Source organism: Neorhizobium puerariae, assembly GCF_042429745.1.
GTDB lineage: Bacteria > Pseudomonadota > Alphaproteobacteria > Rhizobiales > Rhizobiaceae > Neorhizobium > Neorhizobium puerariae.
Map to the genome: position 1 here is coordinate 1 of NZ_JBHMAA010000010.1, position 54,848 is coordinate 54,848.

63 protein-coding genes and 1 pseudogene (1 of these 64 running past the window's edge) are annotated in these 54,848 nt (G+C 59.7%); 13 read left to right on the forward strand and 51 right to left on the reverse strand.

Annotated elements, in window-relative coordinates; all coding sequences use genetic code 11:
• Window positions 1–111: 111 nt before the first annotated feature.
• Both ACFFP0_RS08320 and ACFFP0_RS08325 read right to left on the reverse strand, forming a co-directional pair.
• Window positions 112–375 carry a hypothetical protein gene (locus ACFFP0_RS08320; RefSeq protein WP_377258890.1) on the reverse strand — a complete coding sequence of 88 codons (264 nt, stop codon included), beginning with the start codon at window positions 373–375 and terminating at the stop codon, window positions 112–114.
• A gap of 114 nt (window positions 376–489) precedes the next feature.
• Complete coding sequence (locus ACFFP0_RS08325) at window positions 490–948, reverse strand: hypothetical protein (RefSeq protein ID WP_377258893.1); 459 nt, start codon at window positions 946–948, stop codon at window positions 490–492.
• A gap of 537 nt (window positions 949–1,485) precedes the next feature.
• Here ACFFP0_RS08325 and ACFFP0_RS08330 point away from each other — a divergent pair.
• The 4 genes from ACFFP0_RS08330 (at window position 1,486) to ACFFP0_RS08345 (ending at window position 4,811) form a co-directional block, all read left to right on the forward strand.
• On the forward strand, window positions 1,486–1,875 hold the full coding sequence (locus ACFFP0_RS08330; protein WP_377258895.1) for a helix-turn-helix domain-containing protein: 390 nt from the start codon (window positions 1,486–1,488) through the stop codon (window positions 1,873–1,875).
• Window positions 1,876–1,946: 71 nt separating this feature from the next.
• Window positions 1,947–3,086, forward strand: coding sequence for an MFS transporter (locus ACFFP0_RS08335; RefSeq protein WP_377258898.1), 1,140 nt, complete (start codon window positions 1,947–1,949; stop codon window positions 3,084–3,086).
• A gap of 13 nt (window positions 3,087–3,099) precedes the next feature.
• A complete protein-coding gene (locus tag ACFFP0_RS08340) occupies window positions 3,100–3,789 on the forward strand; it encodes a hypothetical protein (RefSeq protein WP_377258901.1) in 690 nt (229 codons plus the stop codon).
• Between the two features lie 32 nt (window positions 3,790–3,821).
• Complete coding sequence (locus tag ACFFP0_RS08345; RefSeq protein WP_377258904.1) at window positions 3,822–4,811, forward strand: MBL fold metallo-hydrolase; 990 nt, start codon at window positions 3,822–3,824, stop codon at window positions 4,809–4,811.
• A 52-nt stretch (window positions 4,812–4,863) separates the two neighbouring features.
• Here ACFFP0_RS08345 and ACFFP0_RS08350 read toward each other — a convergent pair whose 3' ends face one another.
• Entirely contained in the window at window positions 4,864–5,724 is an 861-nt protein-coding gene (locus ACFFP0_RS08350) for a helix-turn-helix transcriptional regulator (protein WP_377258907.1), read from the reverse strand.
• Between the two features lie 83 nt (window positions 5,725–5,807).
• Between ACFFP0_RS08350 and ACFFP0_RS08355 the strand changes: the two genes are divergently transcribed.
• The 5 genes from ACFFP0_RS08355 to ACFFP0_RS08375 all read left to right on the forward strand — a co-directional run bounded on the left by ACFFP0_RS08355 (window position 5,808) and on the right by ACFFP0_RS08375 (window position 11,358).
• Window positions 5,808–6,698, forward strand: a complete 891-nt coding sequence (locus ACFFP0_RS08355) for an SDR family NAD(P)-dependent oxidoreductase (protein WP_377258911.1) — start codon at window positions 5,808–5,810, stop codon at window positions 6,696–6,698.
• A 14-nt stretch (window positions 6,699–6,712) separates the two neighbouring features.
• Window positions 6,713–7,693, forward strand: coding sequence for an SDR family NAD(P)-dependent oxidoreductase (locus ACFFP0_RS08360; RefSeq protein ID WP_377258914.1), 981 nt, complete (start codon window positions 6,713–6,715; stop codon window positions 7,691–7,693).
• A 97-nt stretch (window positions 7,694–7,790) separates the two neighbouring features.
• Entirely contained in the window at window positions 7,791–9,074 is a 1,284-nt protein-coding gene (locus tag ACFFP0_RS08365; RefSeq protein ID WP_377258917.1) for an NTP/NDP exchange transporter, read from the forward strand.
• A 73-nt stretch (window positions 9,075–9,147) separates the two neighbouring features.
• Window positions 9,148–10,326 carry an acetyl-CoA C-acetyltransferase gene (locus tag ACFFP0_RS08370; RefSeq protein WP_377258920.1) on the forward strand — a complete coding sequence of 393 codons (1,179 nt, stop codon included), beginning with the start codon at window positions 9,148–9,150 and terminating at the stop codon, window positions 10,324–10,326.
• A gap of 93 nt (window positions 10,327–10,419) precedes the next feature.
• Window positions 10,420–11,358 carry a LysR family transcriptional regulator gene (locus tag ACFFP0_RS08375; RefSeq protein ID WP_377258923.1) on the forward strand — a complete coding sequence of 313 codons (939 nt, stop codon included), beginning with the start codon at window positions 10,420–10,422 and terminating at the stop codon, window positions 11,356–11,358.
• Window positions 11,359–11,378: 20 nt separating this feature from the next.
• Here ACFFP0_RS08375 and ACFFP0_RS08380 read toward each other — a convergent pair whose 3' ends face one another.
• Window positions 11,379–11,483: a DUF2274 domain-containing protein gene (locus ACFFP0_RS08380; RefSeq protein ID WP_377258926.1), complete on the reverse strand. Its 105-nt coding sequence runs from the start codon at window positions 11,481–11,483 to the stop codon at window positions 11,379–11,381.
• Window positions 11,484–11,643: 160 nt separating this feature from the next.
• Between ACFFP0_RS08380 and ACFFP0_RS08385 the strand changes: the two genes are divergently transcribed.
• Window positions 11,644–12,417, forward strand: coding sequence for a class I SAM-dependent methyltransferase (locus ACFFP0_RS08385; RefSeq protein ID WP_377258929.1), 774 nt, complete (start codon window positions 11,644–11,646; stop codon window positions 12,415–12,417).
• A gap of 4 nt (window positions 12,418–12,421) precedes the next feature.
• Here the strand turns inward: ACFFP0_RS08385 and ACFFP0_RS08390 are convergent, their stop codons facing one another.
• From ACFFP0_RS08390 to ACFFP0_RS08580, 39 genes and pseudogenes are all read right to left on the reverse strand, one after another.
• Complete coding sequence (locus ACFFP0_RS08390; RefSeq protein WP_377258932.1) at window positions 12,422–12,709, reverse strand: DUF2274 domain-containing protein; 288 nt, start codon at window positions 12,707–12,709, stop codon at window positions 12,422–12,424.
• A 35-nt stretch (window positions 12,710–12,744) separates the two neighbouring features.
• Window positions 12,745–12,858, reverse strand: a pseudogene (locus tag ACFFP0_RS08395) (DUF2274 domain-containing protein); the annotation flags it as partial.
• Window positions 12,855–14,069 (reverse strand): TraB/TrbI/VirB10 family type IV secretion system protein, encoded by a 1,215-nt coding sequence (locus ACFFP0_RS08400; protein ID WP_377258935.1) that lies wholly within the window; start codon window positions 14,067–14,069, stop codon window positions 12,855–12,857. The pseudogene ACFFP0_RS08395 and the gene ACFFP0_RS08400, both read right to left, overlap by 4 nt.
• Complete coding sequence (gene trbG / locus ACFFP0_RS08405; RefSeq protein WP_377258938.1) at window positions 14,066–15,079, reverse strand: P-type conjugative transfer protein TrbG; 1,014 nt, start codon at window positions 15,077–15,079, stop codon at window positions 14,066–14,068. Before trbG ends, ACFFP0_RS08400 begins: the two co-directional genes overlap by 4 nt.
• A gap of 26 nt (window positions 15,080–15,105) precedes the next feature.
• Window positions 15,106–15,795: a conjugal transfer protein TrbF gene (gene trbF, locus ACFFP0_RS08410; protein WP_377259108.1), complete on the reverse strand. Its 690-nt coding sequence runs from the start codon at window positions 15,793–15,795 to the stop codon at window positions 15,106–15,108.
• Window positions 15,795–17,195: a P-type conjugative transfer protein TrbL gene (gene trbL / locus ACFFP0_RS08415; RefSeq protein WP_377258941.1), complete on the reverse strand. Its 1,401-nt coding sequence runs from the start codon at window positions 17,193–17,195 to the stop codon at window positions 15,795–15,797. Before trbL ends, trbF begins: the two co-directional genes overlap by 1 nt.
• The gene (trbK-alt, locus tag ACFFP0_RS08420) at window positions 17,192–17,494 is read right to left on the reverse strand and encodes a putative entry exclusion protein TrbK-alt (RefSeq protein WP_377258944.1); all 303 of its coding nucleotides are present in this window, start codon (window positions 17,492–17,494) and stop codon (window positions 17,192–17,194) included. The genes trbL and trbK-alt overlap by 4 nt, the downstream gene beginning before the upstream one ends.
• Window positions 17,495–17,507: 13 nt before the next feature.
• Entirely contained in the window at window positions 17,508–18,290 is a 783-nt protein-coding gene (trbJ, locus tag ACFFP0_RS08425) for a P-type conjugative transfer protein TrbJ (protein ID WP_377258947.1), read from the reverse strand.
• Window positions 18,287–20,791 carry a conjugal transfer protein TrbE gene (gene trbE, locus ACFFP0_RS08430; RefSeq protein ID WP_377258950.1) on the reverse strand — a complete coding sequence of 835 codons (2,505 nt, stop codon included), beginning with the start codon at window positions 20,789–20,791 and terminating at the stop codon, window positions 18,287–18,289. Before trbE ends, trbJ begins: the two co-directional genes overlap by 4 nt.
• 13 nt (window positions 20,792–20,804) lie before the next feature.
• Window positions 20,805–21,086, reverse strand: coding sequence for a VirB3 family type IV secretion system protein (locus ACFFP0_RS08435; protein ID WP_377258952.1), 282 nt, complete (start codon window positions 21,084–21,086; stop codon window positions 20,805–20,807).
• Entirely contained in the window at window positions 21,083–21,448 is a 366-nt protein-coding gene (locus ACFFP0_RS08440) for a TrbC/VirB2 family type IV secretion system protein (RefSeq protein WP_377258954.1), read from the reverse strand. The genes ACFFP0_RS08435 and ACFFP0_RS08440 overlap by 4 nt, the downstream gene beginning before the upstream one ends.
• A 2-nt stretch (window positions 21,449–21,450) precedes the next feature.
• Entirely contained in the window at window positions 21,451–22,401 is a 951-nt protein-coding gene (gene trbB, locus ACFFP0_RS08445) for a P-type conjugative transfer ATPase TrbB (RefSeq protein WP_377259111.1), read from the reverse strand.
• Between the two features lie 215 nt (window positions 22,402–22,616).
• Window positions 22,617–23,546 (reverse strand): hypothetical protein, encoded by a 930-nt coding sequence (locus ACFFP0_RS08450; RefSeq protein ID WP_377258956.1) that lies wholly within the window; start codon window positions 23,544–23,546, stop codon window positions 22,617–22,619.
• 86 nt (window positions 23,547–23,632) lie between these two features.
• On the reverse strand, window positions 23,633–24,277 hold the full coding sequence (locus ACFFP0_RS08455) for an invasion associated locus B family protein (protein WP_377258959.1): 645 nt from the start codon (window positions 24,275–24,277) through the stop codon (window positions 23,633–23,635).
• Window positions 24,234–24,626 (reverse strand): RrF2 family transcriptional regulator, encoded by a 393-nt coding sequence (locus tag ACFFP0_RS08460; RefSeq protein WP_377258962.1) that lies wholly within the window; start codon window positions 24,624–24,626, stop codon window positions 24,234–24,236. The genes ACFFP0_RS08455 and ACFFP0_RS08460 overlap by 44 nt, the downstream gene beginning before the upstream one ends.
• Window positions 24,617–25,096, reverse strand: a complete 480-nt coding sequence (locus ACFFP0_RS08465; RefSeq protein ID WP_377258965.1) for a YbaN family protein — start codon at window positions 25,094–25,096, stop codon at window positions 24,617–24,619. The genes ACFFP0_RS08460 and ACFFP0_RS08465 overlap by 10 nt, the downstream gene beginning before the upstream one ends.
• Window positions 25,089–25,736, reverse strand: coding sequence for a hypothetical protein (locus tag ACFFP0_RS08470; protein ID WP_377258968.1), 648 nt, complete (start codon window positions 25,734–25,736; stop codon window positions 25,089–25,091). Before ACFFP0_RS08470 ends, ACFFP0_RS08465 begins: the two co-directional genes overlap by 8 nt.
• Window positions 25,737–26,004: 268 nt before the next feature.
• Window positions 26,005–26,538 (reverse strand): invasion associated locus B family protein, encoded by a 534-nt coding sequence (locus ACFFP0_RS08475; RefSeq protein ID WP_377258971.1) that lies wholly within the window; start codon window positions 26,536–26,538, stop codon window positions 26,005–26,007.
• Window positions 26,539–26,683: 145 nt separating this feature from the next.
• On the reverse strand, window positions 26,684–27,295 hold the full coding sequence (locus ACFFP0_RS08480; protein WP_377258974.1) for a biliverdin-producing heme oxygenase: 612 nt from the start codon (window positions 27,293–27,295) through the stop codon (window positions 26,684–26,686).
• Between the two features lie 25 nt (window positions 27,296–27,320).
• Window positions 27,321–28,634: an HlyD family type I secretion periplasmic adaptor subunit gene (locus tag ACFFP0_RS08485; RefSeq protein WP_377258977.1), complete on the reverse strand. Its 1,314-nt coding sequence runs from the start codon at window positions 28,632–28,634 to the stop codon at window positions 27,321–27,323.
• Window positions 28,621–30,456, reverse strand: coding sequence for a type I secretion system permease/ATPase (locus tag ACFFP0_RS08490; RefSeq protein WP_377259114.1), 1,836 nt, complete (start codon window positions 30,454–30,456; stop codon window positions 28,621–28,623). The genes ACFFP0_RS08485 and ACFFP0_RS08490 overlap by 14 nt, the downstream gene beginning before the upstream one ends.
• A gap of 10 nt (window positions 30,457–30,466) precedes the next feature.
• Window positions 30,467–31,213: a M10 family metallopeptidase C-terminal domain-containing protein gene (locus ACFFP0_RS08495; RefSeq protein WP_377258980.1), complete on the reverse strand. Its 747-nt coding sequence runs from the start codon at window positions 31,211–31,213 to the stop codon at window positions 30,467–30,469.
• Between the two features lie 78 nt (window positions 31,214–31,291).
• The gene (locus ACFFP0_RS08500; RefSeq protein ID WP_377258983.1) at window positions 31,292–33,916 is read right to left on the reverse strand and encodes a TonB-dependent receptor; all 2,625 of its coding nucleotides are present in this window, start codon (window positions 33,914–33,916) and stop codon (window positions 31,292–31,294) included.
• Window positions 33,917–34,035: 119 nt separating this feature from the next.
• Window positions 34,036–35,019 (reverse strand): FecR family protein, encoded by a 984-nt coding sequence (locus tag ACFFP0_RS08505; protein ID WP_377258986.1) that lies wholly within the window; start codon window positions 35,017–35,019, stop codon window positions 34,036–34,038.
• Between the two features lie 119 nt (window positions 35,020–35,138).
• Window positions 35,139–35,648: an RNA polymerase sigma factor gene (locus ACFFP0_RS08510; RefSeq protein ID WP_377258989.1), complete on the reverse strand. Its 510-nt coding sequence runs from the start codon at window positions 35,646–35,648 to the stop codon at window positions 35,139–35,141.
• Window positions 35,649–35,917: 269 nt separating this feature from the next.
• A complete protein-coding gene (locus ACFFP0_RS08515; RefSeq protein ID WP_377258991.1) occupies window positions 35,918–36,343 on the reverse strand; it encodes a CopG family transcriptional regulator in 426 nt (141 codons plus the stop codon).
• Between the two features lie 6 nt (window positions 36,344–36,349).
• Window positions 36,350–38,356 carry a conjugal transfer protein TraG gene (locus tag ACFFP0_RS08520; RefSeq protein WP_377258994.1) on the reverse strand — a complete coding sequence of 669 codons (2,007 nt, stop codon included), beginning with the start codon at window positions 38,354–38,356 and terminating at the stop codon, window positions 36,350–36,352.
• Between the two features lie 119 nt (window positions 38,357–38,475).
• Complete coding sequence (locus ACFFP0_RS08525; protein WP_377258997.1) at window positions 38,476–38,775, reverse strand: type II toxin-antitoxin system RelE/ParE family toxin; 300 nt, start codon at window positions 38,773–38,775, stop codon at window positions 38,476–38,478.
• A gap of 1 nt (window position 38,776) precedes the next feature.
• Window positions 38,777–39,031, reverse strand: coding sequence for a type II toxin-antitoxin system ParD family antitoxin (locus ACFFP0_RS08530; protein WP_377259000.1), 255 nt, complete (start codon window positions 39,029–39,031; stop codon window positions 38,777–38,779).
• Window positions 39,032–39,109: 78 nt separating this feature from the next.
• Window positions 39,110–40,858: a relaxase/mobilization nuclease domain-containing protein gene (locus ACFFP0_RS08535; RefSeq protein WP_377259003.1), complete on the reverse strand. Its 1,749-nt coding sequence runs from the start codon at window positions 40,856–40,858 to the stop codon at window positions 39,110–39,112.
• A 209-nt stretch (window positions 40,859–41,067) separates the two neighbouring features.
• On the reverse strand, window positions 41,068–42,102 hold the full coding sequence (locus tag ACFFP0_RS08540) for a lytic transglycosylase domain-containing protein (RefSeq protein ID WP_377259006.1): 1,035 nt from the start codon (window positions 42,100–42,102) through the stop codon (window positions 41,068–41,070).
• A complete protein-coding gene (locus tag ACFFP0_RS08545) occupies window positions 42,054–42,380 on the reverse strand; it encodes a DUF736 domain-containing protein (RefSeq protein WP_377259009.1) in 327 nt (108 codons plus the stop codon). The genes ACFFP0_RS08540 and ACFFP0_RS08545 overlap by 49 nt, the downstream gene beginning before the upstream one ends.
• A 36-nt stretch (window positions 42,381–42,416) precedes the next feature.
• The gene (locus ACFFP0_RS08550) at window positions 42,417–42,989 is read right to left on the reverse strand and encodes a S26 family signal peptidase (protein WP_377259012.1); all 573 of its coding nucleotides are present in this window, start codon (window positions 42,987–42,989) and stop codon (window positions 42,417–42,419) included.
• On the reverse strand, window positions 42,986–43,483 hold the full coding sequence (locus ACFFP0_RS08555; protein WP_377259015.1) for a DUF2840 domain-containing protein: 498 nt from the start codon (window positions 43,481–43,483) through the stop codon (window positions 42,986–42,988). The genes ACFFP0_RS08550 and ACFFP0_RS08555 overlap by 4 nt, the downstream gene beginning before the upstream one ends.
• 318 nt (window positions 43,484–43,801) lie before the next feature.
• A complete protein-coding gene (locus ACFFP0_RS08560) occupies window positions 43,802–44,668 on the reverse strand; it encodes a replication initiator protein A (RefSeq protein ID WP_377259018.1) in 867 nt (288 codons plus the stop codon).
• A gap of 19 nt (window positions 44,669–44,687) precedes the next feature.
• Window positions 44,688–44,978 carry a helix-turn-helix transcriptional regulator gene (locus ACFFP0_RS08565; RefSeq protein ID WP_377259021.1) on the reverse strand — a complete coding sequence of 97 codons (291 nt, stop codon included), beginning with the start codon at window positions 44,976–44,978 and terminating at the stop codon, window positions 44,688–44,690.
• Window positions 44,979–45,112: 134 nt separating this feature from the next.
• Window positions 45,113–45,451 carry a DUF2285 domain-containing protein gene (locus tag ACFFP0_RS08570; protein WP_377259024.1) on the reverse strand — a complete coding sequence of 113 codons (339 nt, stop codon included), beginning with the start codon at window positions 45,449–45,451 and terminating at the stop codon, window positions 45,113–45,115.
• Window positions 45,452–45,545: 94 nt separating this feature from the next.
• A complete protein-coding gene (locus ACFFP0_RS08575) occupies window positions 45,546–45,884 on the reverse strand; it encodes a transcriptional regulator domain-containing protein (RefSeq protein ID WP_377259027.1) in 339 nt (112 codons plus the stop codon).
• A gap of 126 nt (window positions 45,885–46,010) precedes the next feature.
• Window positions 46,011–46,289 carry a DNA -binding domain-containing protein gene (locus ACFFP0_RS08580; RefSeq protein WP_269312982.1) on the reverse strand — a complete coding sequence of 93 codons (279 nt, stop codon included), beginning with the start codon at window positions 46,287–46,289 and terminating at the stop codon, window positions 46,011–46,013.
• Window positions 46,290–46,450: 161 nt separating this feature from the next.
• Here ACFFP0_RS08580 and ACFFP0_RS08585 point away from each other — a divergent pair, with 161 nt between their 5' ends.
• Window positions 46,451–46,654 (forward strand): helix-turn-helix domain-containing protein, encoded by a 204-nt coding sequence (locus tag ACFFP0_RS08585; RefSeq protein WP_377259030.1) that lies wholly within the window; start codon window positions 46,451–46,453, stop codon window positions 46,652–46,654.
• Between the two features lie 633 nt (window positions 46,655–47,287).
• On the opposite strand, the gene ACFFP0_RS08590 is transcribed toward ACFFP0_RS08585, so the two are convergent.
• The 4 genes from ACFFP0_RS08590 to ACFFP0_RS08605 form a co-directional block, all read right to left on the reverse strand.
• Window positions 47,288–48,130 (reverse strand): DUF932 domain-containing protein, encoded by an 843-nt coding sequence (locus ACFFP0_RS08590; protein WP_377259033.1) that lies wholly within the window; start codon window positions 48,128–48,130, stop codon window positions 47,288–47,290.
• A gap of 367 nt (window positions 48,131–48,497) precedes the next feature.
• The gene (locus ACFFP0_RS08595) at window positions 48,498–48,809 is read right to left on the reverse strand and encodes a DUF736 domain-containing protein (protein WP_220319068.1); all 312 of its coding nucleotides are present in this window, start codon (window positions 48,807–48,809) and stop codon (window positions 48,498–48,500) included.
• A gap of 1,114 nt (window positions 48,810–49,923) precedes the next feature.
• Entirely contained in the window at window positions 49,924–50,244 is a 321-nt protein-coding gene (locus ACFFP0_RS08600; RefSeq protein ID WP_377259036.1) for a hypothetical protein, read from the reverse strand.
• 112 nt (window positions 50,245–50,356) lie between these two features.
• Window positions 50,357–51,250 (reverse strand): LysR substrate-binding domain-containing protein, encoded by an 894-nt coding sequence (locus tag ACFFP0_RS08605; RefSeq protein WP_377259039.1) that lies wholly within the window; start codon window positions 51,248–51,250, stop codon window positions 50,357–50,359.
• A 176-nt stretch (window positions 51,251–51,426) separates the two neighbouring features.
• On the opposite strand from ACFFP0_RS08605, the gene ACFFP0_RS08610 reads away from it, so the two are divergent.
• Complete coding sequence (locus ACFFP0_RS08610; RefSeq protein WP_377259042.1) at window positions 51,427–51,900, forward strand: DMT family transporter; 474 nt, start codon at window positions 51,427–51,429, stop codon at window positions 51,898–51,900.
• Between the two features lie 3 nt (window positions 51,901–51,903).
• The gene (locus ACFFP0_RS08615; protein ID WP_377259045.1) at window positions 51,904–52,335 is read left to right on the forward strand and encodes a DMT family transporter; all 432 of its coding nucleotides are present in this window, start codon (window positions 51,904–51,906) and stop codon (window positions 52,333–52,335) included.
• A 77-nt stretch (window positions 52,336–52,412) separates the two neighbouring features.
• Here the strand turns inward: ACFFP0_RS08615 and ACFFP0_RS08620 are convergent, their stop codons facing one another.
• From ACFFP0_RS08620 to ACFFP0_RS08635, 4 genes are all read right to left on the reverse strand, one after another.
• Window positions 52,413–53,186 (reverse strand): carbon-nitrogen hydrolase family protein, encoded by a 774-nt coding sequence (locus ACFFP0_RS08620; RefSeq protein WP_377259048.1) that lies wholly within the window; start codon window positions 53,184–53,186, stop codon window positions 52,413–52,415.
• Window positions 53,187–53,254: 68 nt separating this feature from the next.
• Entirely contained in the window at window positions 53,255–53,641 is a 387-nt protein-coding gene (locus ACFFP0_RS08625) for a tautomerase family protein (RefSeq protein ID WP_377259051.1), read from the reverse strand.
• Between the two features lie 129 nt (window positions 53,642–53,770).
• Window positions 53,771–54,232 carry a hypothetical protein gene (locus ACFFP0_RS08630; protein WP_377259054.1) on the reverse strand — a complete coding sequence of 154 codons (462 nt, stop codon included), beginning with the start codon at window positions 54,230–54,232 and terminating at the stop codon, window positions 53,771–53,773.
• Between the two features lie 99 nt (window positions 54,233–54,331).
• On the reverse strand, window positions 54,332–54,848 hold the 3' end of the coding sequence (locus tag ACFFP0_RS08635; RefSeq protein WP_377259057.1) for a multidrug effflux MFS transporter. The gene runs 680 nt beyond the window's last position; the window shows 517 of its 1,197 coding nt (coding positions 681–1,197); the start codon falls outside the window, past its right edge — the gene reads right to left on this strand; the stop codon is at window positions 54,332–54,334.

The following is a 54,848-nucleotide window of genomic DNA, read 5'->3' on the forward strand; positions in this document are numbered from 1 at the left end:
GAAAAGCGTCGTTCCGGCCTTCTGCAGAAGGCCGGAACGACGCTCGAGACAAGCGAAACAGCAAATCAATGAAGGGGGTCAGTTCTTCGTTTCGCCTACGGGGTCAAATCTTCACTTCGCTTGACACTTGGTCGAGACCTTTCCACTCACGTCTAAATCCCCGTCGACGACCGTTACCCACGATGGCAGAGCGAGATCATCTTCAATCGTCAGGTTGCCGTGATGAATGCTGGCATCAACAGTTTCATCTTGCGGTCCGCCCGGAACCAACTGAAACCTCCCTAACGCTTCCGCTACGGTCTGATCAGGCAGGTCTTGCGCCTTTCGAGTTACAAACTTCTGCCATTCTGCGGACGTTACTTTTTCAAAACTCATAGGATCTCCCTTTCTGGGGCCGTTGACGGTAGAGGGCAAAATGACACGGGTGAAGTCCGGTCCCGGCGGATTGCGGTATAGAGGACACAATAGTTGTTGCCGATCCACCTCAGCTCAGGAGTCACCACCGGCTCGTCGGGCTTTCTCTCGATCAAGAAATTCAAGGTAAGCCTTTTGGTGACCCGCAAAGCCCTTTCTGCCATATATTTCCTCGATCCGAGAAAAGGCCTGGAACGCTCTGTCGATATCGCCAAGTTTGTACATCGCTTCGCCTTCTTGCATTAGAACTTGATGATCTTCACGATTTGGATCGTCGTACATGAGAGCCATTGTTTCGATCCATCGGAGGCAACTCTCCTTATCGCCAAGATCAGCGAAATCGATGACAAAACCGGATGAAAGGCTTTGAGGATAGTAGTCCCACTTCTCCTTGGGTTCAGGGATCAGCTCCCAAGCCTGAAGTGCTGTGCGAAGGGAAGCTTGCAAATCATCTGAAGAAAACTGCTGCCCCGATTGCTCCAGCAGCTTATCTATATGAACGCGGATATCCGTCGGTATGTCTGGCTTTCTCATCGCAACTCCAATGCTTTCGTTTCGAAAGTGCCAATGTAAACGCACCGTCAGATTCTCACCAACGGTAGCTTTTGGCGCGCTTGAACTATGGTCTGTTTGGCACCGCAATCCCCCGCAGGTCAGCCGTCCAGATGCCGGACCCAATAACGGTTTAACCGGGGCAACAGCCGGTGGCACTTACGGTGTAATTCCGACCTTTACCGGAACGGACCCCAGCTACAAGGTTGAAGTGGTTCCATGATCTTCCGCGAGAGGCGTTCGGTACACGGACGAGCCCGGCACATGGAACCGGACACGTCTGTCGCGGACAGCATAGCCGCCATCAGTCGAGATGGAGGCCCGATCGACCTCATGGCAGACGAGAAGAGTGTCATCCGTCAATGCATAGACATGGTTCGTTGTCGACGGCGAAGCGCCTGTTAAGGAACCGGAATCAGTTTGTAGAGGCCGAAACTCGAAAACAGCTTTTCCGGTTCTTGACTCCGCGCCCTTCGGGAAGCAATCTACACCCAACGTCAGGTTTAGTTAGGTGTTATTTTGTCCTCTCTCATGCAGATCGGTGAGCTTTCCGAGCGCGCCGGAGTCAGTCATCGCACGATCCACTATTACGAGCGTCTGGGGCTGGTGAAGCCGGCTGAGCGCGAGGGCGCCGGCTATCGCTACTATGACGACATCGCCGTCAAGCGTCTGGAGAAGATCGCAGCCCTCAAGCGCCTGGGTCTCAGCCTCGACGAGATTGCCGCCGTGATCGACCTCTATTTCGAGGATGGAACGGGCATCAAGGGCAAGGAGAAAGTGCTCGAAATCCTGCAAGCCCAGCTCGCCAAGGCCGACGCCCAACTTCAGGAACTGACCGGGTTCAAGCGTGATGTCGAGGCCAACATCGCCCGCATGCACAGCCTGATCGCCGAAGCGAAGCAGAAGTAGGGAAAACGCGCATGGCCGATCCACGCCCTCAATCTCAAGCTGACGTCAACTTACAAACGCGTGAGATGGGCGTGACCGGACGCCATGCCGCGCTGCTCGCCCTTCTCATGGCCTGCGGCTTCCTCGTGGTGGGGCAGCTCTATGTGACGATCCCGCTCGTCGGGGATGTCGCCGCTCGCTTCGGCATCGAGTCGGCAAGCGCGACTTTGATCGGCTCCGCCTTCGGCTTTGCCTATGCCGCCGGCTTCCTGATCTTCGGTCCGCTCTCGGATCGCCATGGCCGCAAACGGGTGATCCTGCTCGGCCTCGCGGCCATGGCGTTGGCGACCGTGCTCGTCGGGCTGGCCCCGAGCTTCGGAACGTTACTGGCGACGCGCGCCGTTCAGGGGCTGGCGGCTTCGGCGTTCCCGCCCGCAGCGCTATCCCTGGTCGCGGAAGAGCTGCCGCCTCAGCATCGCCCGCTCGGCGTCTCGCTGATGAGCTTCGCTTTTCTCGGAGCCGCGCCGCTCGCACAATTCTTCGCAGTCCAGACGGGCGGCGGACTGCCAACGATCATGTTCGAGCTTGCGCCCCTCTATCTCGCGGGCGCCGCTGGGCTGTTCTTCGTTGCCAGCCCGGAGACGCGCCGGGCAAGCGCGCTATCGGAAGAGCGAGGCTCGCAGCTCGCTTCGCTGATCGGGGACACCGGAATTCTCGCCGCATGGGTGGCGGCCGTCACGGTGCTGTTCGGGTTCGTTTCCTTCCATGCCGGCGCGCTGGCCCTCGGCCCCAGCCTCGGTGTCGATCTCCAAACCCTCCGTATCGTCGGGCTGCCACCGATGCTTCTGGCGTTCGCAGCCGCGCCGGTGACAAGGCGTTGCGGCCCCTCCGTCACCGCGAGAACCGGCTTGCTGCTGTCGGCGCTGGCACTCGGCCTCGCCGTCGCCGGCACGCCAACCGTCCTTCTCGTCGCCAGCGTCCTTCTCTCCGCCGGCGTCGCCCTCGCAGTGCCGGGCCTTATCGCCACTGTGGCGGGGTGCGCGACCAATGCAAATCGTGGCCTAGCCCTCGCCGTCTACAGCTTCTGCCTGTTCCTCGGAGCGAGCGTCGCGCCGCCTGTCGCGCAGGGGCTGTCCGGCCTCGGCACCGTGCCGCTCTGGCTGCTGCCGACCGTGCTGCTTGTAGGCGCAGCACTCGGCATTCGCCGATCGAAAGCTCCCAACCCGACCTGAAGGAAAACGAGCCATGCCTTGCATCCGACCCGTCATTGCCGTCGCGGCGCTCGGCCTGTTCGCCGGAGGCACCGCCACCGTCGTCCTGGCCGATACCAAGAAAGGAAACGCCATGCCTGTCGCAGCCGTCGCAACCCGTCGCGTGAATGCGGCCATCGAAGCCGCCATGCCTGCCGGGCATCGTGAGACGGCCCGCCGTTCCGTCACTGTCGATGGCGAACGAGCCGAACTCGTCCGCTACGAGCGAACGGACGGCCGCAACGCCGTGCTCGGCGGCGAGCATTTCAGCACGGTCATCGCCGCGGACGGACGCCTGAAAGGCTTCGCCCGCATGGATCTCGATCTCGTCGGCGGCGAGCTGCCGTCGCGCGAGGAGACGCAGGCCATCGCCATGGATTTCCTGCGCACGGCCGCGCCCGATCTGCTGCCGGTCCTCAAGATCAGTTGGATCGAGCCGCATGACGAACCGCTGCGCGTCACTCGCGACGGGCAGGCGGAAAAACTGACGTTGACCGGCATGAAGGTGAAGATGCGCAACAGCGCCGACGGCCGCTGGATGTGGATCATCGTCGGCGCCGACCGCAAGGTCATGGTGTTCGAGCGCGACATCGTGTGGGTGACGTTCCCCGGCCACCGCCAGACCGAAAAATGGCTGCACGATTCCTGGCTCGCCGAGAAGGGCCTGACCGCGCGCGCCTCGTAACCGGCCCGACCAACGAAAAAGGGAGAATGTCCATGAACAGACGCGAACATCTCAAGCTCACCGGCCTTACGGCCATCGCCGCCGTGACGGGAACGATACCTCCCGCCTCGACCGCGAGGGCACAGACCTCTACGGGCGCGACGTCACTGCTCGTCAATCTCGGCGTCTATCGCTACCGAGTCGGCGATTTTACCGTCACCGCTATTCAGGATGGTGGCTTCGCCGGGCCTCCGCTGGAGCGTGTCATCACCAACGCCGAGTTCCCGGCCGTGCAAGCGGCGCTAGCCGATGCCTTCCAGCCGACCGACCGTTTTCCGATCACCTTCACCACGCTGGTCGTGGAGACCGGACAGCACACGGTCGCGATCGACGCGGGCGCGGCCGGGTTTTTCGGCCCGACCGCCGGGCGTCTGCCCGCCGGCCTCGCTGCTGCCGGCATCGATACGGCCAAGGTCGATGTCGTATTGCTCACCCATCTGCATCCCGACCACATCACCGGCCTGCGCACAGCCTCGGGCGACCTCCTGTTCCCCAACGCGACGATCCACGCGCCAGAGGTGGAATTGGGCTACTGGCTCGACGAAGCGACGGCCGGGCGCGCCGCCGATGCGGCAAAGCCCTTCTTTCAGAACGCCGTGCGCGTGCTCGGCCCGGTCTCGGGCGCGATCATCCGTATCTCCGGCGAGAAGGAAGTCATTCCCGGTATCACCGCCATTCCGGCACATGGCCATGCGCCGGGCCACACCGTCTATCAGATCGCCTCCGGCAATGACGGGCTGCTGGTGATCGGCGACGTTGCCAACAATCCCGCGCTCTTCGTGCGTTATCCCGACTGGCAGCCGATCTTCGACATGGATCGCCCGATGGCGGTAGAGACGCGCAGGCGCCTTCTCGATCGCGCCGCCACTGAGCGGCTGCATGTCGCTGGCTATCATTTCCCGTTTCCAGCACATGGCTATGTGCGTAGAGACGGCTCAGGTTTCGCCTATGTTCCGGCGCCCTGGCTTCCTCAGTACGGTTGACCGGCGACCCGTGGCGACAAGGCCGTCACTTGATGGAGATCAGGTGACGGCCTCACAGCAGCCGGAGAAGCCTGTCGAGTTTCTCCGCCGTGTCCCCTTCCTGCATCGGCGTGTAGATCACCAGCTTCAGGTCGGAATGGTCGAGGACGGCGAGCCTCGTATATTCGAACACCATGCGCCCGACGTCCGGCTGGTCGATCCGCTTGAAGCCGGCGACGGCGCTCGAGACCTCGTGCCGCGACCAGAGCACCTCGAACTCCGAACTGGTGGCGCGCAGGAACGCGATCAGACGCTCGAAATCCGGATCGCCGGCGAAGCGCACGCTGTCCGCCCGGAAATTCGCGAGCGCAATTGGCGCCATGATCTCCCAATCGACCACCTTGCGGCGATGGTCGGGATTGGCGAAAACCATGTGCATGATGTTGCGGGCATCGCCCTGCAACTGGTCGTAGTCGCCGAAGACAGCGGCCGCCGCCCGGTTCCAGGCGAGGATGTCCCAGCGCCGCCCCAGCACATAGGCGGGCTGGCGGTCCATGCTTTCCAGCATACGCAGAAGCGCGTCCGGCACGGTCTCCGGTCCCGACGGCCGCATGCCGGGCGGCGGCCGGTCGCTGAGCCGGAACAGATGCTGCCGCTCGTCCGGATCGAGTTTCAGGGCGCGGGCGATCGCCGACAGCACCTCGGCGGAAGGCCGCACGTCGCGGCCCTGTTCCAGCCATGTGTACCAGGTCGCGCCGACGCCCGCGAGCAACGCCACCTCCTCACGGCGAAGACCCGGCGTGCGCCGCCGCACGCCTTGCGGCAGGCCGGCGTCTTCCGGCGTCAGCCGCTCGCGGCGGCTGCGCAGGAAGTCGGCCAGTTCCCGCCGCCTTGTGTCTTCGTTCAGAACCTTCGCATCCATGACGCTTATCATAGCAGGATCAATACCGGGATAATATCGGTCCTGAATGAGATTTTCCGGGGGTGGCAGAGTTCCGATCAAAACGGATCGCCACCATGAACAGCCCGGATCACAAGACAGTTCTCATTACCGGATCGACCGATGGCGTCGGCCGGCGCGTGGCGCAAATCCTTGGCCGCGCCGGGCATACCGTTCTCGTCCATGGCCGGGATGCACAGCGCGCCGAGACGACCGCCAAGGAGATCGTAGCCGCCGGCGGAACCGCTCATGTCTATCTGGCGGATTTCTCGTCGCTGGCGGAGGTGCGGTCCTTTGCCGATGCCGTCTCCCGCGACCATCCACGTATCGATGTGCTGATCAACAATGCCGGGATAGGTTTCGGTCGCCCCGGCGGTCAGCGCGAGGTGAGCCGTGACGGCCATGAGCTGCGCTTCGCCGTCAACTATCTCGCGCCCTTCCTGCTGACGCGCCTGCTCCTGCCCACACTTGCGAGACGCGGCAGCCGCATCGTCAACGTCGCTTCGATCGGCCAGCAGCCCATCGACTTTGCCGACATCATGCTCACCCGGCGCTGGGACGGACAGCGCGCCTATCGGCAAAGCAAGCTCGCGCTGATCATGTTCAGCTTCGATCTGGCCGATGAATTGCGCACAGCCGGCGTGACGGTGAATGCTCTGCATCCGGCGACCTTCATGGCCACGACGATGGTCGAGGAATCCGGCATCGCTCCCTGGAGCACGATCGACGAAGGGGCAGAAGCGATCCTTCAACCTGCTGTCTCTGCCGAACTAGAAGGCAGGACGGACCTCTATTTCGAGGGCAAGCGGCCCGCGAAGGCAAACGCGCAAGCCTATGACGTCGAAGCGCGATCCAGGCTGCATGCCCTCAGCGTCGAGCTTGCCGGGCTCGCACCGGCCGACGCCCAATCGAAGTCTGCTTCCCATCAACCTTCCACTCCGAACGGAGACATATCCGCCCAACGATGAAAGGAACCATCCGCATGGCCGAGAAACCCGACGCCGCGTTTTCGACAGAACCGCGATCCGCCCCTGAAGTGGTCCCCGCCCGGCCGGGGCGACGCCAGTTCCTGACCATGCTCTCACTCGCCGCCAGCGCGATTGCTATGGCTCCCGTGGTCCTGCGGCAAGGCTCCGCTGTCAACGCCGCCGATGCGACCGGCAAGCGCACCATCCTCATCACCGGATCGACAAGCGGCATGGGGCGCAGGCTCGCCGAACGGCTGGCAGCACCCGGAACCACGATCCTCGTCCATGGCCGCAACCGCCAGCGCGGCGAAGAGGTGATGAAGGCAGTTGAGGATGCAGGCGGCGAAGCACGCTTCTACGCCGCCGACTTCTCCTCCCTCGCCGATGTCGGCAATCTCGCCGACGCGGTGATGAAGGACAACGACCGGCTCGACGTGCTCGTCAACAATGCCGGGATCTACCTCGGCGAACCGGAAACCCGCCAGCTCAGCGCGGACGGTCATGAACTGCGCTTCGCCATCAACTATCTCGCTCCCTTCGCCCTGACGCATCGGCTCGTACCCTTGCTGACGAAAAGCCGTCCCGCGCGCATCGTCAACGTCTCCTCCGCCGGCCAGAACGCGATCGAGTTCGACAACGTGATGCTGGAGCGCAGTTACAGCCACCAGCGCGCCTACGGCCAGAGCAAGCTCGCGCTGATCATGTTCACCATCGACATCGCCGAAGAACTGAAAGGTTCGGGCGTCACCGCGAACGCTGTCCATCCTGCAAACTACATGGACACGCCGATGACGCGAGACGCGGGAATTTCCCCGTGGAACAGCGTCGATGAGGGCGCGGATGCCGTGCTGCACCTGATCAATTCGCCTCAACTGGCCGAGACGACGGGGATGTATTTCAGCGGGGGAGGTCAATCACGGGCGAGTTCGCAAGCCTATGACACGGCCGCCCGTGCGCGTCTTCGGGCGCTGAGCCGCCAGCTCGTCAATACCTGATTGCCCGCGATGCCGGGGCGCGCATGGCGGGCTCCGGCGCAATTCCAATCGCGCGGGGCGCCGCTGGTCCCTGCCGTTACAAAGGACCAATACGCTTATGCTGCAATCCTATGTCACACGCCTGTTGAACATCGATCGAAGCGAAGCCGCGCCGGTGATCGCCGGCTTCCTGATGCAATTCACCCTGTTCGTCTGCTACTTCTCCATGCGCCCCATCCGCGAGACCATGGGCGTGGTCGGCGGGGTCAACAACCTTCAATGGCTGTTCACCGCAACCTTCGTCGCCACACTGACGGTCGCGCCGCTGTTCGGCTGGCTGGTCTCGCGGGTGAAGCGGCGGAACATCACACGCTGGGCGTTCGGTTTCTTCGGCCTGAACATCCTCGGCTTCGCGACGGCGATCCACCTCCATGGCGAAGCGGTCTGGCTCGCCCGCATCTTCTTCGTCTGGCTTTCCGTCTTCAATCTGATGGCGATCTCACTCGCCTGGAGCGTCCTGGTTGACGTGTTCAATTCGGCGCAGGCCAAGCGGCTCTTCGCCATGATCGCGGCAGGCGCCAGTCTCGGCGGCCTTGTCGGGCCTCTCATCGGGGTTCTGTTCGTCACACATATCGGCAACGCTGGATTGCTCGTGATCGCGGCGATGATGCTCATCGTGACCGCTCTATGCGCCGACTATCTACAGGCACGCCATGTCTCCGCCTTAGACGAAAGCCGCTCCTTGCACGACAGTTCGGCCGAAACCCGGCTTGGCGGCAATCCGTTCGAAGGTGCGGTTCATGTCTTCACATCGCCGCTGCTTTTGGGCATCGCCGTCTTCGTCGTGCTTCTCGCCAGCGTCAGCACCTTCCTTTATTTTGAGCAGGCGCGCTTCGTGGCGGAGCGTTTCACCGACCGAGCGGAGCAGACGCAGTTCTTCTCGGGCGTCGATGCGGTCGTGCAGTTCCTGACGCTGCTGATCCAGATTTTCCTGACCGGGCGCATCGCCTCGACCCTCGGCATGCGCGCCCTGCTGCTGACCGTGCCGATCCTGATGACGGCAGGCTTTCTGATGCTGAGCTTCTCGACGCTGCTCGGCATGTATGTGGTGGTCATGGTGATCCGCCGCGTCGGCGAATACGCGCTCGTGCGCCCCGGCCGCGAGATGCTCTACACATCTGTTCCCAGAGGCGACAAATACAAGGCCAAGAACTTCATCGATACGGTCGTTTATCGCGGTGCCGATGCCGTCAGCGGTTGGCTGAAGGCCGGTTCCGATATGCTGTTGAGTCCGCAGATGGGCGCCGTTGCAGGAGCCGGGATCGCCTTGGCGTGGGTATTCTCCGGCATGTACACGCTCCGCCAGCATCGTGAGGCGGAGGTGAAAATTGCGATAACTTGATGGCAGAAAGTGCTGGAGGCTCGCCGCTCCATCAAACGGGAACCATGATGTAACTGAGTTAGGAGAAACAAGCATGAGCAAGAACGAGATAGTCATTGTCAGCGCGGCACGCACACCCGTCGGAGCCTTCAACGGCTCACTCGCAACGCTTCCGGCTCACGAACTGGGGGCTGTCGCTATTCGAGCAGCCATGGCCAGGGCAAGCGTCGACCCTTCGGAAGTGGATGAGGTTATTCTTGGCCAGGTTCTGACAGCAGGCCAAGGTCAGAATCCCGCCCGCCAGGCAACAATAGCAGCTGGTTTGCCCGAAAGGACGACGGCATGGTGCCTCAATCAAGTTTGCGGCTCAGGTCTACGTGCAGTCGCTCTGGCAGCGCAGCAAATCATAAACGACGATGCTCGTATCGTTGTCACGGGTGGGCAGGAGAGTATGTCTTCAGCCCCGCACGCAGTTCACCTTCGATCAGGTGTAAAGATGGGCGGCGCGGGACTTGTCGACACGATGCTGAACGATGGTCTGACAGATGCTTTCGGCAGGTATCACATGGGAATCACGGCCGAGAACATCGCACAAAAATACCAAATCTCGCGAGAGGATCAGGATATCTTCGCGGCGAACTCCCAGAACAAAGCTGAAGTCGCGAACAACGCTGAACGTTTCAGGGAAGAGATTGCTCCTGTTACCGTGCCCTCGCGTAAGGGAGACGTGCTGGTCGACGAAGATGAGCACATCCGACCGGGGACCACGGTGGAAGCATTGTCAAAACTGAAACCGGCCTTCATTAAAGAAGGGTCCGTCACGGCAGGCAATTCCTCCGGCATCAATGACGGCGCAGCGGCATTAGTGCTGATGTCCGCTGCAGAAGCAGATCGACGGAGTATAGTTCCTCTCGGTCGCATCGCGTCTTGGGCAACGGTCGGTGTCGATCCCTCGCTAATGGGGACAGGCCCGATCCCCGCGTCAAAAAAAGCTCTGGAGAAGGCGGGGTGGAAGGTTGAGGACCTCGATCTGGTGGAAGCGAACGAGGCATTTGCCGCACAGGCATGCGCTGTAAATAAGGAAATGGGTTGGGACCCGGACATTGTGAACGTCAACGGCGGGGCGATCGCTCTCGGGCATCCGATCGGTGCATCCGGTGCACGTATCCTCGCTACGCTTCTTCACGAACTTGCCAAAAGGAATGGACACAAAGCACTGGCAACGTTGTGCATAGGCGGTGGAATGGGGATCGCACTGACAGTTGAACGCTGACGATATATCAGACCCTAGATGGTTCAACGCAGATTTCATTAAAAACCAAATTGGCAATCCGGGGAATTCCGTAAATAGCCAGGTAGAAGGTGATTGTCTGAGATCGTGTCTCCTGTTCTCAACCACATTCAACTGATGCAACTGCGTCAAGCGCTCATCGTTGCTGAGGAAGGCAGCTTTATTCGTGCTGGAAGAAGGCTCAACACGCATTACTCACTGGTGAGCCGCAAAATTCGCTACCTTGAAGAATCGGTCGGGATGAAATTATTTACCCGTGGTGGAAACGGTGTGACTCCGACGCCCGAAGGGGCGGATTTCCTTCGCGACGTTCGCCAGATCATCACCGACCTCGAAAGTGTTCTCAACCTCGCGGAAAGTGGTCGTCACAAGACGACCGGAAGCCTCTCCGTCGGCTTTTATGTATCCATGCTGGACGGTGAACTTTGCAATAGCGTTCATCACTTTGTCACCGAGTATCCGGATATTTCCCTGCAATATCTGGAGGCGCCCCGTGCTGAATTGAGAACGGCACTGAACAACCGCGCCATTGACGTCAAGGTTTCGGCATTACAGACGAGTGCCGGCAACTCGACCTTGCCTTTATGGTCAGAGCGCATTCTTGTAGCTCTCAGATTTGATCATCCCCTCGCGCTGAAGACAGAAATAAACTGGCGTGATCTGGCAGTGGAGCCGATTATCCTGCGACGCCATGAACCGGGAAATGAATTACGCGATCTGCTCCTTACGAAGATCAACGATCGATCGGCATTGCGAATTGTCCATCAGAATGTCGAACGGGATTCACTGCTCGGGCTCGTTCGCAGAGGAAACGGTTTGGCGCTTGTCTATGAGACCGACGCCGGAATACGCCATAGAGAAATCGTCTATCGAGAAATTGAGGACGGCCACCGGCCAGCACAGGTCCGCTACTACGCCCACTGGCGTTCCGAGAACAAGAACCCGGCACTAGCGAGCTTTCTCTCTGTGCTCCGAAAACGATACGGTTCCATGACATGCAATAAGCATCAATAAAGATCACAGACCATCTTCTTCTAATCGCCTAGCTTTTCTGAATCCTTATCGGTGGCCATAAACCTAGCGACCATCGGCGCGATTAATTTGGCCGGATCAGGCTGCTTGACGCTGTGGCCAGCCATTTGAGCGAGGATTGCGGCATTATCCGGACTCTATGAAATGTCTCACGACCGTGATGCCGGTTGCCTGCGATGAACAGGACGCCGGCACTTACCCACGACGATTGCTCGGAACAGGCGGTCCACCCTGTTCCTCCAAGGCACTCGCGGGTAACATGACGCCATGTCAAAGCAGAGCGACAGATTTCAGACGGCAAGCGACCGTTATGCGCAATTCCGCCCGCGATACCCGGATAGCATTGTCCGTAGGGTCGCCGGACGGATCGTGGCGGTTCCCGTGGAATCTGCATTGCCTGTGCTCGATGTCGGCAGCGGCACAGGCATCTTCACACGGCAACTCGCGGCCGCCTTGCCCCAAGGCATGCCGATAATCGGGATAGAACCATCGTTCCGGATGCGCGAGCAGGCGATGGTGCAGCCAGCGTCTCTTTCCGTCTTCTATCGCGACGGCAACGCCGAGCACCTGCCTGTTGAGGATGGCGGCGCGCGAGGCGTGGTGGCGGCGACGGCCGCGCATTGGTTCGACCGGCCCGCCTTCTATCGCGAAGCCGCCCGAGCCCTGCCTTCAGGTGGTATCCTCGCCATCGTCGAGTATGTCCGTGACGAACAGTCTCCGGCCGCGTGCGCTGTGGTCGACTTCCTTGCGCGGCATGGGGAAGCGCGCGCCTACTCCCGTCCCGATTACACCGCCGAGCTTGGTGCTCTTGCCGGCTTCGGACAATTGGAGGAGGTGAGAGAGCCGGTGACTTTTCACCTCACCCTTCCGGAGTTTGCGGGACTGGCTCTCTCGTCCTCCCACGCGCGCAAGATCGTCGAGGATATGGGAGAGGCCGAAGCGACTGCACGGCTCCAGGCGATCGGCAGCGGACTGAGCGACAACGACGGCAAAGTGCCCTACGGCTATGTCTTTCAGATTTTCATGACGCAACGTGCCTGAACCGTCAGGCGTTGGTATCACCATCGGGATTTCTGGATGTCGCAGCGTTTCCCGGAAGTGTTGGGCGTCGAGGTGCACCACCGCCCTTGGCCTTCCTGCTCCGCCAGCCACGATCCGAGCGGATGAACGCTTCCAGCATATGCGGGATCAGCGCCGCCGTTTCCACCGGCTCGTAGAGGCGGCCGTGCTCGGCCGCGTACTGGTCGAGTTCTTCCTTGAGCGGCTCCGGCAGCGTGATCGTCAGCCGGACGAGGCCGACTTTCGGCAGCGGGCCGAGTCTTAATTGAGGCATGTATTTTCTCCTGCGCGTGAGACAAAGACATGCCGCCTGTTCAGATAATCGGCATAGACCTGCAAATCCCGAAACATCTCTGCCGGAAGCTCGACGGTGATCTTCACCGGCCGGTCGTCGGGAATGGCGGAGAGCTTCAGCTTGGTCATGTCGGTTCCTTTCCTTCGCCATACGGCTGCTGCATTAGTAAATCTCTCTGGACGATCACGCGAACCGGGAAACCGGGCCGGATAGTGAGCGTCGGCTGGATGTTGAGCTGGCGATGAACGATCTGCTGGCCGACGTCGGCCGCGGTATCCTGCGCACTTTCGCGGATCGCCTCGGCGATTTCGTTCTCGTCATTGCTGGAGCCGATCTCGGTTCCGATGCCAAGCAGCGTGGACAGGGCGGCGGCCTTGAAGAGTCGGCCCCAATGATAATCAACGCCATCCTCAAGGCCGGAATAGCCTTGGGGATCGGCTCCCTGAAGGCGTTCAAGCACGATGGAAGTTCCATCCGGCATGATGAGCCTGTTCCACACCAGAAGCACCCGGCTCTGTCCGAACGCGACCTGGCTGTCATACTGGCCGATTAGACGTGAGCCTTGCGGGATCAGCAGATGCGATCCGGTCGGGCTGTCATAGACGTGCTCCGTGACCTGTGCGGTGATCTGGCCGGGAAGATCGGACTTGATGCCGGTAATCAGCGCGGCGGCGATCACGGTTCCGGCCTGCACGATATAGGGGGATGCCTTTTCCTGCACCCGGTCGGCGCTGACAGTGCGGCGGTCGGCTTCGGCGTTGACGAAGGCCAGTTTACGGTCCTGCATGTTCTGCGCCGAACCGGAATCGAGCGGCGGGGTCTCGGCCGGGAGATTGAGGCCGGTCGTCGAATCGACGCCGAAGCCTGTCGGCGACGTGACGGATGCGACCTGCTGACTACCCGTTGCCCTCTCGCCCCGGCTGTCGGTGAACAGTTTCGCCAGCCGTGCCGCCTCGATCTCGGCAAGACGGCGCTGTTCTTCGGGATCGACGCGCGGCGTCTGGATATTTGGTGCTGCAACCGGCTTGCCCTGTTCCTGCGCCCGCAGGATCGCGCGGCCAAGATCGCCAGGAAGCGCCGGACCAAGTTTCGGGATGTTGGTGTAGTCGTTGGGCAGGCCGGCCAGCCCATCGGCCGGGGTCTTATTGTCGACATTGTAGAGTTCCGTCGCGGACTGGTTGCCGCGACGGCTGGTGTCGAGCGCCCAGAACAGGGCAGCGGCAATGGCGATGCCCGCCACGCCGCCGGCTCCGATCAGGACTTTTCTGGAAAGCCTCGTGACGCGCGGCGGTTCTGGTCGCAGGCGCAATTGCGCCGTGAGATCGGGACTACCCGTCATCGGTCGCCCCCAGAGGAAAACAGCGCCGTGCGCTTCGCCGTTGCCGGCCGGCCATCGGTGCGGACGATGCGGACGCGCTTCTGCGTATCCTTGTCGCCAAGCCGCAGTTCCGCGGCCGCGAACAGACGGTCCACGACATAATAGTTCTGGCGGGCGCGGTAGTTGACCAGTTCGGAGTTGCCCGATCCGCCGATGACGAAGAGCGGCGGCATTTCTCCCTGTCCGATGCCGGACGGAAACTCGATATAAACCGTGCTTCCATCGTCGAAGGCACGCAGCGGTCGCCACGGCGCTGCGTCGCCCTCGATGCGGTAGCGGAAGTTGATCTTGGATATGTCCACGCCGGAGGCGACGGCCTGCGTTTCCGCTGCCTTCGCATTCTGGCGGCGAAGGGCAATGAGCTGGTCGGCGGGATATTGCCACGAGACGGATGCCATGTAGGTCTTTTCCGTCGAGCGCAGTTCCAGGTGATAGGTGCGCAGGTTGGTATTGATGACAAGGTTGGTCTGAAGATCCGGCCGCGTCGGCTTCACGAGGATATGGACCTGCTTTGTCGCGCCAGAACCGCTCTCAGTGTCGCCGATGATCCAGCGCACCGTGTCACCGGCGGCGACCGGCCCGGAGCCAACAAGGGTTTCTCCGGTCTGAAGGGCAATATCCGTCACCTGTCCCGGCGCAGCATAGACCTGATAGAGCGCGCCGAGCGCGAAGGGATAGACCTGCACGGCGTTGATGAATCCGTCGCGGACCGGCTGCATTCTGGCAGCCTCGTTGGCCGCGCTGATACGCTGCTTCGGATCAGTTGATCCCGCTTGGGCTTTCGATCCGTCAACCGGCTTCAACTGTCCGGGCAACGGCAAGGTCTTCGGCACTTCGACCACCTTGACTGGCGGGATGGGATCAGTTGTCCGTATAGCCGGGGCCGCATCGTCATAATCGATTTCCGGCGGAATATACTTCTTGGCGCACCCGGCCAGCGCCGTGACCGATGCCAGCGTTGCCGCCAGCATGAATGCTCTTTTCCTGTCTGCCCCTCTCACTGTCCCATCTCCTTTGACCAGTTGATTGCATTGACGAACACGCCAAGCGGATTGGCGCGGAGTTTTTCGGCGGTCGTGGGCTGCTGGATCACGACGGTCATGATGGCCGTCCAGCGCTCGGTTGCGGAAAGCTGGCCGTTTTCGAAATGCCGTTCCGTCCACGCAATACGGAAGCTGTCGGGGGACGCCCGGATGACGCTGGAAATCTCCACCGCGATCTGCGTCTTGCCGACCTTGGTGAATGGGTCATTCGCCCGCGCGTAATCGTTGAGCGCCACCGCGCCGCGATCCGTGGTGAACTCATAAGCGCGAAGCCAGTTCTGCCGGACAATCACTGCATCGGCGGGAATGCTGCGCACCTGTTCGATGAACCGCGCGAGATGCCATGCAATCTGCGGATCGGTCGGGCGATAATCGGCTACGGCAGGAGCGACAGCCTGCGCCTCTCCAAAACGGTCGACCTGCACCACCCACGGAACCAACGTGCCCCGCGTGGATTGCCAGACAAGGGCAGATGCGAATCCGGCCGACAGGATCAGGGAGCCCAAGGCCATCAGCCGCCAGTTGCGCGCCTGCACGCGGGCCGAGCCAATCCGTTCATCCCATGCCTGTCCGGCGCGTTGGTATGGGGTTTCGGGTTCGGGCGTGCGGGCATAGCGCACCGAAGGACGCTTGAAGAGTGTCATCATTTGTCATCCTGATTGAGGGAAACGGACATGGAACCGCCACCATGATCGCCGGAGCGAACCGTGTGAGCGGCGGTGCTCACACCGTGGTGAATGGTGCTATTGCGCTTCATCCGCTGCGCCCAGTCGGGCGCGGACGTAGATTGCGGGGAAATGTCGGAGCCGGAAACCGCGGCGGCTTTCGCCGGATCCGAACCGGCATAGGTCGGATCGTTGGCGGCAGCCTTGCCACCACCGGGATTGACCTCGTTCCTGCCGCCCGTCGCCTTCCATGCGGTGACCTGTCCGGAACGGTAGCTGGAGCGCAGGAAGTCGCCGGCGCGGGACGCCATGTCCTTGCCGCGATTGGCGATGACGCCGGCTCCCGCCTTGGCGATACCGGCAAAACCGGCCGCACCTCCGCCTTCGCCAGTCGTTCCAACCGAGGCATCGCCAAGACCGTAGGCTGTCCTCACGCCGCCCGCGAGCGCCGCTCCGCCGCGCGCTGCCCCACTCACCCCGCTCGCAGCGACGCCAAGGCCGGTCTTTGCAGCCATGAACCCGGCCGCACCGATACCGGCTGCAGCAAGGCCGGTTCCGACGGCCGCGCCGGCACCGAGTTGCGGCGCACCCGAGACAAGGCCGGTGGCAATACCTGTGCCGAAGATCGACAGGCCCATCAGCGCCAGCGCGCCGAGCACCAGGGACAGGGCTTCGCTGATCGTCGGTTGTTCGGAAAAGCCGGCGGTGAATTCGCTGAACAAGCCGGAGCCGATGCCGACGATGACGGCGAGAACCAATATCTTCACGCCGGAGGCGACGATATTGCCGAGCACCTTTTCGGCGAGGAAGGACGTCTTGTTGAACAGCGCGAACGGGATCAGCACGAAACCGGCGAGTGTCGTCAGCTTGAATTCGATCAGCGTGACGAAAATCTGGATCGCCAGGATGAAAAAGGCGATCAGCACGATCACCCATGCCACCAGCAGCACGAAGATCTGGATGAAGTTCTCGAAAAAAGAAATATAGCCGGTCAATTCGCCCACGGCAGTCAGGATCGGTTCGCCGGCGTCCAGCCCGACCTGCGCCACCCGGCCGGGCTGGAGAAGCTCCGATCCCGACAGGCTGGAGCCGCCAGCCTTCAAGCCAAGCCCGGAAAAGCTTTCGAAGACAATCTTCGCCAGATTGTTGAAATTGCCGATGATGAAGGAGAAGAAGCCGACATAGAGGGTCTTCTTCACCAGCCGCTGGATAATGTCCTCGTCGGCGCCCCATGCCCAGAACAGGCCGGCCAGAACAATGTCGATGACGATCAGCGTGGATGTGAGGAACGCGATTTCACCACTGAGAAGGCCAAAGCCGGAATCGATATAGCTGGTGAACGTCTCAAGGAAACGGTCGATAACGCCAACATTATTCATGCGTGGTCTCCCCCATTCGCCTTGGGCGACGTCGGCCGGTCCGGACTGTCCATCCGGAAGAAACGGCGGCGGTTCTCCGCCCACGCCTTGCGACAGGCGGCGTCTTCGAGTGCTGCCGTGCCAAGATCACGGCAACGGGAAAGCTCACGGTCACGGGCGCGGTCGCCGCCCGGATGTTCGATGCGAGGGGCGGCAACATCGCGCCTGTCTTCGTCATTCTGCAGGGCCGTGATTGCGGCGGTCAGCCCTGCGCCGATTGCGAAGACGGCGATCATCCGGGCGGCGATCTTCAGGTCCATCGTCGCAAACTCCTCAATCGTGGAACATGCGGACGCTGGACGACGAATAGGCCGTGCCGCTCATGAAGCGGGTAAACTGCTCGTGGGCCTGTTCCTGCGCGGCGGCCTGCCTTGCCTGTTCGAGCGCGTTGGCGCGGCCCTGCGCGGCCAGCATGGCGGTCAGATCGGAAATCTGCTTGGCCTGCACCGCGAGAAGCTGGTTGCCGGCTTGCGTCGCCTGAAGCACGCCGACAGCCGACTGGCTGGCGTTGACAAGCTCGCTCGTCTGTTCCTGTGTTCCTTCGATATTGTTGACCGCGACGGCTCCCGCCTTCAGCGAATGCTCGAAGGCGGAAACGGACTGTTGCCAGCGCTGTTGGGCCGAAGAAACCAATTGAGATGCGGTACGGTCGCCGGAGGCAAAATCCCGATAGGTCGCGTTGAACTGCGTCTCGATATTCTGGACACTATAGGCGAGCTGGTCCGCCTCATTGAGAAGCGACTTCATCTCGGAGAAATTGCCCTCGATCTTGGAGAGCAGGGAGGTCGGCAAAGACGTGAGGTTCTTCGCCTGGTTGATGAGCATCTGCGCCTCGTTGGCGAGGGATGTCACCTGATTGTTGATCTGCTCCAGCGCGCGGGCGGCCGACAACAAGTTTTCGCTGTAGTTCTTCGGATCGAAGACGATCAGCGCAAAGGCGGGCCGGGGAACGAATGGAATCGCCACGACCGGCAAGGTTACGGGAAGCAGGATGGCCGAAGCACTGACGGCGCAGGCCAGAACGCGGCTACGCGCGGAACGGGCGATATTCCTCATGACGCAATCTCCTCTTCGGACGACGGGAAAAGGGAAACCGGCCCGCCGTTCTTTGCGGCCGACTGGTCGATGACATTGGTGAGGTCGGGAATGAGATCGGTAGCCCAGCGCAGGCCGTTGGCCTCCAGCCACGCTTCGAGGAAGTACGGCTTCGCGCCGTCCTTCATGAGTTCGTCGATCAGCGCGTGGGCAGCCTTGTCGGAGGCGGTGCAGAGGGTGAGCGCGATGTGGCCAAGGCCAAGCTCGAACAGGCGGTTGCCGCGCCGGGACTGGCAGTAATAGTCGCGCTTCGGCGTGGCGCGGGCGACGATCTCGATCTGCCGGTCATTGAGACCGAACTGGCGGTAGATGGATGCGATCTGCGGTTCGATGGCCCGCTCGTTGGCAAGGAAGATGCGCGTCGGGCAGCTTTCGACGATGACCGGCGCGATCGGTGACGCCTCAATGTCGGCCAGCGACTGCGAGGAGAAAACGACGGAAACGTTCTTCTTGCGGAGTGTCTTCAGCCATTCCTTGATTTTTTGGGCGAACCCGCCATCGTCCAGCGCTCGCCACCCTTCATCGATGATGAGGAGCGAGGGGCGACCGTCGAAGCGGGATTCGATGCGATGGAACAGGTAGGACAGTACGGCGGGAGCCGCTCCGGTTCCGATCAGCCCTTCAGTCTCGAAAGCCTGTACGGGCGCCTCGCCAAGCCATTCCATCTCCGCGTCGAGCAACCGTCCATAGGGACCGCCGATGCAGTAAGGGCGAAGCGCCTGCTTCAAGGCGTTGGCTTGCAGCAACGCGGCAAGTCCGGAAATCGTCCGTTCCACGACCGGCGCGGAGGCCAGAGACGTGAGCGCCGTCCAGAGATGTTCCTTGACGTCCGGCGTGATCGCCACGCCTTCGCGAACCAGGATATCCACCAGCCAGTCGGCCGCCCATGCCCGTTCCGGCGTGTCGTGAATGCCGGCAAGCGGCTGGAGCGACACGGTGTTCATCAGCGCTGTGTCGTCGGAGAGCGAGCCGCCCAAATCCTGCCAGTCGCCGCGCATGGCAAACGTGGCGGCCCTTATGCTGCCGCCGAAGTCGAAGGCGAACACCTGACTTCTCTCGTAGCGGCGGAACTGGAGCGCCATGAGGGCGAGCAACACGCTCTTACCCGCGCCAGTCGGGCCGACGATCACCGCATGGCCGACGTCACCGACATGCAGGGAGAAGCGGAATGGCGTCGCGCCCTCCGTCTTGGCATAGAAGAGCGGTGGCGCGTCGAGGTGCTCGTCGCGTTCCGGTCCGGCCCAGACGGCGGACAACGGCATCATGTGCGCCAGGTTGAGCGTGCTGATCGGCGGTTGCCGGACATTGGCGTAGACATGGCCGGGAATGCTGCCCATCCATGCCTCGATCGCATTCACGGTTTCCACGATGGCCGTGAAGTCGCGGGACTGGATGACCTTTTCCGCTAGGCGTAGTTTCTCGTCGGCAATGCGCGGATCGGCATCCCAAACTGTGACGGTCGCCGTCACATAGGCTTCGCCCACCTGATCGGAACCGAGATCCTGCAAGGCCGCATCGGCATCGGCCGCCTTGTTGGCGGCATCCGAATCCAGAAGAACGGATTGCTCGTTGGTCAGCACTTCCTTGAGGATGGCGGCGACGGATTTCCGCTTTGCGAACCATTGCCTCCGGATCTTCGTCACCAGTCGGGTGGCGTCGGTCTTGTCGAGCATGATCGCCCGCGTCGACCAGCGGTACATAAAGGCCAGACGATTGAGATCGTCCAATATCCCCGGAAAGGTGACAGTCGGGAAGCCGATCACGGTCAGCGTGCGAAGATGAAACTCGCCCAGCCTTGGTTCCAGCCCGCCGGCAAGCGGCAGATCGGCCAGAAGCGCGTCGAGGTGCATCGGCGTTTCCGGAACGCGGACGCGGTAACGGTTGGCCGAGATGGTCGAATGCAGGTAGGTCAGCGTATCGGCGTCATCGAGCCATCCTGCTTCCGGCACGAAGCCTTCGACCAGATGCAACACGCGGTCCGTCCTGTCGATGAAGCTTTTAAGCAATTCCCACGGATCGACGCCGGAGCGTTCGCGGCCCTCGTACAGCCAGCCTTCCATGCGCGAGGCTTCTTCGGCAGGTGGTAGCCAGACGAAGGTAAGGAAGTAGCTTGACTCGAACAGGACGCCGCTTTCCTCGAATTGCTCCCGGCGCTCCACGTCCAGCAGGGCCGATGCGGAATCGGCAAACAGGCTTTCCGGATATTCCGTCGCCGGATTGCGCTGCGCCTCGACGAAGATCGCCCATCCGGAACCGAGACGCCGGAGCGCGCCGTTGAGCCGCGCCGTGGTGCCGACCAGTTCGGACGGCGTGGCGCTGTCGAGATCGGGACCGCGGAAACGGGCCGTCCTTTGGAAACTGCCATCCTTGTTCAGCACGATGCCCGGTGCGATCAAAGCCGCCCAAGGTAGGAAGTCGGCAAGCCCGGTATTCTTCTTTCTGTATTCGGAGAGATTGAGCATCGGCCTTCTCTCCTCACACGCCCATATGCGCCGGGTAGCGCAGGTGACGGCGGCCGACGTCCACGAATTGCGCGTCCCGGCGCGCCGCCCATACGGCGGCGAAATGGCCGATGGCCCAGATCACCAGACCGGCGATCCAGAGGCGAAGGCCGAGACCGACTGCCCCGGCGAGCGTGCCGTTGACGATGGCGATGGCGCGAGGGGCGCCGCCAAGCAATATCTGCTCGGTCAGCGCTCGATGGACCGGCGCAAAGAAGCCGCGCACCTCTTCCTGTTCGGAAAGCAGGACTGTCATCCGATCAGCGCTCCACCGCCGAAGGAGAAGAAGGACAGGAAGAAGCTCGACGCGGCGAAAGCGATCGACAGGCCGAAGACAATCTGGATCAGCTTGCGGAAGCCGCCGCCGGTATCGCCGAAGGCCAGAGCAAGACCGGTAGCGATAATGATGATGACGGCGACGATCTTCGCGACCGGACCTTCGATGCTCTCCAGAATCTGTTGCAGCGGTTCTTCCCACGGCATCGAGGAGCCGGACGCGTAGGCGGGTGCCGCCATCAGCAGCGTGACGGATGCAACGGACACAAGCGCCGTCGCATGGGCAAGGCGGCTGCGGAGACGGCGGAGGGTGGAAGGTGCGGACATTGCAAGCATGGTCATTGCTATTCTCCTTTCGGGAGGGGGTGGCGGTCAGAGGAAAGTTGAGCGGACAAGGTGCGATAATCGCCGGTGACGGGATCAATCCCGTCCACGAGAGCGATTTCGGAAAGGCGGCGGGCGGAGCCACGGCCGGAGAGAACGGCAATCACATCGATGGTGTCGGCGATCAGCGCACGCGGGACAGTAATCACTACTTCTTGCACAAGCTGTTCGAGCCGGCGCAGCGCGCCGATGGCGGTGTTGGCATGGATCGTGCCGATCCCGCCGGGATGCCCCGTTCCCCATGCTTTCAGGAGATCGAGCGCTTCCGCGCCCCGCACCTCGCCGACCGGGATGCGGTCAGGACGTAAACGCAGCGACGACTTCACCAGATCGGAGAGCGACGCCACGCCGTCCTTGGTGCGCATGGCGACAAGATTGGGGGCGGCGCATTGCAGTTCGCGGGTATCCTCGATCAGCACAACGCGGTCGGCTGTCCTGGCGACTTGGGCAAGAAGCGCATTGGTCAAGGTGGTCTTGCCGGTAGATGTGCCTCCGGCGACGAGGATGTTTTTTCGTTTCTCGACGGCAATCCGCAAAACATCGGCCTGCTGCTGCGTCATGATCCCGGCCGCGACGTAATCCGACAGGGTGAAGACGGCCACGGCGGGTTTGCGAATGGCGAAGGTCGCGGCCATGACGACGGGCGGCAACAGCCCCTCGAATCGCTCGCCGGTTTCCGGCAGTTCGGCCGAAACGCGGGGGGTGCCCGCATGGACTTCCGCACCGACATGGTGGGCGACCAGCCGGACGATGCGCTCGCCGTCTTCCGGCGACAGAACCTCCCCGGTATCGGCAAGACCTTCCTTCAGCCGGTCCACCCACAGGCGACCATCCGGGTTCAGCATCACCTCGACAACGGCAGGGTCTTCGAGATAGAGGACAATCGAAGGCCCAAGCGCCGTGCGCAGCATACGCACGCTGCGAGAGATCACGTCCCGGTCATGATGGTGATGATGTGCCACGATGGTCCCCGTTTCTCGCGGCAAGGTTTCTGGTGCCGCTAACGGGGATGATTAGAAGAGACAGGAAACCGCCTTTTGCAACAAGGGAAAGGTGCTAGTCGCGCTCCGACCTACAAAGACAGGCGATTTTCGCTAATGCCTCACATGATATAGCTCATAGAAACCTATGAGAGAGAGGTGGCTGTCACGTTACCATGTAAGCCCCAAAAATTTCGAACTAATGACTCGAAAGCCTCGCGCGACATATGATCGTTGTCCCATAAGGTCCCCAGCTTGTAACCAATATATCGGCGGATAATCTCCGCTTCACCCTGACGAGCGGCCAACCAATCTTCAACCTGGCGAGCGGTCCGTTCCTGGCTCTCCGTTATCTCTTCGGGACCAATGTAAGTTTTAACGACGAATTCCAATGACGCTCCAAGATTGACAGATCGGCTACGCCACCCACCTTTCCAGATCGTCCGGCTTTCGCCATCGGCTTTTTCGGTTGAACGCCTGATAAAACGCCCGATCAGAAGTCCGTTCATGAAGGGTATAGGAAATTCGGTGTCCGCGAGGGATTCCGGCGCGTCATGGAGCGCAAGTGTAGGGATGATGATGGTTTCGACCAATCGCTGGCCTATAGCGCGAACGGCCGCTTCCCGACTGCCGCAACGCTGCAGCAGGCGCTGCGCCGCGTGTTCATAGAAGCTCGTGAGGGTATCATGTGCCCGCATCGAGATTTGCTTGCGCGTTCCCCAGGCTGAAAACATCGCGATCATCATCAGCCGGTTTGAGGTGCCTTCAACCTGCTTCGGATTGATCCAGTAATGCAGCATCTCATAGGAGCCCGATTGCGGCCGCCCTCGCGTCGGCGGCAGGCGCTCCATATCGCACCAGAGCGGGCTGAAAGCGGCCTTTGCCTTCTTATCGAGGTCATCAGCAATAGCGTGCATTTCGAAAAGCGTAAGGCGGTTTCGCTTCTCAAAATGAGGAATGACACCATCATAGAAAGCTTTGAGCACGTCGCCGGTATGTTGTCTGAGCGCGTCAGTCAGCCCGCGCGTTTCCGCACGGACAAGTCCTCTGGACAGGCGTTCGTCAACTACGACCAAAATTCGTTCTCTCTACCACATGCTGCAAGCAGCAAAGATTACCTCTCTGTCGCTGGAAATGACACTCGGAAGATTGTTCTTGTCAACTACTGCTGCTCCAGTTGCATGCTTCTGGTGACAGCATCGGAAAAACCGTCCAGGTCGATGGCAAACATCCGAAGTCTTCCATCCTGCCCGCTTGCCGCCACCTGAAGTCGCTTGCCGCTGCGAAGCTTCTGAAACGCTGCCCCTGCAAACGACACGGTAACGGCGCATCCTTTTTCCGAGCAGTCCCTGATTGGCAGGGTGATCTTGGCGGCGTCTCCGTCCAGAGCGAGATGGACACCTGCGTCACGACGAAGAGTATTCGGCAGCATTATGCCGCCCTTGGCAGTTCCTTGCACCGAAGGGCGAAGCTCGACGATAAGGACGGGCTTTCCATTCTCTTTGCTGTTCTGGATTTGCCTTACCGCGCAGACCCTTTCTCCGTTGCGCGGCAGGCAGGTTACAATCCATTTCCCACGCACTTCATCAATTCGACCCGTGACATTCGCAGCCGAGCCGTCTGCCGGCGCTTGAGATAAGGCCAGGCCGGGAACAGATAAAACGAAGAACAACAGGACCGGCGGTAGTTTCATGCATGCTTTAAGCGTCATGATGGCGGCATCCTTCGATGCTTTGAGAGTCGCAGGCTCGGTGATACCCCTGTTACGTCGGGTGGTGATGCGGAAATCTGCTGTCAGCGAGGTCACGAAGAGTATAGCGATCCAGACAGGCGAGACGTGATTGTTCAGCCTGATTGAGAAGAACATCGATGGCTCGTGAGGGCGGGGCTCTGTCCCTGCGTGCCGGTTGAAGCGTATCGACGATCTGGGCGAGCGAGAGCCTTTCTGCGTTGCTGGCGAGCGTCAGCCCGCCGCCTCGGCCGCGATGGCTGTCGAGCCAGCCGAGTTGCGTCAGGCGCCGCGTCGCCTGAGCAGCCTGGGCAACGCTCGTCCCATAGGAATTTGCAATTGTGCTGATGCGAACAAGGCACCCTTTCGCTTGAGTGGCATGTATGAGCGCTGCAATGGCGATGTCGGTCTGGCGCGTCAGGTGCATTTCGTTGCTCCGATATCTGATCCGGACATGCTCTCCCCGTTCTGAAGGGAGGTGGCACGCGGCTCAGGCCGCGTCAGAATGAACGCAGCACATCCGAGGATGAAAATACCCACCGGAATGGCAAGCCGGGGGCCGGGAAAGGCGGTCACGAAAAAGATGAGATATCCGCAAAGCATGCCTGCGATTGCGACCATTTTGATCCTTGCAGGTATCGCGCCTTCATCACGCCAGCTTCGAAGTGTCTTGCCAAAACGGGGATGTTGGAGAAGCCAGGCTTCAAGTCGCGGAGACGAGCGACCGAAAAACCATGCTGCAAGGATCAGAAAAATCGTCGTCGGCATGATCGGGAGGAGCATGCCGATGAAAGCCAGAAGAAGCATCACAGATCCGAGCGCGAGATAAATGGCGCGGACAGGAAAACGGCGAGGCATCTTCAGATCGGTCTCCATGGGGGCGCGAAATTCAACCATGTAATAATCTTTCGTTTCCGTTGAAACTGCTTCCAAACTCGCCATCGATGACGGTCCGGATTTGCTTTATCGTCCGATCCGCGGCGGCGGCCATGACAACCATGTCCTGGGCGGAAAAGCACATACTGTTGACAGTCGTGACAAATGCCGTCCAGCGCTGCCGGATGCCAGAGGCGTCACAAGCGAGATGCCGTGCTCCAAAACAGCTGTCGAAACCAAGATGTTCGGCTTGCTTACGGAAGTAGGGAAACATCAATCTCAGCCCTTCGGCGATGAACAGAGTGCCGCACAGATGAGCCGGATTTAAGGAAGCATCATGGGCCGGGTAGACAGGCCGGATATACGAATATGCGGAGCCAAGATCTCGCATATCGCCTTCGATTTTCACGATATGGTCGGTCGGCTTCAAAAAAGGGAAGATTTTTGATCGCAATGGATGTGAGTAAACGGGCTTCAGCTCGCTGGCGATCAGGTATTGGACGCTCAAAAAGCATCCATAGTGACAATGGTTCGCAAAAGGTCTGGCTGCCAGGAAGCGGCCTCTCAAGTCATTGAGCGCTTTGTCGCCGAGCATGGAAAGCTGGCGAAGGTGGCTAACTGGTACGCCGACGGCGATATCTGACGCAGGTAAGGTAGTCATAAGAGTTCTCAGGTTTCGCAGCGGGTTTCAGCTTCCTGCGCGTTGGTTTTGGACGTGGCTCGCCGCAAACCTATGCGTCATCACAACCAACAAGCCGAATCACGCTAAAGATTTATGTCCTCAAGGTTGATCCGGTAAGCCGGAGACCCGGACATCGGTGAAACTGGAGTGATGATCGATGCTTCACCGTGCTTTCCTGTCTGTTTGCTGTCGTGAGCAGGCGCAATCGCGGCCGGTAAATGCTTACAGACCGCGATGTGACGCCCCTTCAATTCTGCTGATTGATTTCCTTCAGCCGGTCACTCGCTGCAACGAAGCCGTCGAGCGGAACGGAGAACAGAAGCTGCCGCTTGCCAGCCGCCGGATGGGCGAGAATTTTGAGACGGTGGGCCTCGCGCAATTGCTTGAGCGCCTCGGGCTGGAGGTCAAGCTTCACGATGCCGCCGGCGGGACCATTTGTCGTAAAGGGAATCCTCATGGTCAAGGGGCCGTCATCCAACTGGAGGCGGACGCCTTCAGATTGCTTGAGGCCAAAGGGCATGATCAGAACGCCGAACATCTGGTCGTCAGCAGTCCAATTCAGTTCGATCACCAGTTTTGCATAACGAAGTTGTTTCTGGCTGCGCTCGAACCGCACCATCCATAATTTCCGGCCGTTGCGTCCGTCTACGCTTCGCAGTTCCCATTCCTGAAACTGCTGGCGGTCATCTTTCATGGAAGACGGAGCAGGAAGGACGTCATTGTGCGGCAAGGCCGTGGTTGTGGCCAGTAGAGAAGACGATGCGGGAAAATGTTCTGTCATCGGGATTTCCTCCTTTTACGCTGCACACGATTCACGCTTCGCCGACAGGCCGGCAGCAAGGTTGCTTATTCGGCGAGCGGTTATTTTCCGGTCGGTGAGCGATGTTCGTCCAGACAGTCACCGTTCGAAGCTGCGAAATATGCGCTCATGCGAAAACCTCTTTTGCAATCTGGTGAACACGGCGGAACGCTGCTTCGGCACCGCCGACTGCATTTTGCTCCTGCTCCCCGGTCAGATCGATGCTGTCGAGAGCGGCGGTGAATGTTCGCCAATGCAGACCACGGCCTTCCCGAGCGCCGGCGAGGTGCCGTGCTCCGAAATCCTCATGTAGCCCAAGCTTGGCAGCATCTTTGAGAAGAAAGGCCGCGCCAAGATTCGATCCCTCGATCACATAGAGCCAGCCCAGAGCTTCGGCGATATCGATGGTCCGCTCCTTGCTGAAATGCGGCGTTGCACTGATCTGCGGAACGGAAAGGCCAAGATCGGCGAAGTCCCGTTCGATCAGTTCCAGCCTACGTCGGCCGGCGAGATCGGGCAGGAGGGCATCCAGCCGTATGTCGAAGAACAGAGCGTCGAGATCCCGATGAAAGGCATATTGCATCGTGAGGAAACGGCTATACCGCTGTTTGTCTGCGAAGGGCGCAGCGGCCATAATGCGGTTGTCGATCCGCTCATGGGCTGTCCGTGTCGCGGCCTTCAGGCGCTTCGTGCGGCTTGCCTCATTTTCCTGAAGCCTTTCGAGTTCAGCAATCGTCATTTCATTCCTTTTCGTATGCATATGGTCATTCTTCCCGGAACGCCCGGTTGATCTGGTCGGAGAGCGGTTTCACGAGGTAGGAAAGCGCGGTGCGCTCGCCGGTCTGGATCATCGCTTCGGCCGGCATGCCGGGCACCAGCGTCAGCCCGCCGAGCTTCGGCAATTCCTCTGCGGGGGTTGCGATGCGGGCAAGGTAATAATCCATCCCTGTTCGCTCGTCGGTGGTGAGATCGGCAGCGATTCTGCTGACATAACCGTTCAGCTCCGGCGTGACGCGTGTATTGAAGGCCGACATCCGCAGCACGGCTTTCTGGCCAAGGTGGATCTGGTCGATATCTTTCGGCGCGATCTGCACTTCCAGCGCCAGGTCGTCTCCTTCCGGCACGATCAGCATGATCGGATCGGCGGGCGAGACGACGCCGCCAACCGTGTGCACGGTGAGCTGATGCACGACGCCCGACTGCGGCGCGATAATATCGATGCGCTTCAGTTCGTCCTCAGCCGCCACCTTGCGCTCGACATATTCACCGATCTGCGCCTGGATTTCACGCAGTTCCTTGCCAACCTCGGTTTTCAGATCCTGGTCAACCTGAAGGATCTGCAGCTTCGTCTCGGTGATGCGGCCGGCCGCCTGCGCCTGATAGGCGATTTTCTCGCCTCGCTCGCCGCCATAGGTCGCAAGCTGCGTTTTCAGGCTGTTCAGCCTCTGATCCGATACGATCCCCTGCGCACGCAATCCGCTAAGGGCAGCGATTTCCTTCTCAAAGACCTCTATCCCACTCTGATAGGCATCCTCCTGGGCCTTGAGCCCTTCAATCTCGTGTTCATATTGGCTGATACGTTCGGCAAGCTGCGCCTTCTTGCCTTCCCGTGATTGCTTGCGGAATTCGAACAGACGCGTTTCGCTGTGGATCGCGGAGGCCACATCTGGAATGTCACGGCGCGCCAGCAGCCAGTCGGGAAAGCTGATCGCGTCGTGATCGTCGCGCTCGGCTTCCAGCCGCGCCAGCCGGGCGCCCAGTTCATCAAGCCGCTTGGTGACGATCGCGAGGTTGCTTCGCGTTTGGGTGGCGTCGAGCCGCATGACGATATCGCCGGCATTTACCGTGTCGCCTTCGCGGACAAGGATTTGTCCAACAACGCCGCCGCTCGGATGCTGGACCTTCTTGACGTAAGTATCGACGACAAAGGTGCCACTGGCGACGACAGCGCCGGCCAGATTGGTCGCTGCGGCCCAGCCACCGACGCTTGCCACGAGTACGACACTCGTCAGAAGACCAGCGATCATATGCCGGCGGATCGAACGGGAAACATCGTGAACGTTGTCAATGTCTGACATCGGGTTCCTCCGTTGTTTCATCATCTCCGGAATCGGTCTCCTGTTGTGCCGGATTGGCGACGACCCGCAACGGCGTCAGACCGAAGCCGGTGACTGGATAGCCTCTGGCCGCGGCAGGTTGCCCGGCGGGTTTGAGCACCTTGGAGAGAATTTCGCCCTTCGGTCCGAATGCTTTCTGGCGACCGCTTTCCATCATCAGCACATGGTCGACGGCGCCGATGGCGCTGGGACGATGCGCAACGACGATCACGATGCCGCCGCGTTCGCGCACCGAGGCGATGGCGCGAACGACGGCCGCCTCGCCCTCTGCGTCGAGATTAGCGTTCGGCTCATCGAGGACGACGATGAAGGGATTGCCGTAAAGTGCGCGGGCGAGACCGATGCGCTGGCGTTGCCCGGCCGAAAGCGCGGAGCCGGCCTCGCCAATCAGCGTTTCGTAGCCTTTCTCGAAACGCAGGATCAGTTCATGCGCTCCGGCAGCCTGAGCCGCTGCGACGATCTTCTCGGGATCGGGATCGTCTTCGAAGCGCGCGATGTTTTGGCTGATCGTGCCGTCGAACAGCTCGACGCCCTGCGGCAGATAGCCGACATGGCGGCCGAGCGCTTCCCTATCCCATTGGTCGAAGCTGGCACCGTCGAGTCGCACCTTGCCGGCGACCGGCGACCAGGCGCCGACAAGGACACGCGAAAGGGTCGATTTACCGGAACCGGAGGGGCCGATAACACCAAGTGCGCTACCGGCCTGCACGGCGAAACTGACGCCCAGTACAGTCGGCTTGCTTTCTCCAGGCGGAATGATGGTCAGACCTTCGGCGCGCAAGTCCCGTTTCGGTTCCGGCAGAGCCATGACCGGCATGACTTCGGGAATCTTCTCAAGAAGCGCCTTCAGGCGGCTCCAGCTCTGCCGCGCCATAAGGAAAGGCTTCCAGCTTCCGATAGCGAGATCCACAGGGGCGAGCGCGCGGCCCATCATGATCGAGCTGGCGATCATCACGCCGGCGGTCACTTCCTGTTCGATGACGAGATACGCACCGACGCCGAGGATGACCGATTGAAGCATCATGCGCAGCGCCTTGGAAACCGAGCCGAGACCGCCCACGACGTCTCCCGCCTTACGGTTGGCGGCGAGATAGTCGGCATTGGCCTTCTGCCAGTGGGTGGCGATCCGCCTTTCGATGCCCATGGCCGCGACAACTTCCGCATTGCGCCGCCCGGCTTCCATCAGCCCGTTGCGCGTCATGTTACTGGTAATGGTGTCGCGGATCGGCTTTTGTGACAAGGCATTGGTCAGGATCGTCAATGAAACGAGGGCGATCGCACCGACCAGTGCAGTCATGCCGATCCAGAAATGGAAAAGAAAGCAGATGGCCAGATAGAGCGGCATCCACGGCAGATCGAAAAATGCGGTCGGGCCGCTGCTGCCGAGGAAGCTGCGCACATTGTCGAGGTCGCGCAACGGTTGGAGACCGTCACCCTGCATGCGCGTGAGGAGAGGAATGCGCATCACGGCTTCATAGACGCGGCTGGAAAACCGGCCGTCGAAACGCTCACCTATGCGCAGCAATATGCGGGCGCGAATAATGTCCAGAATCGCTTGAAAGGTATAAAGCCCGGCTGCCAGCATCGCCAGCCCGACGAGCGTCGGAATGCTGCCGCTGGACAATACGCGATCATAGACCTGCAGCATGAACAGAGGAGAAGTCAGCGCGAGAACGTTGACCACGCCGCTGATCATGGCGATACCCGCCACGCTTTTCTGGAGAGGGAAGACGACCGCCGCAGCTTGGCGCTGCGACGGTGCCCGAACCTTGGAAGGGTTCATCATGGCGAGATTACGCGAAGATGAAATCGCTGGAGTCGAGCGTACCAGCGAAGCCAGTGAGGGTAATCGTGTTCGTCGTCGAGGTCGAGCTATCGACGTAAGTGATCACGTTGCCCGACACGGTGACGCTGGTATCGCTGGAGAAGTCGGAATAATCCAACCACAGGTCCACGAACTTGATTTGGTCGACCCCATCCGTGAAATCGGTGATCGTGTCGGTGCCCCAATCGCCTGTCACGCCGACGTAGTCTGCGTCGAAGACGAAGGTGTCGGCCCCCGTTCCGCCGGTCAGCGTATCGTTTCCGGAGAAACTGTAGAGCGTATCGGCTGCACCGTTGTTGCCCTCCTGCGTGGTGCCCTGCTCGCTGAGGTAGGTCCACAGATAGGAAAGGTTGGCCTGAGTTGACAGGTAATAGATCGCATAGGTGAATGCGGTCGTTGCGGTCGCGCCGCTCAGGTCAAGTGTCAGGACCTCACTGAGGTCGTAACCAGCACTGGCGCTGCCGGAAAGGTTTGATCCAAATTCCAGGCTGCTGAGCGTGCCTGAGAAGCCGCCCGGAGGAGCATAGGTGAAACTTCCGTTCAGGATCACACCGCTTTCGGCGGAGTTGGTCAGGTCGCCTGCTGCCCACTGCGTATAGGGGCTCGACGAGTTGAAGAAGCCGTTTCCACGATACTCGTAGGCGCTGAGCCACGTCGTCGTCAGGTAGCTGACCCAATCGGTGACGCCGGCCGGTACGTCGATTCCTACTGCCATTTTCGTTTCCTTCCTTGCTTCATATGTCCGCACCATTGCGGACCTCGGATCCGCAGCCTCAACGGCCACGGAAAACTGTCAGAATTTGAAATTCAGAGATGCCGTCACAGTCCGACCAGGCCCCGGATAACTGGTGGTCCCGAGTGCCGGTACGTAGGCGACATCCGTCAAATTGGTGACGGCAACACGCAACTTGGTGTTTTCGTTGAAGGCGTATGATCCGTAGAGATCGTAGAGCGTGTAATCCTCAGACACATAGCTAGCCGTGAGCAGCCCTATGTTTGGCGAGGTTCCACCGACATGGCTGATGCGCCCGCCAAGAACCAACTTCTCCTCGAACAGCCGCACGCCTGCATCAACGGTGATCTTGTTGCGAGGCGGTACAAAAATGACTGAGGGCGATACCTCATAGGCCGTCCCGTCATAGGTGTATGAGTCCCCGAAGTCGGTCTTGAGATGGGTATAGGAAATGCCAGCATACCAAGGCCCGGCATCATAATTAGCTTCCAGCTCGATACCCTTCATTCGGGTCGTGCCGTCGACGTTAACGTATGCGGTGTGCTCGCGGCCCGTTTCCGGACGGACAACAGTCCCCATCGAAATATAATTGTCGATCTGGCGATAGAAACCGACCGCCTTAAAGCGAAAACTGTCGCGCGCTGTGAAGAGACCGTTCTGGGTAATGTTGGCACCAATCTCGAAGGTGTCCCCGACCTCGGCCACAAGATCGGGGTTGGGCGCGTATTGGATAATAGTGGCGCCCGGATGCCCGCCGGTGAAGAAGGTTTCCATAATGCTTGGCGGTCGCATGCTGCGGGAATATTTTACGAAAGGCTGAAGCCAATCATACGGCTTGAAGGCAACCATCGCCGTTGGCAGGAATTCGCCTTGCGAATTGTCGACGTCGAGAACCGTTTCGGGATAGGTAGTGACCAGTTGATCTATCCAGCCTTCGCTGACGCAACGCCCGAAACGGTATCTTATGCATCCCCAGACTGGCTGATTGACGTTCTCCAGGCCAAAGACTGACGTATTGCCGTGTAGCTTGTAGTAGTCGTAACGAAGACCGCCTGAAACGACGAGCCAGTCCTCATGTTCCAGCGTTGCATTCGCAAAGGCGCTGTAGACGTCGCGATTTCCTGAAGGGGTCGCGCCGGTGAAGGATGCAGTCAGATCGGTTCCGTCACTGGCATAAAATGTATCCGCTTCAGTCTTTCCCCGGTCCCAAAATGCTTCGACGCCATAATTCAATGACAGAGCGCCAAGAGCCATGTCGACTGTGCTTGTATTGTCGAGGCTGACGCCCACCGTGCCGAGACTGTAGTCTACCGGCCAATCCAGATAGTTCGTAACCGTCGAAGCACCGCGAACCTCCTTGTTCCGGGTATGGTTGTACCAGAGCCGCGCGTTCAGATTGATCAGGTCGCTGTCGGGATCCCAGTTGAGATTGGCAGTGATGGTGTTGTTGAGAACGTCTTGCGTGTTCTTCGTGATAACCAGACCATCGGTATCGTAGGAACCGTGAGAAAATTCGGAATCGTTCCGAATCCAGGCAAGCGATCCTTTGAGGTCGTCCGTGAATTCGGCTTCCGCCTTGAGGATGGTCGCCAGCACTTCCTGGCCAGTGGAAAGCACCGATCCATTATCCACAGTCAGATCGTTGAGAGTGAGTTCACCGTTCTTGCCGATTTCATATTCACCGACTTTCTTATGGGCTACGCCGCCCAGTATCGAGAAACTGTCCGAAAGCCTGAAAGCAGCGATGCCAGAACCGTCAAAGGTGAACTCATTCGTGCCCGTCCCGGCATTGAGTTCTACCCCCCATTTTTTGTCACCGGTGATGATGTCATCGGCTTCGACAGTGCGGAAATTGACAGAGCCGCCGAGTGCACCGGCGCCGCCAACGCCTGACGTGCCGCTCTTTTCGACATCGATCTCGCGGATGAAAGCAGTATCGACATAGGTGCGCTGCGTGGCGCCGTGACCGCTGCGCTGAAAATTTTGTCTCGCGCCGTCGATCATGGTAACGACACGGTTCTGGTCCTGAAGGCCGCGAATGTTGACGGCTATGCCGGGGTTCTGGGCTTCGGAGCGGTTGGCGTAGACGCCTGCCACGTTGTCCAGCAGGTCGCGCGTGTTCCGAACAGGTGCATTCTGGATTGCCTGCCGCGAGATTACGCTGACGCTGGAAGGTTCCTGATAGACCCAATCCGGCGTTCCCTGGAACCCCGACCCCGAAGCGGCCTTCCGTCCGGCGGTGATGATGATGGGATCGAGTGTTGTTGCGTCTTCGCCCGTCACGCCGCTGGCCGATTGCGCTACACCGCCGATGACTGCTGAATCGCTGCTGATGAACCGGTAAGATACACCAGTACCGCTGAGCATACGTCTGAGGGCTTCCTGCGGCGTAAACTGACCGGTAACAGCATTCGTCCTGATTGCCGGCGATATGGTTCCGGAAGCTTGCGACACCTGCACGCCGGACTGGCGATTGAATTCAGAAATACCGTCACGAAGCGGCTGCGCCAATATGTTGAATGTACGAACACCATCCCGGCTTACGGATTGTTCCGTGGGTGTTGTCTGAGCAACGACGTGGGTGGTTGCACCCACAAACGGGAAGACGCTGGTGCTCAATAAAAGAAATGCTGCCTGCCCTTTCCCCTGCTTGTCCTTTTTTCTTTTAACTGCCCTGCATGTCATAATACGCGGTGTCCCTTTTGCGGCACCACCCTCTAGGTGCCTTCAATAGTGTAAACACGCGTCAGAAGCGGATTTTTCAGGCTGGCTGGAAAAAAGTTGACAATTTCAGAAAAGATTCTTCAAAAGCCGGTTACGATGCGAGCCAGACCAGACAATTTACGTACGTGACCCCCGTGCGGGGCGACCAATGCGACGAGTGCCTTGTCCGGATCTGCGAGGTTGAACACGCCAGAGACCTTTCGCTCAGCCAGTCCCGTATCCGGAACTGCAATCCAGGAGGGGTGATAACGTCGGATCTGCTCGATAGTCGAGCCAATCGTCGCATCCACGACGATCAGCCTGCCATTGCGCCACGCCCCGATGTCGGCCAACGACAACTTCTCCCGGGTCAACGTGCCGTCGTTTCGATTCACTGTCACCAGATCGCCGGGAGAAAGTCTCTCGTTGATCTCTTTGCCGGCCACGGAGCCGCTGGCCTGGACGGAACCGCGCTCAAGGCCAATGTCTGTGCCTTCTTCGCTCACGCGTACATCAAAGGCGGTGCCAAGAACCTCGACATCAAGGTCGCGCGATACGACGTGAAATGGCCGCGATGCATCGTGGACCACATCAAAAAAGGCCTCGCCTTCGAGCAGGCGCACACTTCTGGAGCCAAACGAGAAATCGGATGCGATTGCGCTCGCGGGTCCGAGGGTGACGGTGCTGCCGTCTTCCAGGACAATGTTCTGGGTCTCGGCCACGTCAGTTTGATAGTCCGCCTCATAACGGAGCAAGAGTGAAGGCAGGGTCACGTATGCCAGACAGAAGACCATCGCTATTCCAGCAGCCGCCGCGAACACACGCCGAGGCCGAAGGAAACGCCCCCTGGATCTGCGCTGTGCAGGAACGTTGCTACGCTCATAGAAAGCCGTCGCTGTGCCCATTGACGACCACATGCGACAGGCTTTCTCCCAAGTGCGACCATGTTCGGCGGACTGGTAGAGCCAGGTTTCGAATTCTTTCCGCAGACCTGGGGTTTCCACCGCTTCATTCAGGCGGATCAACCAGTCAAACGCCTCTTGTTTGAGGGCGCGTGCCTCGTCTTCAAGATGGTCAGACGTCATCGGAGGAGCACTTCCGTTCCCTTGTTGGCTGAAGGCATTTTTGAAGCCCTCTAATGTAGAAAACACCTGAGGCGGGAGGATTTTTCACCGATCTCACCGTTAAGCCGAAAAATCTCTCTTTACTCATCAAAACCCATTCTTTCCCAGATGATCTCCATGCCTTCCTTCAGCAGTCGGTGCGCTGTTGCGATTGAAGTGCCAAGGCGTGCGGCTATTTCGTGAAGGGTAGCACCATCGAAACGATAGAGTTCGACCGCCATGCGGATCTTCGGAGGGAGTTCGCTGATGGCCTGAGCGGCCATCTTCGCCTGATCGACGATCATCACCTGCAACTCAGGTGATTCAGTCGTCTGATACCTCGCCCACCACGGATAGTCTTGCTGATCGGTCTTTCGGTGGACGATGAGGTGACGGCGGCGATTATGCGAAAGGTTCCGGACTATTGTGAACAGAAACGCTTTGGTGATTTGATAGTCGCGGTCCTGCCGGGCAAGGCAGAGTGTAAAAGCTTCCTGTACGATGTCCTCGGCAACGTCACGGCTGCCCGCTAGTCTGGCGGCATAGTCGATCAGCGACTTTCGCTGATCGACATACAGAGATTGCCAATCCTCATATTGTTGATGATCCATGAAACGGCCAACTGATACGCCGCATCACCATCTTGCAAATTTCATTCCTGATGGCGGAAACGACGGAATTGAATTTGAGGACAACGTACGACATTAAATTAAAGTGGATTATTTTTATCATGTTTATAACTAGAAATCATCTTGTTTCAATGGCTTCTTTTTTGGGACGTCGCATCGGCACACCAGCGATACCGGCCAGCACGCTCTCAATGCCGATGCCAAAATGGCCCGTGGCAACGAACCCGACTTGACGTGAATTCGTTCACTTTTCAATCTGAACTTTTCTCGATAGCTTCACCCCGATCTTCAGACACCTCTCGTAAGAAGGAGTTGCCCTTGGCAACACGCCGACCGAGCGCCTCGACAAAGCCTTCGTAACGCTCCAGCCCCTTGGCCCGGGCGGCTGCCTGCGAGGCCTCTGGAAGCGCCGGCGTGGAGAACAGCCAGAAGCGAACAAAAAGCGCCATCGTCTCAACGGAAATTCCAATGTCGCGCTCGCAACGTTGTAGCTGGCGGGTCAGCCGATCGAGGCGGCGGGTGATGGCCGCCTCCTGCCGCTCCGCCGTGTCAGGTGACAGGAAGGATGCTATAGCTGCCTCGGCGACGACCGATTTCGAAACCTTGTGCCGATCAGCGTAGGCAATCACGGCGCGGAGGAGATCAGGTTCCAGGTATATGGAAAGCTGTTCTTTCATGGCGTTTTACAACTCCAGTCCATCGTTCGGATCGAGCGAAACCTGACGCGCCACGCCGAGCATCTGACGACGCAATGCGCGGGCACGTATTCCCTCGTCGTCGGGATCGTCCTCCGGCAGTTCAAATTCATTGGCCGGCTCCTTGGACCGAGCGGTGTCGACGTCCTCATGCTCCGGCAATTCCGGCTCCTTGCGAATGCCAGAATTGGCCGTGTCGCTCTCATCCAGTGAAGCCAACAGCGCCGCACCGTCGGACGGCACAGGCGGTTCGGGTGGCGCAGCAGCCACACGCCCGGCCCAATCATCGGAACCGCTACCGGCTCGCCGGGCTGGAGAAACCGCGGGCGGTGGAAGGATGCGCTCCGACAGCCTCTTGTCCTCGAAATACCGCGCTTTTTTCGCCCTGATCGGAAACAGGCCGGACACGAGCACGATTTCGTCGGTCGGCGGAAGCTGCATGACTTCTCCCGGTGTCAGAAGCGCGCGGGCCGTCTCCTGCCGTGACACCATCAGATGCCCCAGCCAGGGCGAAAGCCGGTGGCCGGCATAGTTCTTCATGGCCCGCATTTCGGTAGCGGTGCCGAGAGCGTCGCTCAGCCGTTTGGCCGTCCGCTCGTCATTCGTGGAGAAGGCGACGCGGATGTGGCAATTGTCGAGAATGCTGTTGTTCGCCCCATATGCCTTTTCCACTTGATTGAGGCTCTGGGTGATGAGGAATGCGCGGATTCCATAGCCTGCCATGAAGGCGAGAGCAGATTCGAAGAAGTCCAGCCGCCCCAAGGCGGGAAACTCGTCGAGCATCATCAATATGCGATGGCGGCGATCCTTCGCATGCAGGTCTTCCGTCAATCTGCGCCCGATCTGGTTGAGCACCAGACGGATGAGCGGCTTGGTTCGGCTGATATCGGATGGCGGCACGACGAGGTAGAGCGTGACCGGTTTGTCGGATGAGACAAGATCGGCAATGCGCCAGTCGCAGCGGGAGGTGACTTTCGCCGCGACAGGATCACGGTAAAGCCCGAGGAACGACATGGCTGTGGAGAGCACGCCGCTCCTTTCGTTCTCGCTCTTGTTCAGCAGTTCGCGCGCCGCCGAGGCGACAACCGGGTGCGGGCCGGCCGCGCCAAGATGGTTGGTCAGCATCATCGCCCGCAAGGTGGATTCGATCGGCCGCTTCGGGTCGGAGAGGAAGGATGCGACACCGGCCAAGGTCTTGTCCTGCTCCGCATAAAGAACATGCAGGATCGCGCCGACCAGCAGCGAATGAGAGGTCTTTTCCCAATGTGAGCGGCGCTCAAGCATGCCTTCGGGATCAACGAGAATATCGGCGATGTTCTGGACGTCGCGAACTTCCGCATCACCCCGGCGCACCTCCAGCAGGGGGTTATAGGCTGCGGAATCGGGATTGGTGGGATCGAACAGCAGGACGCGGCCGAAGCGGGAACGCCAGCCGGCCGTCAGTTCCCAATTCTCGCCCTTGATGTCGTGAACGATGCAGCTTCCCGGCCATGTCAGCAGCGTCGGCACGACAAGGCCAACCCCTTTGCCGGATCGCGTCGGGGCAAAACAAAGTATGTGCTCGACACCGCCATGACGGAGATATTCGCCGCTATAGCGGCCGAGTACCACGCCATCCGGACCGAGCAAGCCAGCGTCGCGGATTTCCTGTTCGCTCGCCCATCTGGCCGAACCGTAGGTGGCGAGATTCTTGGCCTCTCGCGCCCGCCATACGGACATGCTGATGGCAACGACAATGGCCATGAAACCGCCGGACGCCGCGATGATCCCGCCCGTCATGAAGACGTCCGGCGCATAGGCGTCATAGAAGAACCACCACCAGATAATCGCCGGTGGTGGATAGACCGGCATACCGTTGATCTCGAACCAAGGCTCACCCAGTTGGGGTTGAAAGCCAAGCTGCCACGCGGTCCATTGCGTCGCGCTCCAGATGGAGGCGAGCACAATGAACAGGACGGTCAGGATTGGACCCCAAAGGATCTTGGTAGCAGACAAGGTTTCTCCCGCGAACATTGGCGGGAGAAATAGAGGATGCACGGTGGGCTAGATTTCAAGAAGCTTTTATCGCTCTTCGCGCTCCGACCTACAAAGACAGGCGATTTTCGCTGGCGGGGTTAAAGCTCAATCCAGTCCAGATGCCGCGCGCCGTGCAAGATTCGCTCGATCACCACAATGCCCGGTTCGCGTTCGGCGTAGAAAATCAGGTAACGCCCATGAACGGCAACACGCACGCCCTGGCCATATTCCTCACGTAAGCGATAGATTTCCGGATATCGGCAATCGTCTTGCAATGAGCACGCAACTCCGCCGTGAAATGACAATGCACGCGCCGGATTATCGGCAGCGATGTAAAGAGCGATTTCGGTTAGATCCTGCTCGGCAAGGGCTGCAAAATGAAGGGAACGGGATACCACGTCAGCCGGCCATGCCCTTCATGCGGGCCTCCAGCGCATCGAATACCTTGTCCGCCGGAATTGTCTTACCACCGGCACGGCTTTCCTCGATGGAACGTCGAATTTCCTCGACACGTAATTGCCGTTCTTCCGCCTGTTCCTCCAGCAGCCGCAATCCGGCACGAATAACCTCGCTGGCGTTGTTGAAACGGCCGGTCTGGAGCTGCGTATCCACGAATTTGTCGAAGTGATCTCCGAGCGTGAAACTACGAGCCATGAAACCCTCCTGTATGATCTGATCGTACCTAATAATATCACATCCCACTTGGCATCGGCCAGCCCATATGTTCCCGGTTCACAAACCGATCCCCCTCTTGCGCCCGAAGGACCAATCAACACCGCCACCATTTTGGGCAATGCCGTTGACCTGACGGCCCAAATGCGGTTCGACCGAAGGTGTCCACGGTACGAGCTGGAAACCCAAGCCATCATCGATCATGGCAAAGCGGCCGGAGGCCAGCGTCACACGTTGCCGGTAGATGCCCGAAACATGCTCGCCCGCCTCGGTCCTCTGCCATGACAGGCCGGTATCGGCGGAAAGGTTTCCGGCGACACGTTCGAGTTCTTTCCGGCTTAAGGTCGCAAGAAGTTTGCGCCGGAAGGTAACACCTTCATCGTCACGGCTGGCCAGCCCCTCCTCAACGAGACGTTCGGCGCGAGTCTCCAGCGCGGCCTTGACCTCGCCCCCGAAACCACCGTCAGCCAGTTCGGTGGCGGCATTGCCGACAAGTTGGCGATCAAGCCACGTTGCACCATCGGCATGTATCTGGCTTTCTATCGGCAAGTCGGAGCGAACGGCCAGCACCATGCGACAGCGGCCGCTGCGGTCCTCATAGGAGCGCAGTTCGACAATGGAACCGGGGGCGCTGTCACCAGCCGCGTCGAGATCGGGCAAGCGGACATGATGAGTGCGGCCGTCAACGCCGTCGATCACGGCATAGGCAGAACCGGAAAGCTCATCATCCAGCCCACGCGCAACCAGCCGGCCGATAATCTTTTCGATCCCCTCCCCGGCCAGAGAATAGTCTGCCGCCGCCCGTTCGATCCCGCTTTCGGTCAATCCGCGGTGGATGCGCTTGATGACGTCGCCGCGCTCGCCCAGCTCGCGCAAGGCCGCTTCCGCCTTATCATCGATGATCCATTGCCCCTCGCCGGCCGGATGGGCAAGGCCGAGCTTTTCCAACTTGCGGAGACGGCCAACCTTCAGCGTATGATACTCATCCGGCCGGTGGTCGGGATCGGGTCGCAAATCTATGACACCGTTCTCCAGAACTCCTTGCCGGACAAGCGCCCGGTCGAGCTGCGTCCAGCGTTCAGTGTCGATCTGCCGTTCCATGGTGCGGCGAATGTCAAGATCGGTGCGCGGGCCAAGTTCCTGGGTGAGAATATCCCGAGCGCGGCTGCGCATGCCTTCACGAATATAGTCGCGGTCGATAACCAGATTTTCTCCATCGTCGGCCACGCCGCATACGAGGATATGTAGGTGGGGATGCTCGGTGTTCCAATGATCGACGCCAACCCAATCGAGCCTGGTGCCAAGATCACGCTCCATGTCCGTCATTAGATCGCGGGCAAAGGTCTTGAGGTCTCCCAGCTCTATCGCATCATCGGGAGAGACGATGAAGCGGAAATGATGCCGGTCATCGCCGCAACGCTCGGCGAAGTCGCGGCCATTCGCATCGTCATGATCGGCATCGAACAGCCGACCGGCCTCACCGTCCTTGCTAACGCCCTCACGGCGAAGATAGGCGACGTGACCAGCCAGGGAGCGGACGCCTTTCGTATTGCGCACAACGCGGGCCTTGATGACGACGCCACGAGAACGATTGTTGAGAAAACGGTTGGCGGCCAAGGTCGCTGCCCTGCCCCGGCCCACACTTCGGCGCGGGCCGTCGGATGTGGATGTCGTGGTCGAACGTCGCGGTGACGGTCCTCCGGCGCGATGGGATGCCGCGAGCACCTGTGCGATGAAAGGTTTGGCCCGCTGGCTGCTGCGAGAGCGTATACGCCCCGGACGTACCCGAAAATCATCATCCTTGGCCATTTACATCCTCAAACCCTGCAAGAATTGCGTAAAAACAGATAGTTGCGAGATGCAGAAGGGTGCCAAGCGGACAACACCCTGCAAGTGGGGAAATAAGCAATTGAAAACATGAGAAAATCCACCACCCAACCGCCAGCACCCTGCCGCCTTTATCCTGCCTTCCCTTCCCCGCTAACCTATCTGCCTCGCCATGCCCTGAATGGCAAAATTCATGGTCGTGCCTCCTGCCCTTCTGACCCGCGCACGAACAGGCCATCGGACGGCGGTGCGAGCGCCGACAAGTCGGTGATCGTGCCGGTATTGGACGATCGGCCGGACGGAGGATCGTCGGCGATTTCGACAGTCGCACGAGCAACGAAGAGCGGCGCGACGGACCATTCGGAGCGCGCCGGACGATCTGCCGTGCGGTACGCAACGGCGGCGTCCGCGTCGATCTGCGGTACGATCTTCGCCATGTAGGCGACAGTTTCGGCGGGCAGAGGATCGCCGGTGACAAGATGATTTTTGTAGCGGCCGGGACCGGCATTGTAGGCGGCGAGAAAACCAGGGGAACCATAGAGATCGTGCAATTCCGCGAGATAGGCGCTGCCCGCCAAAATATTGTCGCGGGGATCATAAGGATCGTCACCAAGACCATACCTGGCGCGCAGTTCCGCCCAAGTGGCGGGCATGATCTGCATCAGGCCTATCGCGCCTTTGGGCGAGATGGCGTGTGGATCATGATCGCTTTCGGTCTGCATGACAGCACGTATCCAGCGTTCGGGAATGGCGAAACGCTTCGCCGCTTCCGTGATATGATCGGCCCACGGTTCGGACGATGTGGCGGCGGTCTCTGTGCGTGCCGACGACAACGAATCGGCCATTGCCGCGCATGGCAGCGTGACGATCATGGTGCCTGCGATCAGCAGCGCCATGATCGCAGCAACGGCGGCGCATAGTCCGCCGTCCCGATTGCCCATCAGCCTGCCATCGTGCTCACTCTGGTCAAGGGCAAGGCTTCGCCGCCGGCCAACATTTTCCGGACGGGCATCGTCGCGAGACGTGTCCGTTCTCCGGAAAACAGGCCGTCGCCCTTGACCGCCGCTGCGCGCGACGGCCGCCCGGTGGGCGATCGGGTCGAGGGGAGTGATCGGCGCTTGATCGATCAAAGGGAGTGAGCCTGACAGTCGATAGGAACGAAGGCAGCGCATGAGGGTCATGCCTGTTCGTCGCGCCGCGTCTTGCGCGTCCAGTGAAGATTCCATGTGTCCTTTTTCGTGTCGGACTCGAACATGCGGGCGCGGATCGGTTCGATGAAGGAAGGATCGTCGATGGTGACGGAGAGATACGCGCCGGCGCGCTCGCCGGTTCGGTCCCATGCCGCGCCGACTTCGAGGCCATCGGCGAAGATGCGATGGTTCGGTGCGTTCTCGGCGTCCGTCTCATCGATGGGAAGAATGGTCACTTCGGCGTCGAGGGTGAGCGTGCGGATGCGGCCGAAAAAGCCGTCGTTGTTGCGAGTGAAGGTGCCTATCTGGGCCATAGCGGTAAACCTCATTCGGTTGGAGAAGCGAGCCGTTCACGGCTCGTCGGAAACCGGCTCGCGGAAGCTGTCCGCGACCGGATCTGGATCGTCGGCGGTCCAGACGGGGACCGCCCGGCCGACAACGGTTGCGAGGGGAAGCGGTCCGAAATACCGGCCGTCAAAGCTGTCGGGCGCGTCCCAGTTCATCAAGAAGGCTTCGCCGGCGCGAAGCGTCCGGCAGCCCTGCCAGATGGGCAGCGGACGGCCCTGGCTGTCGCGCTCGCGGGCCTGTCCGTAGGTCATGCCGTAGACGGTGATCTGCGCTCCGTCGCGGCAGACTTCGGTTCCAGCAAGCGCCAGTACGCGCTTGAGGAGCGGCAGACCTTTCGGCAGATAGCCGCGCTCGTCGAGAAAGCCGGCCAGATCGTCGGGCGGCATGACCACGGCCAGATCGGTGACGTCGAGCTGGTCGCCCTCTGACACATTGAGCGACACGATCCGGTAGAGGCCGACCGGCACGCTGGCCGATGCGTTCCAGATCAGTTTCTTGTCCGGGTCGATGAAGATGGAAGCCGTGGTGGCGAGCACGGAGAAATACGTCACCATCACCCATGCGAAGCGCGTCATGGCCTGTCTCCCTGTGGTGCGGAAATCTCGCGGCGCATCAGCCAGGCGCGGTGCTGCTGGCGGGTGTAGGTGCCGAACGGCTCGTTGACGATGAGACGGTTGTGGATGTGCCGCCAGTGATCCGGCGCGACGTCGGCCGGATCGATGCCGAGCGCCTCGACGCGATCGACCGCATTCAGCACCGCCTCGACCTTTGGCCAGCCGTGGATGCGCAGCAGGATTTCGCCGCCGGGATTGACCAGCGGCACGGTCTGGTAGCTCTCACCGGATGCGACAGCGCGCAGAATGTCGATGCGGGAAACGACCGTGCCGTAATCGTTCGCGGCCCATCTGACGAAGGCGAAGATCGCGCCGGGATCGAAGCCGACGACGCAACGATGGCGGTCGATGTGCTGCGCTTCTGCGATCCGGCCGAAGTGTATGCGCTGCTCGATGCGTTTCTCGCGCCATGTCAGATGGACCAGCGTGCGAGGAGAGGAAGTGCCGCCCTTCATCGAGCTACCCTCCCGGCAACAAGCGCCGCAAGTGTCCCCCTCGTGTTGCCTTCACTCGGAAGCCGGACGGAAGGCCGTTCCACGATTAAAGGAACCCGGATCCACGAATTTGGGATAATCAGCCCTTCCACAACGCGTTTTTTGGCGGGTTGCGTTAGGAAGAATCCGAAGGATTCTGAGTTAGCAATGTTAGGGGCGCGGATTGCTGAACAAATCCACGTGGTTAAACCCGGTTTTGGTCCCCGATAGGGCGGGTTTCCGGTCCCTGATAGTACGGGCCTTGCGGTCCTCGATAGTACGGGTCTGTCCACAGGCTGCTCACAATCTGATCGAACGGCGCGGCAGGCGCAGCGCGGCTTTCATTGGATCGGTTGGCAATGGCTGGAAGGTCAGTCGGATACGGCCGTCCGGGTCGGTGACAAGCTCCAGCCGGTAGCCGGGAAGTGGCTGACGCTGGACGATGGCGCGCAGATCGTAGGCGAAATGCTTGAGCGGCGAGAGCGAGCCAGACTTCAGATGCAGGTGTGCGAGATCGAAGCTCCAGCCCCATGTCTGGCGGCCGCCATGCTTGCGCACGAGACGATAAAGCCAGCGCTCGAGGCCGCCGGTCAGCTCAAAATAGGCCCGGTCGATGGTGAGGATCAGGGCGTTGTCGATCACGCCAGCATAGAACCAGTCCGCCAGGATGAGTTCGACGCCGAGCGGCCGACCGGCCGCGTCCAGATGTTCCTTCCATTCGGCGATCCACGAGAAGCGATGCCGCCTGCGCTCAACCGACTGGCGTATCGACGTGACGATAGTGGTGGATTGCAGCCGGTCGAGCGCCGCTTTCAGCCGCCCGTAGTTCAGTCCGGAATCGGTGCGTCCGATAAAGGAGAGGATTTCGTAAGGCGTGGCGGACATGAAGCGCGATGTCCGCAAACCCTTGTCGCGCGCCTCAACGATCTGCGAGGCCGCCCATATCAATATATCCGCATCCCAGATCGTCGCCATTCCATGTTCGGCGGTGGCTTCGACGCGGATCGAAACGCCGCCCATGTGGAAATCGATCGGCGTCACGCGACGGGATTTGGCCAGTGAGAAGAATGGCCATGCCATGAGATCTTGCGCGTCGCGGGTGGCGATATCACCGCCGCTCGGCCGAAACAGTTCGAGTTGCTGTGAGATGACCGGAGAGTTTCGCATCCTTGCCGCTCCGGCCATGTCAGTTCTTGTCCGCATAGCGCGGAGCAAGAGCGGCGTGCCGCTTTGCAGGCCGGATGAAGTCGTCAATGGGATCGGTGGTGGACACGCGCGCGCCGATCTCGGTCCATGCGCGCAGGTCATCTATATCGTAGAGGATGCGACCGCCGACCTTGCGGTATTTCGGGCCGGTGCCGTAGGTGCGGTGCTTTTCCAGTGTCCGCTTGCAGATGCCCACGATAAAGGCGGCTTCCTTGGTGGTGAGGAAACGTTGCGGTGGGTTTTTCGGGTCAATGATCTTGTTGTCGGTCATATGTCGGCTCCGTCTCGTTTTGATGCGGTCCCGACCTATTGGGACCTACAAAACGGACGGTGCCGGAATTGCCGACGCCGAAGGGATGTCAAAAAACAGGGGGTAGTGTTTTCCTACCCCCTGCCCGTCCTTCTTTAGTGGCGTTTCCCTCGCCGGTGCGGATAGAACAGGAGATCGTGATAGCCGCCGTGGTAGATCATGCGGTCGGCCTTGCGCAGCAATTCGCGAATGCGATGTTTCAGGGGATGGTCGCGCCAGTCTCTCGGCTCGATCGGTTCTTTCGCAAGCAACGCATTGGCGATTTCCCGATAGGACGCACCGGCCTTGCGACCATCGAATATCCGCAAGGTAAGAATGGCGAGTTGCCGGCTGCGCGGCGGGAATGTGCCGTAATCGGGACCAGGCGGCCGGCCGTTCAACTGTCGCCAGAAACGCCCCGCCGCATGAAGCCGGGTCTCGAAAGACTCGTCCAATGGCAGGAGAACCGCATTGAAATATCCATCCCGGCGACCATCGGCAACGATCAGCCGGTGTGGATGCCTGTCCGGTTTCCACAGAACATAGAGGTCATCGCCGGTGGCGCGGCAATCGGCCCCTGACAGGCGTGAAAGTGGTATTGACTTGCTCGACCAGCGTGGGTTCCTCGTCGTCAGAAGCAGCTGAAGCACGCGGGGAAAGGCGGCGGGGGTCCACAGCGCCGGTTCCATGTGAAGGTCGTTTTTGGGAGCGAAATCGAATCCCCCACTTCGAAGCCACAGCGTCGTTCACTTCGCCGTCTTCGGAAGCTGTCATGTATTCCTTGTAGAAATATTCATTCCGGCGCAGATATTCGTAGCCAAATCCTTCCGCATCGTATTCGTTCATGTAGGCATAGGCAGCGGGATTTCTCCAGTCGTATTCGGACATTCCGGACTCCTTACAACCATGGAACAGTGAACAAGGTCGGAAGTATCGAAACGAAGTTTGCCTCGCGCCAGATACCGATAACGCAAACCGGTGATATCAGATTGGCAAAACCGTCAGTTGATTGATCTAGTTCGGTGCGCCGCCACGTAGCAGATGCCGGTAGCCATTGGAAACCATCCATCTTGCCCGCGTCATATGACTTTCCCATGCGCGTTGCGCTCGTTCAGGCTCGGTTTCGGGATCGATGTGCAGCACGATGCGGGCGACTTCCCGCCAATCTGCATCCTCTTCCGCCGCGTCGAGCAGGCGCAGATAGGTGACGAGGTGGGCCTCGTCGTAACCGGTGAGGATATGCGAATCGGGCGCTATATCCGCTACATCTGGATCAAGTTCCGGCTTTTGCACGCTTGTTCCCCCTGAATAACCGGTAGGAAATGCCATAGAAACGTAACGTTGTATCGATTGCGAGGATTAGAGCACGTCTTTGCATGCATATTAACGCATCGGGCGATGAATAGGAACGATCATTCCTAGAATGATAGTTTCCGCTCTGCTTCCCATCAGGTATGGATTTGAAAGAGGCTATGGCGGTCAATCTGCGTCGCATTCGCCATGAGAAGAACCTGACGCAAGAGCAACTGGCGGAGCGTACCAACTTGAGTATGCGCTATGTCGGCTCGATCGAGCGTGGAAAGGTCTCCGCCAGTGTCACCGTGCTCGGACAGATTGCCGATGCCCTTGGCATCGATCCGAGCGAATTGTTGCGGTAGAGTTCCCTCTAAACCCTGTCGAAGACGTCGCAGAGCAAACTCCGGCTGGCATGCTGCTTCAAGCTTCGCAGTGAATACTTACGTCGCGAATCCTCACATGGCACAAGAGGGCATGACAATCGCATCCGCCAGCATTCCGATTTACGAGAATAGCACGGACCAGGCGAATGGCGTAAAAGCTTTGATGGAAGCCCTGCAGGATTTCGCAAAGTCGCGCGCGCCGCGGTCGCGAAGGCCGGCCCCGGCGACCAACTCGTCGTCGATTTTCGCGTCGGTCCCGGTTTCCTGCTGCATATCAAGGCCCGGTCGGCCGAAAAGGCCGGACTGGGTTCTTCCATGTTCAAGCACTTTCACCAAATCTGATGGTTCATCTAATACCGCGGTGCGCTTTCGCAATCTCGGCCGTCGAACAGTGTCGCTTGCCGATCCACGACTTCATCGGCGAGATAAGTTTGGAAGGGGGCCGGTTGGCGCAGTGATCTTGCGAGCCGGACGCAGTCCGGGGAGCAGCGGTCATGTTTCGGACATGGCCGCGCCGCCGATCCGTGTCACGGATCGGCGGAGATTCCCAGCCGTGCATGCCTTCGTAAGAAAGACATGGAGCAGGGTTTCCGGGCTCCATGTCGCTCGCAATCAATGGGTCTTGAGGCGCTGCATGCCTTCGGCCAGCGTCCAGAGCGCACGGTTAAGGGTGACGCTCTGGTCGATGCCATTGACAGCGCGGGTCTGACTGCGCCGGATGCGGCCTTCGGCATTGCGCCGCCGTCCGGGCAGGCCGCCTTTCGTCAAGTGCTCCTGAATTTGATTGAAGGACGTCCAGAGGCTGTTACCGGCATCCTCGCGGCGGCGCGGCTGGATGATCTGGTCAGGGCGGATCGGGCTTTCTTCCTCGCCATAGCGAGCGACAAGGCTTGCCTCCGCCAGAACGCGGCGCTCGTCCGCCGACAGCGTGATTTCCTTCATGGTCTCGCTGGCGTCAATAAGGCGCGGGAAATCTTCGGCGACGGTGTAAACGCCTTCGATGATATCATGCTGGATGTTGCCCTTGTGCGGGACGCGGACTTCCTCGAACCGCTCACCCGCAACAAGGCTGTTGGTGCAGACGAAACGCAGCATCCCGGCAAACATCTGGTAACTGCTGGTTCCGTCATGCGAATTGACGATGATGACCTCCGCCGCCTCCGGCTTGCCAATGCCGTCATCGCGGCGCAGGCGCAGCATGTGCTTGGCATGGCCCATGCGATCGCCGTCGCGGGGAACCGCCTGCACGGCGAAGAACGGGAACCATCCTTCCCGGCGCAACCCCTCCACGATGTCGATGGTGGGGACGTAAACGTAACGCTCCGAGCGGCTGTCATGCGCTTCGCGGGCGAAGACGGATGGAACGTGCCGATATAGGGCTTCATTGTCGAGGGCTTCGCGGCCGCTGATCTGGTGGCTGTTGCGGCCGAACCGCGTGGCGAGATGATAGTTCATGGTCCTTGCTCCTTTCCCGTTGATGCCGAAGGCATGTCCCTCGACATGCCTTCCGGGGGCGCGCGAGCGCGCGGGGATGGGAGGGGGCAAATGCCGGCGAGCATGGCCGGCCTGCTAGCGTGAGCGTGACGGAATGCAGAGGATCGGAAGCATTAGGCGGCCGTTCTGCGAACCGGCGGGCCTGCCACTGCGCAGGCGGCGTTTGAGGGGAGAAAGGGGAAAAGTTTCCCTTGGCTTCCCCTTTGATCGGCAAGTCTCAGGCCGCAGCCGATCATGACAGAGCGCGCGCAGCGCTCCGTATTCTCTGATGGCGGCGTGCATGAGCATGGCAAAGCCCCGCTTTCGCGGGGCCCAGCCGATTGCCTGTTCAGTTGGCGGCGCGGCGGCGCGACCAGATCAGCGCCAGTTCCTCGGTCTCCGTTTCGACCAGGCTCGCATAGATCGGAGCGGGGAAGCTCGGATCGTCCAGCTTCACCGAGAGGTAGGAATTGCCCTTGTCGGACTGCTTCTTCCAAGCCGCTCCGAATTCGGTGGTTCCGGCGAGCACGCGGAAGTCGGGGCCGTTTTCGTTTTCGCCCTCGACGGGCAAGAACTTTACCGACTTGACGTTGAGGTTGAGGGTTTTCACGGCGCCGGAGAAGCCGTTTTCGGTGCGGGAGAAAGTGCCGATCGTAGCCATCTTGAATTTCCTTCTGTTGATCGGACCGCGCCCATCGCGATCTCGATGATGGTCGATTGACCGGGGACGATCGGCCCGCACCCTTCATGGGCCGGAATGAAGTGGAGGGCGGCCGGCGCACGCTTTTTTGCTTCGCGCTGCAAAGCCGGCCTTCAGGACGGTGGCGGAAAAAAGCGGGCGGCGGACGTTGCGGGATTGAGATCGAGGCGGCGCTTTGCGTCGCCGGTCTTCGGTCAGACCTGATCAATCGAGTTCGCGTTGGGTGCTGTTTGGTCGGAAGGAGAAAGGAAATTCATTATGGCTGCGCTTGTTCAGCGCTTTCTCATCGAGCACCGACAACGGCTTTACCAGCGCCCCGCACAAGTCCCTTAACCTCAACGTCGTATCTGTGATGTTCCCCGCCGATATCGAGGTCGGCAACCGGAACGCCCACTCCTTTCGCCAGTCATTCGCCCTTATGAACCGCCGTGTTCGGTGCGGCGTGGAAGGAGACGTCTGCCGGGGCTAGGCGATGCCTACCTCTTGGTGAAGCTGGATGATCCGAGCTTGCCCGCTCCGATCGTCTCCATGCAGGCAGGTTCGGGGCGAAGACCGAGGAGCTGGCGCTGATCTGGTCACGCCGCCGCGCCGCCAACTGAACAGGCCATCGGTTCGGCCTCGTGGAAGCGGGGCTTTTCCGGGCGAATGTCCGCCGCCGCCAGCCCTTACGTCAGATCGGATAATTGGACCCCGGACGTCTGCTACCGTCGTGTTTGGTTCGAAAGAAAAGAAGGAGAACCCGGCAATGAAACGGCTCATCGGCCCTGGAGTTCGGCGTGAAAAAAGCAGCGACCTGCAGTCTTGATAAGAATGGCGGAACCGTCTTCAGACAATCGTTCCTTCTAAGCCCGAGAAAGATCACGCTGATCGGAATCGAAGCCTGTCCGCTGGTTCCGTATCGAGTCGCGGTATACGCAACGCTTCCCGTTAATGCGGCCGAACAAGACCGAATGAAACGACGCGCACGACAACGCCCCCATGATGCGCGCCGGCCATTTCAAACCCGTGAGAAGGCCCACAATTCAATCAGCATCTTGTTCTGTTCGCTTGCGGATTAACGTCAATGTAAAAAGGCTTAGGAGTTATGCGGTGGCGCTAAAAGAGATACTCCACCTTCATACTCGAAAATCTCTACGGATTGATCCTCTCGCAACACGCCAAGATCGAGAATACCAGCAACGATACGCTGATATTCTGGATCATCGCCGAGACGGTCAATAGCGGCTTGGCTATCCCACACCGTCATGGTGACCCATTCATCATCCTTTGCGTAGAAGAGAACGGCTTTGACACCGTCACGCGAGGACAGAACGGGAAGGGAAACATCGTTCGCGTAGGCAACGAGCTTTTCCCTCTCACTCGGATCAAACCGGGTTCGCCAAATTCGGACGATCATATTTGGGCTCCTTGGCAGCAGTTCGTCAAAGGCGGCAACAACAGGTAGGATAGACAAGATACCTGCAGCCTGCGAAACCTTTCTGAAACGAAAACCTGCGACGTAGCAAGCTTTAGAATTTCTGCGACACACTCGCCTCAGCAACGAAGTCCACCAATACGCTGACATTGCGAGAGGGGATCGTTCCGCCTGGCCATAGAAGCCGAAAGACTCCGGCGTCCTGCACATCCTTCTCCAGAAGAGATACCAAGCGCCCTTCCTCGATATGACGACTGACAGCGATCGACGGCACGCAGGCGATGCCCGCTCCCTGCTCCGCCAGTTCTATCCTGGCCTCCACACTGTTCGCGATCATTGCGATTGGTAAATCCCAGTCGATGTTTTCGCCATTTATGGCAAGTGGCCAGGCGTCGATCAATCCGCTCTCAGGGTGCCGTCTATGCAGACAATGATGGTGGAGAAGATCTTTTGGAGAAGCCGGAACACCATGTAACGCGAGATACGACGGCGCGGCTATGATGGTGTGCCGAAACCGTCCCACGATCCGTGTCATGAGGCTGGAATCGCGAACCTCCCCGGTTCGGATGGCGAGGTCATAGCCTTCCCCCACGATGTCCACCAGCCGATCGGTGAATTCGAGTTCCAGCCGCACTTCGGGATGGACCTGCATGAAGCGCTGGAAGATCGGCATGAAGCCCATCGCCCATGTGGGCAGGCTGACCTTCATCGGGCCGCGAATGTTCTGGCGGGCCACCGATAATTCCTGTGTCGCCATGTCTATCTCGGACAGGATGCGTCGCGCCCGTTCGAGAAATAGCGTCCCTTCCGCTGTCAGGCTGACACCATGGGTGGTCCGGTGAAGCAACCGCACACGCAAACGCTCTTCAAGCCGGGCAACAGCCTTTCCGATCGCGGATGCCGAGAGACCGAGTTGGCGGCCAGCTTCCACGAAACTGAGGACGGTCGCCACCCGTACGAATATTTTCAGACCGCCCAGATTCTCCATGTGTCGCTCCTGTATGGACAGAATAGTCCGCATGGACCGGAACGTCAGCAGCTTTCGCCAGTAATGAAAGGCCTCTATTTGTGGGGACATACGTGCTTCGCTGTGAAGCATGCGAGGATGCAAAGGCGATTGAACACCGTACACGTCCGGTCCGCCGCATCAGAAGAGGCGGCACAATGCACATGCAAAAGAGACCTATCGACTGGACCGTCTTACTCGCGCTGATCGCTGGTGTGGTGCTGGCGGTCATGACTGATTGGAACAGCCAGCTTGCCCGGTATAGCTCTCCGCTTTTCGCATCGTGGGCGGCGCACGGCGTCGGCGCAGCCACCAGCATGGTTCTCGTCTTCATCCTATCGCTAAGAGGAAAGACGGCGACCACAAGCGTGCCGCAGCGCTGGCCGTTATGGTCTTATCTCGGCGGGATGCCGGGAGCCTTCACCGTGTTGCTCGCCGCGATCACGGTCAACAGTGCTCTCGGACTCGCCGGCACCCTTGCTCTGCTGTTGGTGGGGCAAATGGCGTTCGGCGTGATCGCAGATTATTTCGGGTTTTTTCGGCTACAACGCCGCCAACCTCAGCTTTGGGAGACCGCGGGGTTTGCGCTGGTTCTGATCGGAAGCATCGTCATCATCACGGCGCGGAGCTGAACAATGCTGACATTGATCGGCCTCGCATTGTTGAACGGCGTCCTGATTGCAACGAGTCGCGCCATCAATGGACATCTGGGAAGAAAGGTCGGAGCCATCCGTACCTCCTTATGGAATCATGCAGTCGGCTTCGTTTTCCTGTCGCTGATCGCTACTACGCTGTTCCAAAGCGACATGGCGGTGGAGGCGGCAGTTCCAATCCAGGCCTGGCTCGGGGGCATTCTGGGCGTCGCCTTCGTCGCTCTCAACAGTCACGCAGTCCCGCGGCTCGGAGCAGGCAAGACGACCAGCTTTGTCGTTGGCGCACAAATGTTAACGAGCGTTGCGATCGACAGCCTGAGGCGTCCGTTCTCGGAAGCGACGATTACGGCTCTTGGTGGGGCTGCCATCATCATCGCCGGCGTCTGGATGGCGGCCTTCGTTGGCAAAAAGTAGCGAACAGCCTCCAATCCACGCCTGAAGACAATAATGACTGATGTCGCCGCGATCTCAAAGGAGGTTGCATTTGCCGGTTAAGTTCGGGGCTCCACAACATAGCAGGGATATTGGCTGCGTTGGCGAACTGTGAGTTCCGGCCATACATCGACAACGAGCAACGGATTTGCTGAATCGGTGGTGGACAACAGTGTCCCATCAGGACCGAATGCAAAGCCGGCTCCCCCGAAAACAGTGCCGTCCTTAGAGCGCCCACAACGGTTGGAACTGATGACATAGCTGCCCGACACGATGGCGGCCATCCGGCCGGCGGTCAGCCAGTTTTCTGTCGATGTTCCCGCCGCACGGGGAATTGCAATTAGCGCCGTGCCTTGTCGGCCATAGTGCCGCGCGTGTTCATTGAACATCGCGTCGGTGCATAGCATAACGCCCATGCGCAGACCGAACACTTCAGCCGAGTTGAAACCATCGCCGCCCGGTTTATACCAGCTCGCTTCATACCAGCCGGGTTCCTCTGGGAAATATTGTTTCGTGTGGATCTCACGCACCTGGCCACTTTCGATAGCAACGGCCTGATTTAGAAGCCGACCTTCCGTCCAAACGGGACGGGAAGACACGATGGCGGGTATCGCAAGCTCTGTGAGAGCGTCGAAGCCCCGTGCATGGGTGTCTATACTGGCTTGGGCTATTTCATGATCAAATAGCTTGCAACCCGCGATCCAGGGGCCAAACGGAAGTTCGTTGGTGATCAGTATATCCAACTGGGCATCAACCAACCGGTTCGTGATCTTGCTCCATTCCGAACTATACGGCTCAAGCCCTTCCGGCCACTCGACAAAACCAACTCGCAATTTCGCCTCCGCTTGCTCCGTGAACTTGGAGCGATGGAAAGTAAAGGATTCTAGGGGTTACGTGACGATCACACATCGATCTTGAAACCGAGGTCGATTTCACTCGCCGGTAATCCCCTAAGCCCCCAATTTTCCGGGTCGATTTCGACCAGCATAATTTTGATGTCGCCCGCCGGCACATCAAATGCCGATAGTTCATCCACAATGGCGGCATACAATCGTCGCTTGGCATCGAGAGATCGACCCGAGAAAAGCTTGATCTCGATAACCGAATAGGATTCGCCTTTTCCGGGCGGCACGATCATCGCATCAGCCTCATACTCCAAGAGACTGATGCACCGATCATCCTCCGGAATTTTCAAACCGGTTAGCAGTGCCCGTTGGACCGCTTCAATGATTTCTAGCCGGCGGCTGCCGATCCATCCGCGACGGGTTTCAATTCTTGTGGCGGGCATGGTTGTCCTTTCTGCCAGAGGCGCTGAACCTGCTGTCGCAGAGATCCCGACCCTGCGACACCCATTTGCGACTAATTCATGCGGCGGAACAAGTCATGGATGCTCGCGACAGAACCGGCACCTTTCGCGCTAAACACTTCTCGAAAGTCCCCATCGGGAGGCGGCTTCGCGGATAACCCGGTTCAGTCGAGCTCCGGTCAGATGCTTTTGCTGAAGCAGTTCAAAGGCCACGGCCTCTATTACAGACCAGTATTTTCTGACGATGAGCTTCGTCTCAATCTCAAGCAACCGGAAATGAGCCTCTGCCAGGTCTGGGTGCGCTGCCCCATGGAGGGTGGTCAGAAGAGTTTGCACAGAGAGGCGATCACTCGCACTATGTGCATCATCCACCGTTAGAGGATCGAAAAGCCTTTGCGCAATCTCCCCGGCTAACGCCACCCGGATATTTCGTTCTGCCGCAAGCCGGGTGCGGCCCGACTTGGGACTGAACATCAGATCATTGGGATAAAGACTATCCTCATGTATCACGTGTCCGGCTTCAGCGTGGTCCGACACGACGGAAGCGGAATAGATGGTAAGCTTTTGGGTCATGCCGCGACGGCATGACCCGCCTCATGATATGCTGCCAACTCCTGAAGCTCACGCACAGTATACCTGTTCCTTGGCCCGATGGGCGAAGCCTCGCTGAATTCATGATTTCAGAGATAATACATTTGCGGCCTTAGGTACACAAAACGCGCAGACCAACCCCGCTGCCGAGCAGAACAGCATAATCCCCAGAAGCGCATGGACGCCGCCTGCCGTAACAACGCTTCCCGTCGCGGTCGTCAAAGCCGCACCACCGAATACGGTCAATGCACCCGAAAGCCCGGACGCGCTGCCAGCGAGGACAGGTTTGACAGACAGAGCACCCGCTGTTGCACTTGGCATGGTCAGCCCGTTCCCGATCCCAACGAATGCCGTGGAGCCGAACAAGAAGCCGGCGTGTTCTGCACCTGCCGCGAAGGACAGAATACCGAGCAGCAGAGCGGCGCACGCGACAATGCGGCCAACCAGCATCATCGTTGCCAGGGAATAGTTTTTTGCATGGCGGCTTGAGAGAAAGCTGCCAAAGAAGAACCCGACCGTTATCGTTCCGATGCATAGGCCGAGCACGACTGGCGACATCGTAAAATGTGTCGTTGCAACGAGTGGCACGCCCGCCAAA

Coding starts and splice junctions, on each gene's coding strand:
- ACFFP0_RS08320 (WP_377258890.1), bottom strand. CDS start 375: ATGAGTTTTGAAAAAGTAACGTCCGCAGAATGGCAGAAGTTTGTAACT.
- ACFFP0_RS08325 (WP_377258893.1), bottom strand. CDS start 948: ATGAGAAAGCCAGACATACCGACGGATATCCGCGTTCATATAGATAAG.
- ACFFP0_RS08340 (WP_377258901.1), top strand. CDS start 3,100: ATGCCTTGCATCCGACCCGTCATTGCCGTCGCGGCGCTCGGCCTGTTC.
- ACFFP0_RS08345 (WP_377258904.1), top strand. CDS start 3,822: ATGAACAGACGCGAACATCTCAAGCTCACCGGCCTTACGGCCATCGCC.
- ACFFP0_RS08350 (WP_377258907.1), bottom strand. CDS start 5,724: ATGATAAGCGTCATGGATGCGAAGGTTCTGAACGAAGACACAAGGCGG.
- ACFFP0_RS08355 (WP_377258911.1), top strand. CDS start 5,808: ATGAACAGCCCGGATCACAAGACAGTTCTCATTACCGGATCGACCGAT.
- ACFFP0_RS08360 (WP_377258914.1), top strand. CDS start 6,713: ATGGCCGAGAAACCCGACGCCGCGTTTTCGACAGAACCGCGATCCGCC.
- ACFFP0_RS08365 (WP_377258917.1), top strand. CDS start 7,791: ATGCTGCAATCCTATGTCACACGCCTGTTGAACATCGATCGAAGCGAA.
- ACFFP0_RS08370 (WP_377258920.1), top strand. CDS start 9,148: ATGAGCAAGAACGAGATAGTCATTGTCAGCGCGGCACGCACACCCGTC.
- ACFFP0_RS08380 (WP_377258926.1), bottom strand. CDS start 11,483: ATGGCTGGCCACAGCGTCAAGCAGCCTGATCCGGCCAAATTAATCGCG.
- ACFFP0_RS08385 (WP_377258929.1), top strand. CDS start 11,644: ATGTCAAAGCAGAGCGACAGATTTCAGACGGCAAGCGACCGTTATGCG.
- ACFFP0_RS08390 (WP_377258932.1), bottom strand. CDS start 12,709: ATGCCTCAATTAAGACTCGGCCCGCTGCCGAAAGTCGGCCTCGTCCGG.
- ACFFP0_RS08400 (WP_377258935.1), bottom strand. CDS start 14,069: ATGACGGGTAGTCCCGATCTCACGGCGCAATTGCGCCTGCGACCAGAA.
- trbG (WP_377258938.1), bottom strand. CDS start 15,079: ATGCTGGCGGCAACGCTGGCATCGGTCACGGCGCTGGCCGGGTGCGCC.
- trbF (WP_377259108.1), bottom strand. CDS start 15,795: ATGACACTCTTCAAGCGTCCTTCGGTGCGCTATGCCCGCACGCCCGAA.
- trbL (WP_377258941.1), bottom strand. CDS start 17,195: ATGAATAATGTTGGCGTTATCGACCGTTTCCTTGAGACGTTCACCAGC.
- trbK-alt (WP_377258944.1), bottom strand. CDS start 17,494: ATGGACCTGAAGATCGCCGCCCGGATGATCGCCGTCTTCGCAATCGGC.
- trbJ (WP_377258947.1), bottom strand. CDS start 18,290: ATGAGGAATATCGCCCGTTCCGCGCGTAGCCGCGTTCTGGCCTGCGCC.
- trbE (WP_377258950.1), bottom strand. CDS start 20,791: ATGCTCAATCTCTCCGAATACAGAAAGAAGAATACCGGGCTTGCCGAC.
- ACFFP0_RS08435 (WP_377258952.1), bottom strand. CDS start 21,086: ATGACAGTCCTGCTTTCCGAACAGGAAGAGGTGCGCGGCTTCTTTGCG.
- ACFFP0_RS08440 (WP_377258954.1), bottom strand. CDS start 21,448: ATGACCATGCTTGCAATGTCCGCACCTTCCACCCTCCGCCGTCTCCGC.
- trbB (WP_377259111.1), bottom strand. CDS start 22,401: ATGCTGCGCACGGCGCTTGGGCCTTCGATTGTCCTCTATCTCGAAGAC.
- ACFFP0_RS08460 (WP_377258962.1), bottom strand. CDS start 24,626: ATGCACCTGACGCGCCAGACCGACATCGCCATTGCAGCGCTCATACAT.
- ACFFP0_RS08465 (WP_377258965.1), bottom strand. CDS start 25,096: ATGGTTGAATTTCGCGCCCCCATGGAGACCGATCTGAAGATGCCTCGC.
- ACFFP0_RS08470 (WP_377258968.1), bottom strand. CDS start 25,736: ATGACTACCTTACCTGCGTCAGATATCGCCGTCGGCGTACCAGTTAGC.
- ACFFP0_RS08475 (WP_377258971.1), bottom strand. CDS start 26,538: ATGACAGAACATTTTCCCGCATCGTCTTCTCTACTGGCCACAACCACG.
- ACFFP0_RS08480 (WP_377258974.1), bottom strand. CDS start 27,295: ATGACGATTGCTGAACTCGAAAGGCTTCAGGAAAATGAGGCAAGCCGC.
- ACFFP0_RS08485 (WP_377258977.1), bottom strand. CDS start 28,634: ATGTCAGACATTGACAACGTTCACGATGTTTCCCGTTCGATCCGCCGG.
- ACFFP0_RS08490 (WP_377259114.1), bottom strand. CDS start 30,456: ATGAACCCTTCCAAGGTTCGGGCACCGTCGCAGCGCCAAGCTGCGGCG.
- ACFFP0_RS08495 (WP_377258980.1), bottom strand. CDS start 31,213: ATGGCAGTAGGAATCGACGTACCGGCCGGCGTCACCGATTGGGTCAGC.
- ACFFP0_RS08500 (WP_377258983.1), bottom strand. CDS start 33,916: ATGACATGCAGGGCAGTTAAAAGAAAAAAGGACAAGCAGGGGAAAGGG.
- ACFFP0_RS08505 (WP_377258986.1), bottom strand. CDS start 35,019: ATGACGTCTGACCATCTTGAAGACGAGGCACGCGCCCTCAAACAAGAG.
- ACFFP0_RS08510 (WP_377258989.1), bottom strand. CDS start 35,648: ATGGATCATCAACAATATGAGGATTGGCAATCTCTGTATGTCGATCAG.
- ACFFP0_RS08515 (WP_377258991.1), bottom strand. CDS start 36,343: ATGAAAGAACAGCTTTCCATATACCTGGAACCTGATCTCCTCCGCGCC.
- ACFFP0_RS08530 (WP_377259000.1), bottom strand. CDS start 39,031: ATGGCTCGTAGTTTCACGCTCGGAGATCACTTCGACAAATTCGTGGAT.
- ACFFP0_RS08535 (WP_377259003.1), bottom strand. CDS start 40,858: ATGGCCAAGGATGATGATTTTCGGGTACGTCCGGGGCGTATACGCTCT.
- ACFFP0_RS08540 (WP_377259006.1), bottom strand. CDS start 42,102: ATGGAATCTTCACTGGACGCGCAAGACGCGGCGCGACGAACAGGCATG.
- ACFFP0_RS08545 (WP_377259009.1), bottom strand. CDS start 42,380: ATGGCCCAGATAGGCACCTTCACTCGCAACAACGACGGCTTTTTCGGC.
- ACFFP0_RS08550 (WP_377259012.1), bottom strand. CDS start 42,989: ATGACGCGCTTCGCATGGGTGATGGTGACGTATTTCTCCGTGCTCGCC.
- ACFFP0_RS08555 (WP_377259015.1), bottom strand. CDS start 43,483: ATGAAGGGCGGCACTTCCTCTCCTCGCACGCTGGTCCATCTGACATGG.
- ACFFP0_RS08560 (WP_377259018.1), bottom strand. CDS start 44,668: ATGCGAAACTCTCCGGTCATCTCACAGCAACTCGAACTGTTTCGGCCG.
- ACFFP0_RS08565 (WP_377259021.1), bottom strand. CDS start 44,978: ATGACCGACAACAAGATCATTGACCCGAAAAACCCACCGCAACGTTTC.
- ACFFP0_RS08575 (WP_377259027.1), bottom strand. CDS start 45,884: ATGTCCGAATACGACTGGAGAAATCCCGCTGCCTATGCCTACATGAAC.
- ACFFP0_RS08585 (WP_377259030.1), top strand. CDS start 46,451: ATGGATTTGAAAGAGGCTATGGCGGTCAATCTGCGTCGCATTCGCCAT.
- ACFFP0_RS08590 (WP_377259033.1), bottom strand. CDS start 48,130: ATGAACTATCATCTCGCCACGCGGTTCGGCCGCAACAGCCACCAGATC.
- ACFFP0_RS08595 (WP_220319068.1), bottom strand. CDS start 48,809: ATGGCTACGATCGGCACTTTCTCCCGCACCGAAAACGGCTTCTCCGGC.
- ACFFP0_RS08600 (WP_377259036.1), bottom strand. CDS start 50,244: ATGATCGTCCGAATTTGGCGAACCCGGTTTGATCCGAGTGAGAGGGAA.
- ACFFP0_RS08605 (WP_377259039.1), bottom strand. CDS start 51,250: ATGGAGAATCTGGGCGGTCTGAAAATATTCGTACGGGTGGCGACCGTC.
- ACFFP0_RS08610 (WP_377259042.1), top strand. CDS start 51,427: ATGCACATGCAAAAGAGACCTATCGACTGGACCGTCTTACTCGCGCTG.
- ACFFP0_RS08615 (WP_377259045.1), top strand. CDS start 51,904: ATGCTGACATTGATCGGCCTCGCATTGTTGAACGGCGTCCTGATTGCA.
- ACFFP0_RS08625 (WP_377259051.1), bottom strand. CDS start 53,641: ATGCCCGCCACAAGAATTGAAACCCGTCGCGGATGGATCGGCAGCCGC.
- ACFFP0_RS08630 (WP_377259054.1), bottom strand. CDS start 54,232: ATGACCCAAAAGCTTACCATCTATTCCGCTTCCGTCGTGTCGGACCAC.